Origin of the sequence: Streptomyces brasiliensis (assembly GCF_014647875.1) — a bacterium.
Taxonomy (GTDB): Bacteria; Actinomycetota; Actinomycetes; order Streptomycetales; family Streptomycetaceae; genus Streptomyces; species Streptomyces brasiliensis.
The window spans coordinates 1-57671 of record NZ_BMQA01000041.1; the positions used below are offsets into that span (position 1 = coordinate 1).

General features: G+C 69.9%; 46 protein-coding genes and 4 pseudogenes (1 of these 50 running past the window's edge). 28 read left to right on the forward strand and 22 right to left on the reverse strand.

Translation table 11 applies throughout. The features are described from left to right. Positions 1–334: 334 nt before the first annotated feature. Complete coding sequence (locus IEZ19_RS36340; protein ID WP_189315662.1) at positions 335–484, reverse strand: hypothetical protein; 150 nt, start codon at positions 482–484, stop codon at positions 335–337. Between the two features lie 218 nt (positions 485–702). Continuing rightward, positions 703–3666, reverse strand: a complete 2964-nt coding sequence (gene afsR, locus IEZ19_RS36345; RefSeq protein WP_189315663.1) for an SARP-family global regulator AfsR — start codon at positions 3664–3666, stop codon at positions 703–705. Positions 3667–3920: 254 nt separating this feature from the next. Between afsR and IEZ19_RS53780 the strand changes: the two are divergent. Both IEZ19_RS53780 and IEZ19_RS36355 read left to right on the forward strand, forming a co-directional pair. Next, positions 3921–4001 (forward strand): annotated as a pseudogene (locus IEZ19_RS53780) (hypothetical protein); the annotation flags it as partial. 56 nt (positions 4002–4057) lie between these two features. Next, positions 4058–4180: pseudogene (locus tag IEZ19_RS36355) on the forward strand (aldehyde dehydrogenase family protein); the annotation flags it as partial. A 12-nt stretch (positions 4181–4192) separates the two neighbouring features. Here IEZ19_RS36355 and IEZ19_RS36360 read toward each other — a convergent pair. After that, the gene (locus IEZ19_RS36360) at positions 4193–4588 is read right to left on the reverse strand and encodes a nitroreductase family deazaflavin-dependent oxidoreductase (RefSeq protein ID WP_189315664.1); all 396 of its coding nucleotides are present in this window, start codon (positions 4586–4588) and stop codon (positions 4193–4195) included. A 47-nt stretch (positions 4589–4635) separates the two neighbouring features. Here IEZ19_RS36360 and IEZ19_RS36365 point away from each other — a divergent pair, with 47 nt between their 5' ends. Beyond that, positions 4636–5178: a GNAT family N-acetyltransferase gene (locus tag IEZ19_RS36365; protein WP_189315665.1), complete on the forward strand. Its 543-nt coding sequence runs from the start codon at positions 4636–4638 to the stop codon at positions 5176–5178. Here IEZ19_RS36365 and IEZ19_RS36370 read toward each other — a convergent pair. Further along, a complete protein-coding gene (locus IEZ19_RS36370; RefSeq protein ID WP_189315666.1) occupies positions 5147–6652 on the reverse strand; it encodes a CehA/McbA family metallohydrolase in 1506 nt (501 codons plus the stop codon). The two genes, IEZ19_RS36365 and IEZ19_RS36370, sit on opposite strands and share 32 nt — an antisense overlap. Positions 6653–6808: 156 nt before the next feature. Between IEZ19_RS36370 and IEZ19_RS36375 the strand changes: the two genes are divergently transcribed. The 5 genes from IEZ19_RS36375 (at position 6809) to IEZ19_RS36395 (ending at position 14768) form a co-directional block, all read left to right on the forward strand. Further along, entirely contained in the window at positions 6809–7672 is an 864-nt protein-coding gene (locus tag IEZ19_RS36375; protein ID WP_189315667.1) for an LLM class F420-dependent oxidoreductase, read from the forward strand. Between the two features lie 24 nt (positions 7673–7696). Continuing rightward, entirely contained in the window at positions 7697–10282 is a 2586-nt protein-coding gene (locus IEZ19_RS36380) for a bifunctional FO biosynthesis protein CofGH (RefSeq protein WP_189315668.1), read from the forward strand. Positions 10283–10380: 98 nt separating this feature from the next. Further along, entirely contained in the window at positions 10381–10947 is a 567-nt protein-coding gene (locus tag IEZ19_RS36385; protein ID WP_229841237.1) for a hypothetical protein, read from the forward strand. 47 nt (positions 10948–10994) lie between these two features. Further along, positions 10995–13526, forward strand: coding sequence for an ATP-binding protein (locus IEZ19_RS36390; RefSeq protein ID WP_229841239.1), 2532 nt, complete (start codon positions 10995–10997; stop codon positions 13524–13526). A 126-nt stretch (positions 13527–13652) separates the two neighbouring features. Beyond that, positions 13653–14768, forward strand: a complete 1116-nt coding sequence (locus tag IEZ19_RS36395; RefSeq protein WP_189315669.1) for an ADP-ribosylglycohydrolase family protein — start codon at positions 13653–13655, stop codon at positions 14766–14768. Between the two features lie 9 nt (positions 14769–14777). Here the strand turns inward: IEZ19_RS36395 and IEZ19_RS36400 are convergent, their stop codons facing one another. Both IEZ19_RS36400 and IEZ19_RS36405 read right to left on the reverse strand, forming a co-directional pair. Continuing rightward, positions 14778–16325, reverse strand: a complete 1548-nt coding sequence (locus IEZ19_RS36400) for a sodium:solute symporter family protein (protein ID WP_189315670.1) — start codon at positions 16323–16325, stop codon at positions 14778–14780. A 160-nt stretch (positions 16326–16485) separates the two neighbouring features. Then, a complete protein-coding gene (locus IEZ19_RS36405; protein ID WP_189315671.1) occupies positions 16486–17274 on the reverse strand; it encodes an SDR family oxidoreductase in 789 nt (262 codons plus the stop codon). Positions 17275–17396: 122 nt separating this feature from the next. On the opposite strand from IEZ19_RS36405, the gene IEZ19_RS36410 reads away from it, so the two are divergent. Continuing rightward, a complete protein-coding gene (locus tag IEZ19_RS36410) occupies positions 17397–18236 on the forward strand; it encodes a hypothetical protein (RefSeq protein ID WP_189315672.1) in 840 nt (279 codons plus the stop codon). Between the two features lie 10 nt (positions 18237–18246). On the opposite strand, the gene IEZ19_RS36415 is transcribed toward IEZ19_RS36410, so the two are convergent. Together IEZ19_RS36415 and IEZ19_RS36420 are read right to left on the reverse strand one after the other, a co-directional pair. Continuing rightward, positions 18247–20145, reverse strand: coding sequence for a DUF8823 domain-containing protein (locus IEZ19_RS36415; RefSeq protein WP_189315673.1), 1899 nt, complete (start codon positions 20143–20145; stop codon positions 18247–18249). Positions 20146–20342: 197 nt separating this feature from the next. After that, the gene (locus tag IEZ19_RS36420; RefSeq protein ID WP_189315674.1) at positions 20343–23009 is read right to left on the reverse strand and encodes a D-alanyl-D-alanine carboxypeptidase; all 2667 of its coding nucleotides are present in this window, start codon (positions 23007–23009) and stop codon (positions 20343–20345) included. 233 nt (positions 23010–23242) lie between these two features. Between IEZ19_RS36420 and IEZ19_RS36425 the strand changes: the two genes are divergently transcribed. The 3 genes from IEZ19_RS36425 (at position 23243) to IEZ19_RS36435 (ending at position 25568) form a co-directional block, all read left to right on the forward strand. Continuing rightward, positions 23243–23995 (forward strand): GOLPH3/VPS74 family protein, encoded by a 753-nt coding sequence (locus tag IEZ19_RS36425; protein WP_189315675.1) that lies wholly within the window; start codon positions 23243–23245, stop codon positions 23993–23995. 310 nt (positions 23996–24305) lie between these two features. Further along, positions 24306–25163 carry a helix-turn-helix domain-containing protein gene (locus tag IEZ19_RS36430; protein WP_189315676.1) on the forward strand — a complete coding sequence of 286 codons (858 nt, stop codon included), beginning with the start codon at positions 24306–24308 and terminating at the stop codon, positions 25161–25163. Between the two features lie 213 nt (positions 25164–25376). Continuing rightward, positions 25377–25568, forward strand: coding sequence for a DUF397 domain-containing protein (locus IEZ19_RS36435; protein WP_189315677.1), 192 nt, complete (start codon positions 25377–25379; stop codon positions 25566–25568). Positions 25569–25726: 158 nt separating this feature from the next. Here IEZ19_RS36435 and IEZ19_RS36440 read toward each other — a convergent pair. From IEZ19_RS36440 to IEZ19_RS36450, 3 genes and pseudogenes are all read right to left on the reverse strand, one after another. Next, positions 25727–26467: pseudogene (locus IEZ19_RS36440) on the reverse strand (GyrI-like domain-containing protein). A gap of 75 nt (positions 26468–26542) precedes the next feature. Beyond that, entirely contained in the window at positions 26543–27049 is a 507-nt protein-coding gene (locus IEZ19_RS36445) for a glutathione peroxidase (protein ID WP_189315678.1), read from the reverse strand. Beyond that, on the reverse strand, positions 27036–28043 hold the full coding sequence (locus IEZ19_RS36450) for an ArsR/SmtB family transcription factor (RefSeq protein ID WP_189315679.1): 1008 nt from the start codon (positions 28041–28043) through the stop codon (positions 27036–27038). The genes IEZ19_RS36445 and IEZ19_RS36450 overlap by 14 nt, the downstream gene beginning before the upstream one ends. A gap of 115 nt (positions 28044–28158) precedes the next feature. Here IEZ19_RS36450 and IEZ19_RS36455 point away from each other — a divergent pair, with 115 nt between their 5' ends. Together IEZ19_RS36455 and IEZ19_RS36460 are read left to right on the forward strand one after the other, a co-directional pair. Then, positions 28159–29352 carry an MFS transporter gene (locus IEZ19_RS36455; RefSeq protein WP_189315680.1) on the forward strand — a complete coding sequence of 398 codons (1194 nt, stop codon included), beginning with the start codon at positions 28159–28161 and terminating at the stop codon, positions 29350–29352. 41 nt (positions 29353–29393) lie between these two features. Next, positions 29394–29942: a GNAT family N-acetyltransferase gene (locus tag IEZ19_RS36460; protein ID WP_189315681.1), complete on the forward strand. Its 549-nt coding sequence runs from the start codon at positions 29394–29396 to the stop codon at positions 29940–29942. A gap of 59 nt (positions 29943–30001) precedes the next feature. On the opposite strand, the gene IEZ19_RS36465 is transcribed toward IEZ19_RS36460, so the two are convergent. Both IEZ19_RS36465 and IEZ19_RS36470 read right to left on the reverse strand, forming a co-directional pair. Continuing rightward, a complete protein-coding gene (locus IEZ19_RS36465; RefSeq protein WP_189315682.1) occupies positions 30002–31702 on the reverse strand; it encodes a TROVE domain-containing protein in 1701 nt (566 codons plus the stop codon). Between the two features lie 266 nt (positions 31703–31968). Then, positions 31969–32400, reverse strand: a complete 432-nt coding sequence (locus IEZ19_RS36470) for an SRPBCC family protein (RefSeq protein ID WP_189315683.1) — start codon at positions 32398–32400, stop codon at positions 31969–31971. Between the two features lie 58 nt (positions 32401–32458). Here IEZ19_RS36470 and IEZ19_RS36475 point away from each other — a divergent pair, with 58 nt between their 5' ends. After that, positions 32459–33268: a phosphorothioated DNA-binding restriction endonuclease family protein gene (locus tag IEZ19_RS36475; protein WP_189315684.1), complete on the forward strand. Its 810-nt coding sequence runs from the start codon at positions 32459–32461 to the stop codon at positions 33266–33268. Beyond that, positions 33180–33665 (forward strand): hypothetical protein, encoded by a 486-nt coding sequence (locus IEZ19_RS36480; protein ID WP_189315685.1) that lies wholly within the window; start codon positions 33180–33182, stop codon positions 33663–33665. The genes IEZ19_RS36475 and IEZ19_RS36480 overlap by 89 nt, the downstream gene beginning before the upstream one ends. A 78-nt stretch (positions 33666–33743) precedes the next feature. Here IEZ19_RS36480 and IEZ19_RS36485 read toward each other — a convergent pair whose 3' ends face one another. Beyond that, positions 33744–35171: a sensor histidine kinase gene (locus IEZ19_RS36485; protein WP_308429047.1), complete on the reverse strand. Its 1428-nt coding sequence runs from the start codon at positions 35169–35171 to the stop codon at positions 33744–33746. 339 nt (positions 35172–35510) lie between these two features. Here IEZ19_RS36485 and IEZ19_RS36490 point away from each other — a divergent pair, with 339 nt between their 5' ends. Next, positions 35511–35969 (forward strand): hypothetical protein, encoded by a 459-nt coding sequence (locus IEZ19_RS36490; RefSeq protein WP_189315687.1) that lies wholly within the window; start codon positions 35511–35513, stop codon positions 35967–35969. A 206-nt stretch (positions 35970–36175) separates the two neighbouring features. Here the strand turns inward: IEZ19_RS36490 and IEZ19_RS36495 are convergent, their stop codons facing one another. The 4 genes from IEZ19_RS36495 to gdhA form a co-directional block, all read right to left on the reverse strand. Continuing rightward, the gene (locus IEZ19_RS36495) at positions 36176–37231 is read right to left on the reverse strand and encodes a zinc-binding dehydrogenase (RefSeq protein ID WP_189315688.1); all 1056 of its coding nucleotides are present in this window, start codon (positions 37229–37231) and stop codon (positions 36176–36178) included. A gap of 617 nt (positions 37232–37848) precedes the next feature. Beyond that, positions 37849–39033, reverse strand: a complete 1185-nt coding sequence (locus tag IEZ19_RS36500; protein WP_189315689.1) for an SPFH domain-containing protein — start codon at positions 39031–39033, stop codon at positions 37849–37851. A gap of 11 nt (positions 39034–39044) precedes the next feature. Next, on the reverse strand, positions 39045–39296 hold the full coding sequence (locus IEZ19_RS36505; RefSeq protein ID WP_189315690.1) for an NfeD C-terminal domain-containing protein: 252 nt from the start codon (positions 39294–39296) through the stop codon (positions 39045–39047). A gap of 292 nt (positions 39297–39588) precedes the next feature. Next, entirely contained in the window at positions 39589–40926 is a 1338-nt protein-coding gene (gene gdhA / locus IEZ19_RS36510; protein ID WP_189315691.1) for an NADP-specific glutamate dehydrogenase, read from the reverse strand. 339 nt (positions 40927–41265) lie between these two features. On the opposite strand from gdhA, the gene IEZ19_RS53785 reads away from it, so the two are divergent. From IEZ19_RS53785 to IEZ19_RS36540, 6 genes and pseudogenes are all read left to right on the forward strand, one after another. Continuing rightward, positions 41266–41475, forward strand: coding sequence for a LysR substrate-binding domain-containing protein (locus IEZ19_RS53785; RefSeq protein WP_373297109.1), 210 nt, complete (start codon positions 41266–41268; stop codon positions 41473–41475). A 58-nt stretch (positions 41476–41533) separates the two neighbouring features. After that, positions 41534–42289, forward strand: coding sequence for an IclR family transcriptional regulator (locus tag IEZ19_RS36520; RefSeq protein ID WP_189315693.1), 756 nt, complete (start codon positions 41534–41536; stop codon positions 42287–42289). Positions 42290–42453: 164 nt separating this feature from the next. After that, complete coding sequence (locus IEZ19_RS36525; RefSeq protein ID WP_189315694.1) at positions 42454–43644, forward strand: 4-hydroxybenzoate 3-monooxygenase; 1191 nt, start codon at positions 42454–42456, stop codon at positions 43642–43644. A gap of 85 nt (positions 43645–43729) precedes the next feature. After that, positions 43730–43904 (forward strand): annotated as a pseudogene (locus IEZ19_RS36530) (cobalamin adenosyltransferase family protein); the annotation flags it as partial. A 1088-nt stretch (positions 43905–44992) separates the two neighbouring features. Beyond that, positions 44993–45424, forward strand: coding sequence for a hypothetical protein (locus IEZ19_RS36535; protein ID WP_189315695.1), 432 nt, complete (start codon positions 44993–44995; stop codon positions 45422–45424). A 341-nt stretch (positions 45425–45765) separates the two neighbouring features. After that, entirely contained in the window at positions 45766–46614 is an 849-nt protein-coding gene (locus tag IEZ19_RS36540; protein ID WP_189315696.1) for a tryptophan 2,3-dioxygenase, read from the forward strand. 84 nt (positions 46615–46698) lie between these two features. Here the strand turns inward: IEZ19_RS36540 and IEZ19_RS36545 are convergent, their stop codons facing one another. Next, complete coding sequence (locus tag IEZ19_RS36545; protein ID WP_189315697.1) at positions 46699–46926, reverse strand: DUF2625 family protein; 228 nt, start codon at positions 46924–46926, stop codon at positions 46699–46701. 286 nt (positions 46927–47212) lie between these two features. Then, positions 47213–48172: a hypothetical protein gene (locus IEZ19_RS36550; RefSeq protein WP_189315698.1), complete on the reverse strand. Its 960-nt coding sequence runs from the start codon at positions 48170–48172 to the stop codon at positions 47213–47215. 200 nt (positions 48173–48372) lie between these two features. Here IEZ19_RS36550 and IEZ19_RS36555 point away from each other — a divergent pair, with 200 nt between their 5' ends. The 5 genes from IEZ19_RS36555 (at position 48373) to IEZ19_RS36575 (ending at position 56139) form a co-directional block, all read left to right on the forward strand. Continuing rightward, on the forward strand, positions 48373–48801 hold the full coding sequence (locus IEZ19_RS36555; protein ID WP_189315699.1) for a DUF1877 family protein: 429 nt from the start codon (positions 48373–48375) through the stop codon (positions 48799–48801). Between the two features lie 432 nt (positions 48802–49233). Then, complete coding sequence (locus IEZ19_RS36560; RefSeq protein ID WP_229841241.1) at positions 49234–51558, forward strand: SpoIIE family protein phosphatase; 2325 nt, start codon at positions 49234–49236, stop codon at positions 51556–51558. 271 nt (positions 51559–51829) lie between these two features. Beyond that, positions 51830–53938 (forward strand): SpoIIE family protein phosphatase, encoded by a 2109-nt coding sequence (locus IEZ19_RS36565; protein ID WP_189315700.1) that lies wholly within the window; start codon positions 51830–51832, stop codon positions 53936–53938. Positions 53939–55531: 1593 nt separating this feature from the next. Beyond that, positions 55532–55972 carry a VOC family protein gene (locus IEZ19_RS36570; RefSeq protein ID WP_037694117.1) on the forward strand — a complete coding sequence of 147 codons (441 nt, stop codon included), beginning with the start codon at positions 55532–55534 and terminating at the stop codon, positions 55970–55972. A 17-nt stretch (positions 55973–55989) separates the two neighbouring features. Beyond that, positions 55990–56139: a hypothetical protein gene (locus IEZ19_RS36575; protein ID WP_189315701.1), complete on the forward strand. Its 150-nt coding sequence runs from the start codon at positions 55990–55992 to the stop codon at positions 56137–56139. 861 nt (positions 56140–57000) lie between these two features. On the opposite strand, the gene IEZ19_RS36580 is transcribed toward IEZ19_RS36575, so the two are convergent. Then, entirely contained in the window at positions 57001–57219 is a 219-nt protein-coding gene (locus IEZ19_RS36580; protein WP_189315702.1) for a hypothetical protein, read from the reverse strand. 397 nt (positions 57220–57616) lie between these two features. Beyond that, positions 57617–57671 carry the end of a hypothetical protein gene (locus tag IEZ19_RS36585; RefSeq protein ID WP_189315703.1) on the reverse strand. Its footprint extends 194 nt past the window's final position, so 55 of the gene's 249 nt are visible here — the last part of the coding sequence; its start codon lies beyond the right edge, outside the window — the gene reads right to left on this strand; its stop codon occupies positions 57617–57619.

The window sequence follows — 57671 nt, forward strand, 5'->3', positions numbered from 1 at the left end:
GCCGTACTCGCCGATCGGCAGGTACGGCCCGATGAACTCCCATTCCCTGTCCGTCAGTTGCGCGCGTGTCATGCAAGACGATCTACCAGTCCAGACCCAGCCCTGAGTGCGAATCCGACAGATTGATCACGACTCGATACGCGCCCTAGGCCCCTTCGCGTGTCGAGCTGCGGGAGGGGACGATGGCCGCGCGGCTCAGCGAGGCCCGACGCTCTTCGAGCGGTTCGAACGCTCCTCGCCAGAGGATGACGCGAAACCCCCTCTGGACAGACCTCGGCCGCGGCGGCTCCCCCTCCGCACCGCCGCGGCCTTCCCCGTGTGGAGAAAAGCTCGGTCAGGCCTTCTCGTCCGTGGCGTGGACGTTGGCCGGTGAGGCGACGGCCTCGTCGGTGGGCTCGCTGGTGGCGTGGACGTTGTCCGTCGAGACCTCGTCGGCCGGCTCGATCGTGGCGTGGACGTTGTCTGTGGTGTTCTCGTCGCTCATCTCGCTGGCTCCCCTGACAGTGTGGTGCGATGGGTGGGCAGGACCCGCCCGGCAGCTCCCCCGAGGGCTGCCGGGCAGGTCCTGCTGGGCCGGATCACCCTAGATGCCCGGCCGCTCGTCGTTCCGTCTGCCCCCCGACGCGACGGCTCGACTGAGTCGAGGATGTCGGATGGCGATAAACGAATGATGAACGCCGCCCGGACCAGCGGGCTCCCGGATCAGGCCGCGGCCGCCGGCTTCAATAGGGCCCTGACTTCGTCCGCTTCCGACGCCCCCAGCGTCTCGAAGATCTCCAGTGCCTCGTTCCAGCACACCTGGGCCCGGTCGAGCTGACCGATATCGTTCAGGGCCCGCCCGAGCACCGTGAGGACGTTGCCGTGGCGCCACTCGCCGCCGATGCCGCGCAGCAGCGTCAGGGCTGTGTCGGCGTTGACCGCGGCCTGGGCCGGATGCCGGGCCGCGAGGTCGAGTTCGGCCAGGCGGAACAAGGTCATGCCCTCCCACAGCCGCTGCCTGCTGTCCCGGAACACCTTCAGGGCCCGGTGCAGACAGTCGGTTGCCTCGGCCAGCTTCCCGCTCTGCGTGAGGGCGAGGCCAAGCGCGTAGCGGCCGTTGGCGCCCCTCAGATCATGGTTCATGGCGTCGTACATCGCGGTGCCCTGCCGGGCCAACGCCACGGCGCTCTCCGTGCGTCCCGACGCCAGGTGAATACGCGACAGGTTGCACAGGGCGCTCGCCTCGCCGGGGCGGTCCCCGAGGTCACGAAAGCTCTCGATGGCGCGGGTGAAGTGCTTCTGGCCCTCCTTGTGCCGGTTCTGATACAACGCGACCACACCGCTGATGTTGGACGACCAGCAGCCGGTGAGTGGGTCGTCGGTCTGCCGGGCCAACTCGGTTGCCCTTTCGGCCTCCTGGACGGCAACGTCGAACCTGCTGCCGGAGATGTGGTGCACGAAGGCGAGCAGCGTCAGGGCCCGCGCCTCCGTCCGGGTCTCCCCCGTCTCCCGCGCCACGTCCCGCAGGAGCACTGCGACCGCTTCGTATTCCTTGGAGTTTGCTCCCGACTCGGCTAGGTCGACCGCCGCCCACAATAGGTCCACAGCTCGCCGAAGGGTCCCGGGCCGCGCGGACTGCCGTACACACGTGAGAAGGGAGACCGCCTCGGCGTACAGCCAGTCCTGCGCGGCGTGTCGGTCGGAGAAGGCCAGGCCCGGATGCCCCGCGTTCTCCAGGTGATCCACCAGACGATCTCCCGGCCGTTCGATCAGATAGCCCATGGAGACGGTGGAGAGGTAGAAGTCCAGCAACCGCGACATCGCCGCGGTCGGCTCGCTCGGCGGCCACTCGTCCCTCTCCGCGCAGGCTCGCGCATACAACCGCACCAGGTCATGGAACCGGTACCGCCCCGGCGCCGCGGACTCCAGCAGCGATGTGTCCACCAAGGACTCCAACAGGTCCTCGGTCTCCTCCACCCCCAGATTCAGCACCGCGGCAGCCGCCGCCAGGGAGATGTCCGGACCGTCCGCCAGGCCCAGCAACCGGAACGCCCGGGCCTGTGCCGGCTCCAGGGCCCCGTACCCGAGCTCGAAGGTGGCCTTGACCGCCAGGTCCCCGGCCTGCAGTTCGTCAAGCCGGCGTCGCTCGTCGCCCAGCTTCGCCGCCAGTACCGACACCGTCCAGGTACGGCGCGCCGCCAGACGGGACGCCGCGATGCGGATGGCCAGGGGGAGGAAGCCGCACGCCGCCACCACGTCCAGCGACGCCTCCCGTTCCGCCGCCACCCTCTCCTCGCCCACGATCTTCGTGAACAGGGACAGCGCCTCGTCCGGGGACATCACGTCCAGGTCCACCAGGTGCGCCCCGGCCAGGTCCACCATCCGGACCCGGGACGTCACCAGCGCCGCGCAACCCTCAGTGCCGGGAAGCAGGGGTCGTACCTGTGCCGCGTCCTTCGCGTTGTCCAGCAGGACCAGGACCCTGCGGCCGTCCAGGATCGAGCGGTAGAGCGCCGCCCTCTCCTCCAGGGAGTCGGGGATCGCCGAGTCCGCCGTGCCCAACGCCCGCAGGAACGAGCCCAGGACCGTCTCCGGTTCCGCCGCGCGGGGGCCCGCGCCCTGCAGGTCCACGTACAACTGCCCGTCCGGGAAGGCCGGTCGCGCCCGGTGGGCCACATGCACCGCCAGCGTCGTCTTGCCCACCCCGCCGATGCCCGCCAGCGCCGACACCGCCATCACCCGGCCATCGGCCGTTGCGAGTACCTCGCCCAGTTCGGCGACGAACGCGGAACGTCCCGTGAAGTCCGGTACGGTCGCCGGGAGTTGTGCCGGACGCACCGGAACCACCGCCGGTTCGGACACTGGCGCCGACGGCTCCGCCAGTGCCGGGTCCGCCTGGAGTATGCGGTGTTGCAGTTCCCGTAGGCCCTGCCCCGGGTCCACGCCCAGTTCCTCCGCCAGCAGGCGCCGCGTGTCCGCGTAGACCGCCAGTGCCTCCGCCTGGCGGCCCGAGCGGTACAGGGCCAGCATCAGCAGTTCCCGCAGGCGCTCGCGGAGCGGATGTGCCGCTGTCAGCGCGGTCAGCTCCGAGACCGCCTCCGCGTGGCAGCCCAGCTCCAGGTCCATGTCCAGGCGGGACTCCAGCAACTGAAGTCGCCATTCCTCCAAGCGGACCCGCTGCGCGTCCGCGTACGGGCCCGGCACGCCTGCCAGGGGTTCGCCGTCCCACAACGCCAGTGCTCGGTTCAGTACGTACCGTGCCTGGCGCAAGTCGCCCGCACTACGCGCCTTCTCCGCCTGCGCCGCCAGGTCCTGCGCCACCGCCAGGTCCAGGGCCCCCTCCCGAAGGCCCCGCACCGCGTAGCCGCCCGACTCGCTCACCAGGACACCGGGGTCCAGGACCTTCCGCAGGCGGGACGCGTACGTCCGTAGCGCCGCCAGTGCCTGCGACGGCGGCTCGGTGCCCCAGAGCGCGTCGATCAGTTCCGCCGCGGTGGCCGTCCGGCCCTCGCGCAGCAGCAGGGCGGCGAGCAGCGCGCGCTGCTGGGGGGAGCCGGTGCCCAGAGCCTCCTCGCCGCGCCAGGCGCGCACGGGACCGAGCAGGCTGAACCGCAGTGCCTCCGACTCCGCGGCCGCAGGAGTGGAATCGGTACGTCGCTGCTTCGGCACTCGCGGTACACCGTCCATGCGTCGTCCCCCTAGGCCATCCCGAACAACTACGTCAGTTTGCCTTGTTCCGGGCACCTGCGTCAGCCGTGCGAGACGCCGATCACAGGGCGGCTCACGGGAGTCCACAACCCCCTCACAGCCTCTTCGCGCAGCTCCGCACGCGGTCCACCGTCGAAGCCGGCCTGCCATTAGCTGACTGGCCATCAGATCAGCGCTACCGTGAACGCAACGCCACCCTCGACCACCTCTGCGGCGGACGCCTCGTCCTCGGGGTGGGCGCCGGGCATGTCCGGGAGGAGTTCGAGGCACTCGGGGTGGACTTCGGGCAGCGGGGTGCCGTGCTCGACGAGACGATCGACGCGTTGCGGGCGGCGCTCGGGCCCGAAGAATTCCCGGTGCATCACGGGAAGCCGTCGGCCGCAACATGGAGGCGCCGTTCGGGGGGTTCAAGAAGAGCGGGGTGGGCCGGGACGTGGGGTCGTACGCGCTGCACGCCTACAGCGAGGTGCAGGCGATCGTCTGGCCCGGGTGACAGCGGGCCGCCTCAGTCCGACAGGTCCACCCGGATCGTCAGCAGGTTCGTCCCCATCGCCCGTACCGCCGTGCTGTTCATACGGGGCAGGCTGCGCAGGCGGGCCACGGCGTCGTCCTCGGGCAGCAGATGCGCCGTGCCCGGGTGCCAGTGGCCGCCGATGCGGACGCGGACCGCCGGGTCGGCCTGGATGTTGCGGACGTACTGCGACTTCGTGCCGAACTCCGACACCAGCCAGAAGGAGTCGCCGACCCGCCGCCCGCCCACCGGGGTCTGGCGGGGAAGGCCGGACTTGCGGCCCGTCGTCTCCAGGAGGGTCTGGAGGGGGAGCCGGCGCACGACCGGGTTGCCGACGTGGCGCTGGAAGGCCGTGACGGCCCGGTGCTTGAGGGTGGTGTAGCGGGACATGGCGGCGGGGTCTCCCGGGTGAGTGCGGTGGGTGCGACAGTACGCGCGTGAATGTCGTCCGAGCTGAAGCCATCCCTACCCCGCGGCTGGATCTCCTCCCCCTCCGCGTCCAACACGCGGAGGAGATGGCCGTGGTGCTCTCCGACCCCGCTCTGCACGCCTTCATCGGGGGTGTTCCCGACACCCTGGAGGAGCTGCGGGCGCGTTATCGGCGTATCACCGCCGGGTCGCCCGATCCGGGTGTCTCCTGGCTGAACTGGGTCGTCCGGGCGCGGGAGGGCGGTCGCCTCGCCGGTACCGTCCAGGCGACCGTCGGGCCTGGGCCCGTCGCGGAAGCCGAGGTCGCGTGGGTCGTCGGCACCCCCTGGCAGGGGCGGGGGTTCGCCTCCGAGGCGGCACGGGCGCTCGTCGGGTGGCTCGGCCGGCGGCCGGACGTCGCCGTCGTCGTCGCCCATGTCCATCCCGCCCACCACGCCTCCGCCGCCGTCGCCTCCGCCGCCGGGCTCGTGCCGAGCGGGGAGGTGCGGGAGGACGGGGAGGCGCGGTGGGTGCTCGATGTCAGCGGCGGCCGAGGAAGATCGGGTTCGTGAAGGCGGCCAGCGCTCCGGGCAGCGGGCCCGCCGCCGTCTCGTGGCGGAGTTCCGCGCGTACGTACGCCGCGTACGCAGGGGTCGTCTGCCACTCGACGACGCCCGAGCCCGTCACCGGCAGGGGGCCGCTCGTCTTGAGGACGCCCTGGTCCGTGACGAAGCTGACCGTGCAGCGGGGCGTGCCCGAGGCCTCCAGGCGGATCGTCACCGGGGTGTCGGGGTCCACGTCGAGGCGTTCGCCGATGCCGGCCTGGCGGGCCCGGCCGCCCGTCGCCGTGAAGGTCAGCGAGACGTTCTTGGACTCGGCGACGTAGGAGCGGCCCGCGCGGATGCCGTCCTGGACGGCCTCCCGGGTCAGGTCGTCGGCCAGGACGACGGTCTGCGGCGTGCCGACCGCGTCGGGGTCGCGGTGTGCGTCGCTGTTGCCCATCGCGGGAAGCCAGTCCCGGCCCTCCCGCACCGACGCGACGAGCTGGTTGTCCCACTCGGCGAGCGTCACCTCGTCGTCGGGCGTGTAGGGGCCGTTCCACACCTCGACCGCGTCCGCCTCGCCGAAGCCGAACTTCCAGCCGCAGCCGACGCAGGTGGCGTGCGGGTGGGCCGGGACGACGAGGCCGCCGGAGCGGCGGATCTCACGGGCGAACCGGCCGAAGCGGTTGTCGCGGGCGCGGTAGCGCCAGTCGATGAAGGTGCCGGCGTCCGTGCCGAGGGCGAGCACATGGCCGTTGCGGGTCGTCACCTCTTCGCCCAGCATGATCAGCAGGTCGTCGCCCGCCTCGTCGGCCCAGTGCGCGTGCGCCGAGTGGGTGTTGTGCTCCGAGGTGTTGATGAAGTCCAGGCCCGCCGCGCGCGCCAGCGCCGCGATCTCGGCCGGGGTGCGGCGGCCGTCGGAGTGCCAGGAGTGCAGATGGCAGTCGCCCCGGTACCAGGCCCGGCCGCGGCCCTTCGCGCGCTGCGGCGGGTAGACCGGGCGGGCCGTCTTCCCGGGTTCGCCGTAGGCCAGCGTGATGGTGAGCTCGTACGTCAGTCCCTGCGGCGCCACCGTGTAGGGGCCGAGGGCGATGTGCCAGGTGCCCGCGCCCACCGGGCCCGGGATGTACCCGGGCGTGGCGTCGTCGGCGCGGACGAAGAACTCGGTGCGGGCGCCGCCCGACCAGCCGCGGAAGCCCCGGCCGCCCAGGTCGGTGCCGTGCTGGTCGAAGATGCCGATGTCGAGGGCGTTGCCCGCGGTGCCGGCCGGGACGGACGGTCTGTCGTAGGTGTAGGAGACCTTGATCTCCTGTACGCCGGCGGGCACTTCCACCGGCACGTACACGAAGTCGGGGGAGCCGGGCGGCAGCGTGCCGCTCACCGTCCGGGTCTCCTGGTCCTGGCCGTCCGCCGCCGCGAAGTTCACGCTTCCCAACGTAAGCGCGGCGGCGGCACCCGTCACGAACAAAGCGCGTCTGCCGAAGCCTTTCCTGTCCTCGTCCATGGCTGTCACTGTCGGGGGCGGGGGTGAACTCCCGTGGACGTGGAGGGAATCGGCGGCGGGCGGTATGTCATGTACGTAAGAGGCGCGCGATGACGTCTGCAATGCCGACCGGTCGGTATGGACATCCGGGGCTCGCCCAGGGGGTACAGATGGGTCATGAGAATCGCCGTCACGATCTTCCTCACCGACGAGACCATCGCGCCGGTCCGGCTCGCCCGTGAGCTGGAGCAGCGCGGCTTCGCCGGGCTGTATCTGCCCGAGCACACCCACATCCCCGTCGAGCGGGTCACCCCGTACCCGGCGGGCGGCGACCTGCCGCGCGAGTACGGCCGTACCCTCGACCCCTTCGTCGCGCTCGGCCAGGCAGCGGCCGTGACCGAGCGGCTCGGCCTCGGCACCGGCATCACGCTGGTCGCCCAGCACGACCCGATCGACCTCGCCAAGCAGATCGCGACCCTCGACCATCTCTCCGGCGGGCGGTTCACCCTCGGCGTCGGCTTCGGCTGGAACGTGGAGGAGGCCGCCGACCACGGGGTCGAGTGGCGCACCCGGCGCGAACTCGCCCGCGACCGGATGGCGCTCATGCATGCCCTGTGGTCCGAGGAACCGACCGCCTACGACGGGGCGTTCGGCGGCGTGCGGGCCAGCCACGCCCACCCCAAGCCGGCGCAGAAGCCGCGCGGCCCGGTCGTCGGCCCGCGCACCCTGGTCGGCGGGGCCGCCGGGCCCAAGCTGTTCGCGCACATCGCCGAGTACGCCGACGGCTGGCTGCCGATCGGCGGACGCGGGCTGACCGAGTCGCTGCCCGTGCTGCGCTCCGTGTGGACGGACGCCGGACGCGCCCCGGCCGCCCTCCAGGTCGTGCCGTACGCCGTCCTGCCCGGCCCCGGCAAGCTCGCGCACTACGCCGAACTGGGCGTCGAGGAGGTCGTCCTGCAACTGCCCCCGGCGGGCGAGACGGAGGTGCTGCGGGTCCTCGACGAGTACGCCCGCTACCTGGATGGGGCCTCTTTGTCCTGATCAACCCGAACGTATGCTCAAAGAATGACGACTTCCGCGACCTCCGGAACCGGCCCCACCGAGAACTCCATGCGTCGCGCCCTCAAACGCGCCCGGGACGGCGTCGCCCTCGATGTCTTTGAGGCGGCGGTGCTGCTCCAGGCACGCGGCGAGGCCCTCGAGGACCTCGCCGCGTCCGCCGCCCGGGTGCGGGACGCCGGGCTCGAGGCGGCCGGCCGTCCCGGTGTCATCACGTACTCGAAGAGCGTCTTCATCCCCCTCACCCGGCTGTGCCGGGACAAGTGCCACTACTGCACCTTCGTCACCGTCCCCGGCAAGCTGCGCCGCGCCGGGCACGGGATGTTCATGTCGCCGGACGAGGTCCTGGACGTGGCCCGTCGCGGCGCCGAACTCGGCTGCAAGGAAGCCCTGATCACCCTCGGCGACAAGCCCGAGGACCGCTGGCCCGAGGCGCGCGAATGGCTCGACGCGCACGGCTACGACGACACCATCGCCTACGTCCGCGCCATCTCCGTCCGCATCCTGGAGGAGACGGGTCTGCTGCCCCACCTCAACCCGGGCGTGATGTCGTGGACCGACTTCCAGCGGCTCAAGCCCGTGGCCCCGTCGATGGGCATGATGCTGGAGACGACCGCCGAAAGGCTCTGGTCCGAGCCCGGCGGCCCGCACCACGGCTCCCCGGACAAGGAACCCGCCGTACGGCTGCGTGTCCTGGAGGACGCCGGCCGCTCCTCGGTCCCCTTCACCTCCGGGATCCTGATCGGCATCGGCGAGACGTACGAGGAGCGCGCGGAGTCCCTCTTCGCCCTCCGGAAGACCTCCCGCGCCTACCACGGCATCCAGGAACTGATCATCCAGAACTTCCGCGCCAAGCCGGACACCGCGATGCGCGGCATGCCCGACGCCGAACTGGACGAGCTGGTCGCCGCGGTGGCGGTGGCCCGGCACATCATGGGCCCGGCCGCCTGCATCCAGGCCCCGCCGAACCTCGTGGACAGCGAGTACGAGCGACTCATCGGCGCGGGGATCGACGACTGGGGCGGGGTCAGCCCTCTCACGATCGACCACGTCAACCCCGAGCGGCCCTGGCCGCAGATCGAGGAGTTGGCCGAGAAGTCGGCCGCCGCGGGCTTCGAGCTGCGTGAACGTCTCTGCGTCTACCCGGAGTTCGTCACACGCGGCGAGCCCTGGCTGGACCCGCGGCTGCTGCCGCACGTACGGGCGCTGGCCGACCCGGAGACGGGCCTGGCCCGGCCGGACGCGGTGGTCGAGGGCCACCCGTGGCAGGAGCCGGAGGAGGCGTTCCAGCCCTCGGGGCGTACGGATCTGCACGTGTCGATCGACACCGAGGGCCGTACGTCCGACCGGCGCGACGACTTCGACGTGGTGTACGGCGACTGGGACGCCCTGCGCGAGGCCGCCGCGCCCGGGATGGCACCGGAGCGCATCGACACGGACGTGCGCGCGGCGCTCGCGACGGCCGCGGACGACCCCACCCGGCTCACGGACGCCGAGGCGCTGGCGCTGCTGCACGCGGACGGCCCGGCGCTGGACGCGCTGACGAGGATCGCGGACGACGTGCGCAAGGCGGCCGTCGGCGACGACGTCACGTACATCGTCACGCGGAACATCAACTTCACGAACGTCTGCTACACGGGCTGCCGGTTCTGCGCCTTCGCCCAGCGCCGCACGGACGCCGACGCCTACACCCTCTCCCTGGACCAGGTCGCGGACCGCGCCCAGCAGGCCTGGGACGTGGGCGCCGTGGAGGTCTGCATGCAGGGCGGGATCCACCCCGACCTGCCGGGGACGGCGTATTTCGACATCGCGAAGGCGGTGAAGGAGCGCGTACCCGGGATGCACGTCCACGCCTTCTCCCCCATGGAGGTGGTGAACGGCGCGACCCGTACCGGTCTGTCGATCCGCGAGTGGCTGACGGCCGCGAAGGAGGCCGGGCTGGACTCGATCCCGGGCACGGCGGCGGAGATCCTGGACGACGAGGTCCGCTGGGTCCTGACGAAGGGCAAGCTGCCCACGGCGACCTGGATCGAGGCGATCACCACAGCGCACGAGCTGGGCATCCGCTCGTCCTCGACGATGATGTACGGCCACGTCGACCAGCCCCGCCACTGGCTCGGCCACCTGCGCACGCTCGCCGGCATCCAGCAGCGGACGGGCGGCTTCACGGAGTTCGTCACGCTTCCCTTCATCCACACGAACGCGCCGGTGTACCTGGCGGGGATCGCCCGCCCGGGCCCGACGACGCGGGACAACAGGGCGGTCACGGCCATGGCACGCCTCCTCCTGCACCCGCACATCCCCAACATCCAGACGAGCTGGGTGAAGCTGGGCACGGAGGGGGCGGCGGAGATGCTGCGCTCCGGCGCGAACGACCTCGGCGGGACGCTGATGGAGGAGACGATCTCGCGGATGGCGGGCTCGTCGTACGGCTCGTACAAGTCGGTGCGCGATCTGGTGGCCGTCGCGGAGGCGGCGGGCCGCCCGGCCCGGCCGCGTACGACGCTGTACGGAGAGGTGCCGGAGGAGCGCCGTCGGGCGGCCGAGGCCTCGGACGGGCACCTGCCGGAGTTGCTGCCGGTGCTGGACTGAGGAGCGGGCAGAAGGGGCCGGTACGATGATCCGACCTCCGGTGTCGGGGGTCGGAGACTTCCGGTACCGGGGGTCGGAGACTGAGGAGATGCGTACCCGTGGCTGCCCGACTGCCCTCGTGGGCCTGGGTCACCGGTCTGACGGTGGGGGCGACCGTCGCCGTCGTCGCTCTCGCCGTACAGGCCGACAAGGGCCCGCACCCGACGGCCGCGACGGCCCGCCCGAGCGCCTCGGCCTCCGCGAACGCGCACCCGTCCCCCAAGCCGAAGCAGCCCGCGGCGCCGGCGGTGCCGGCCGCCTCGGGGACCGGGCGCCGGGTCGTCTACTCCCTGGGGCAGAAGCGGGTGTGGCTGGTCGACGCGAGCGACAAGGCGACGCGGACGTTCGGGGTGTGGCCGGGGACGGTGAGCCCGGCCGTCGGCAGCTACACGGTCTCCAACCGCACCGAGGGCCCGATCACCGGCTCCGACGGTGTGGAGATCGAGCACATCGTGTACTTCGCTGCCACCTCGGGCCCCAACGTCGCCTTCTCCAACGCCGTGGACGGCTCCTCGCCCCCGCCCGCCTCGGGTGTGCAGACGGGCGGCATACGCATGCACACGGCGGACGGCGCGGCGGTGTGGGCGTTCGGCACCGCGGGCACGAAGGTCACGGTCGTCAAATAGCGGCCGATTCGCCCTCGCCACGTCATCGCCGTCCTTGAAGAGCCAGAATGAGACCGGCGGACTTCCGGGTCGAGGGGACGGGGGACGTACGGATGGCGCAGGCGCGGCCGTCGATGCAGGAGCTGATCCGGCAGCGCAGGCGGGCCGGGTTCGTGGGGCGCAGCGCGGAACGGGCGGCGTTCCGCGCGAACCTGGGCGTGCCGCCGGAGGACGAACGGCACCGGTTCCTGTTCCATGTGCACGGCAACGCGGGGGTCGGTAAGACCTTCCTGGTACGGGAGTTGGAGCAGATCGCGCGAGAGCGCGGGGCGCTGACGGCGTACGTCGACGAGAGCGCCGGGAGTGTGCCGGAGGCGCTGGCGGGGATCGGGCGCCGGTTCGCCGCTCAGGGGCACCGGTTCAGGGACCTGGAGCGGCTGCTCACGGCGCATCGGGAGCGGCGGTACGAGGCGGAGACGGCGGCGCTCGGCGCACCGGAGCCCGAGGGACCGTCGGCGGGGAGCATGGCGGTGGCGCGGGCCGGGCTGACCGGCGCGGCGATGGTGCCGGTGGTCGGCGCCCTCGCCGGGGCCGTCGACCCCGCCCAACTCGCCCAGGGCGTCGACCGGTTGCGTGCCGGGCTCAGCGCGCGCTTCCGCAGCCAGGAGGACGTGCAGCTGGTGCTGTCACCGGAACAGGTGCTCACGCCGGTGCTGCTGGCCGAACTGGCCGACGCCGCCTCGACGGTGCCGTGGATCGTCCTGTTCTTCGACACCTACGAGCGGACCGGGCCGTACCTCGACGCCTGGCTGCACGCCCTGATGACGACGGACAGGTACGGCGCCCTGCCCGCGACGGTCGTCGTGGTCACCGCGGGACAGCGCCCCTTCGACACCGCCCGCTGGGGAGGCTTCGCCGACTTCGTCACGGACGTGCCGCTGGGGCCGTTCACGGAGGCGGAGGCACGGGGACTGCTCGCGGACCGGGGCCTGCGGGACGAGCCGGTGGTCGCCGAGGTGCTGAGGCTGAGCGGCGGACTCCCGGTCCTGGTCTCGACCCTGGCCGAGACGCGCCCCGACGGTCCGGGACCGCCGGCCGACCCCAGTGCCACGGCCGTGGACCGCTTCCTGAAGTGGGAGCAGGATCCGGTGCGCCGGGCGGCCGCCCTGGCCTGCGCGCTGCCCCGTCAACTCGACGAGGACGTGTTCCGGACGGCCGTGGACTGCGTCGAGGAGGAGGCCGACGGGCTCTTCGCCTGGCTGCGCGGCATGCCCTTCGTGAGCGAGCGCGGGGAGCGGGTGCAGTACCACGACGTCGTACGGGCTCCGATGCTCCGCCTCCAGCGGTCGCGCTCACCACGCGGCTGGCGCGAACGGCACACGCGGCTCGCGGAGGCGTTCGGGCGGTGGCGCGCGGAGATGGAGGAGGACGGGCGTCCGGACGAGTGGTGGCGGGACGAGGCGTGGCGGGAGCTGCGGCTGGCCGAGTCGTACCACTTGCTGTGCGCGGGCCCTCGGACCGCTGTGCCGACCGTGACCCGCGATGTGGTGGACGCGTGCGGCGAGGGCGAGGTGGTGGCACGGCGGTGGGCGCGGACGCTGCTGCAGGCGGGGGAGGACGTGGACGCGGAGGGTGTCGCGGCCTGGGGGAGCGAGCTGACTCAGGCGCTTGACCGGGGCGGGGTCCTGGAAGCCTTGGCCGTGCTGCTGGCGAAGGGGGGCCTCGACGCGCGGGGCCGGGCTGAGGCGTACCGGCGGCGGGGAACGGAGCTGGGCGGGCGCGGGGAGCACGCCGCGGCGCAGGTCCAGTTCGACCGGGCGATCGAAGTGGATCCGGAATCGGCAGGGTCGTACGAGGGCAGGGCGATCGCGCGGGGACACCAGGGTGACTACGGCGCCGCCGTCGCCGATCTCGCCGAGGCGGCCCGGCTGGATCCGGACAACGCGCGGATCCTCACCGTACGCGGCGACTACCTCCGGGTGACCGGGGACTTCGCGTCGTCCGCAAGGGAGCTGGACCGAGCGATCGAGCTGGATCCGACGAGAGCGACGGCATGGGCCGCCCGAGGAGCCACCCGGCACCGACTCGACGACCTCGAAGGCGCGGAGTCCGATCTGAACCGGGCCCTCGAACTGGATCCGGCCTATGTCTGGGCCTTCGCGCGCAGGGCACGGGTCTGGCGGTCGCGCGGCGAACAGGAGCGGCGGCTGGCCGACCTGGACCGAGCGGTCGCACTGGCGCCCGATGTGCCCTGGGTGCTCTGCGAGCGGGGTGACGCACTCTCCGGCGTCGGCCGCCACGAAGCGGCTCTCGCGGACTACGACCGGGCCGTCGTCCTCGACAGCCGGTACGCCTCGGTGTACGCGAGCCGCGGGGTCTGCCACAGCAGAATGGGCCGTCCGACGGAGGCTCTCGCCGACCTGGACCGCGCGCTCGAACTCAGCCCGGAGTACGTCTGGGCGCTCTGGCAGCGGGCCATGGTCCACCTCGAACTGGGCTCACGCGCCGACGCGTCCGCCGACGTCGAACGGGCCCAACGACTCGACCCCGGGCTGGAGATCCCATGGGTACGTGAAGCGCTCCGCGCTCCGGCCGACTGAGGCTCAGCGACCGGAGTGGAAAAATTACTACCGGATCCGCCCGGATCCGCCCCCTGAAGCGACCGTTCGCCGTCGATTACAGTGCTGAGCTGTCGTTTGTGCGGACGGTGACGTAGGGAGGTCCTGGTGGGTGCGACAGCCGGTGCCGTCTGGGGCCGTGCCGAACAGCAGGACTTTCGCAGCCGCGTGCGCGGCACGCTGCTCGGGGTGGCCGTCGGGGACGCGCTGGGCGCGCCCGCCGACGGGCTCGGGATCGAGGAGATCCGGGCGGCGTACGGCGCGGAGGGCGTCGCCGATCTGCCCTTCGGGTACGGCAGGCGCGGCGCTGTGACCCATCACACGCAGTTGACCCTGTTCACCGTGGACGGGCTGATCCGTGCCCAGGTGCGGCGCGACACCGGTGCCTGGCATCCGCCGACCGATCTGCACCGGGCGTATCTGCGGTGGGCCGCCACCCAGCGGGACTGGGGGCCCGACGAGCGCCGCAAGGAAGACGGGTGGCTCGCCCGGGAGGAGTGGCTGTACGCCCGGCGCGATCCGTCGCATGCGCTGCTGCTCGGGTTCGGGGACGACAGCATGGGCACGCTCGAGGCGCCCAGGAATCCCGGGGAGGCGGGGCCGGAGGCCGTGGCGCGGTCGGCTCCGTTCGGGCTGCTGGTGGGTTGGGAGCCGCAGTTGGTGGCGCAGCTCGCGGTGGAGTGTGCCGCGCAGACCCACGGTCACTCCACGGCCTACCTGTCGGCGGGGGCTTACGCCGTGATCGTGCATGGGCTGGCCCGGGGGGAGGAGCTGGACGGTGCGGTGCAGCGGGCGCTGGCGCTGATCGCCGCTCGGCCCGGGCATCAGCCCGTCTCGGACGCGCTGCAGCGTGCCCTCGGTGCGGTGCGGCAGGGTATGCCGAGTCCCGCACGGGTCGAGGAGCTTTCGGGGGAGGGGACGGCGGACGGGTTGCTGGCCGTCGCCGTGTACTGCGCGCTGGTGGGGGAGGACGTACGGCATGGGTTGTGCCTGGCGGTGAACCAGGGCGGGCCGTCCGGCGCGGCGGGGGCGTTGACCGGGGGGTTGCTCGGTGCGCTGCACGGCGAGACGGCCCTCCCGCCGGCCTGGCTGGCCGAGTTGGAGGGCCGTCCTACGATTCTGGAACTGGCCGACGACTTCGCCATGGAGATGACCCAGGGGCCTGCGTTGCACGGGCCGGCCGGGGCTTCGCCGGGGTGGCTGGCTCGGTATCCGCGGGCCTGAGCCGGTCGGCTACGCCTCCGCCGAAGCCGACGTCGGTACCGGTGCCGCCGCCGTCCCGTCCCCGTCCGTGTTGATCCGTTCGATCAGCGCGTCCCGTTCCGGCGTGTCCTCCGGCTTCAGGTAGCCGATCAGGATGTACAGGATCAGGGACACCGCCAGCGGTACCGAGACCTGGTACTGGAGCGGCACGCCGCCCTCGACGTTCCAGTTGATCGGGTAGTTGACCAGCCAGAAGGCCAGCAGGCCCGCCGCCCAGCTGGTGAGCGCCGCCGTCGGGCCGGACTTGCGGAAGCGGCGGAGCAGACCCAGCATCATCGGGATCGCGATCGGGCCCATCAGACCGGCGACCCACTTGATGACGACGGTGATGATGTCCTGGAACGTCGGCGAGTTGACCTGTGTCGCCACCGCCATGGACAGGCCGAGGAAGACGACCGTCGTCACCCGGGCCGCGATCAGGCCCGTCCGCTCGCCCCAGGCCCGCGCCCACCGCGACAGCACCGGCGCCACGTCCCGCGTGAAGACCGCCGCGATGGCGTTGGCGTCGGAGGAGCACATCGCCATGGTGTGCGAGAAGAAGCCGACGACGACCAGGCCCAACAGGCCGTGCGGCAGCAGCTGTTCGGTCATCAGACCGTAGGAGTCGGAGCCGTCCGGCTTCTGCGCGTGCACCAGGAGCGGCGACATCCAGATGGGGAAGAAGAGGATGACGGGCCACACCAGCCACAGCACCGCCGACAGCCGCGCCGAACGCGCCGCCTCGGCCGCGCTGCCCGTCGCCATGTAGCGCTGGGCCTGGTTGAGCATGCCGCCGTTGTACTCGAAGAGCTTGATGAACAGGAAGGCGAGCAGGAACACCGTGCCGTAGGGGCCGACCAGCGGCTTGCCGTGGCCGTGCAGGGCGGGCTCGTCCCAGGCGCCGAAGACGCCGATGTTCTTGTCGTCCAGCTTCAGGACGACCGCGATGAACATCGAGATGCCGGCCAGCAACTGGATGACGAACTGGCCGAGTTCGGTCAGCGCGTCCGCCCACAGACCGCCGATCGTGCAGTAGACCGCGGTGATCGCACCGGTGATGAGGATGCCCTGGTTCAGCGAGACACCGGTGAACACGGACAGCAGCGTCGCGATCGCGGCCCACTTGGCGCCGACGTCCACGATCTTCAGCAGCATGCCCGACCACGCCAACGCCTGCTGGGTGGACACGTTGTAGCGGTTCTTCAGGTACTCCAGCGGAGAAGCGACGTGCAGCCGTGAGCGCAGCCGGTTGATCCGCGGGGCGAACAGCTTGGAGCCGATGGCGATGCCGAGTGCGATCGGGAACGACCAGGTGACGAAGGAGGTGACGCCGTAGGTGTAGGCGATGCCCGCGTACCCGGTGAACAACACCGCGCTGTAGCCCGACATGTGGTGCGAGATGCCGGACAGCCACCAGGGCATCTTGCCGCCGGCCGTGAAGAAGTCGCTGACATTGTCCACGCGCTTGTGCGACCAGACGCCGATCGCGACCATCACACCGAAGTAGCCGATGAGCACGGCCCAGTCGAGACCGTTCATGTCTCCCCTTCCAGGGTTCGCAGGCATGGTCAGGCATGTGAACTCTGGTTTCGGAGGTGTATGGACGGCAAGAAAGCAGTAAGTCAAGAGCAGGTAAAAATGTTCGTCTTGATGACCTGCATTCATGTACGTGAACGAATGCGAGACTTGCCGTGCATGCTCAGCGCATCAGTTCCCCCGCGTTGACCAGCAACGACTGTCCCGTGATGGACCGTGCCCGGTCCGACGCCAGGAACACCACCGCGTCCGCCACATCTCTGTCGGTGGCCGGCTCCGGCAGCGCCATGCGTTCAGCCAGCCGTGACAGCACCTGTTCCTCCGGTATCCCCTCCGTGTGCGCCGTGAACCGTACGTACGCCTGCACCGGCGGCCCCCGCATCCAGCCCGGCAGCACCGTGTTGACCCGGATCCGGTACGGCCCGAGCTCCCGCGCCAGTGAGTACATCGCGCTGGTCAGCGCCCCCTTCGACGCCGCGTACGCCGCCTGCTTCACCTGCGACGGCGCCGCCACCGAGGACTGCGTCCCCATGATCACCACCGAACCGCCGCCGCCCGTCTTCAACTCCGGCAGACAGGCCCGTGTCATCCGCAGCGTGCCCAGCAGATTGACGTCGAGCACCGACTGCCAGGTCGCGAAGTCGGCGTCCTCGAGACCGCCGAAGTACGAGTCCCAGGCGGCCACATGGACCACGGCGTCGATCCCGCCGAACCGCTCGCGTCCCAGCCCGGCCGGCGCCGCGCACTGCCCCTCGTCGGTGATGTCGGTCGCCCGGTATGCCGTGCGTGCCCCGCCGGGGTCCATCTCCGCCACGCTCTTCGCGAGGTTCGCCTCGGTGCGCGCCCCGAGTACGGCGTTGCCCCCGTCCCGTACGACCGCCGCCGCGACCTGGCGGCCCAGACCCGCACCGACCCCCGAGACCACGACGGTCTTGCCCCCGAGCAGTGCCATGGCGTACCTCCTCCGCGCCGCCCGGGCGCCTGCCCCGGCGCCGGCTCTGGCGCTTTATCTGACGGAGCGTCAGAGGATGGGCGACCGCAGGAGGATGGAAGAGGACCGAAGGGGAGCGCCCCATGCCCGAGGACACCCGCAGCGAGCTGTACGCCGAACTGGCCGCCGTCGGCCCGTACGGCGTCCGTCCCGGCCACGCCCTGATCACCATGGTCGAGCCGCACCCCGGCCACGAGTACGCCTACAACCGCTGGTACGAGGACGACCACTACTACGCCGCCGCGATGGCCATGCCCTGGATGTACGCCGGCCGCCGCTGGGTGGCGACACGGGATCTTCAACTCCTGCGCCGCCCCGAGAAGTCGGCGATAGCCCAGCCGCTCACCGCCGGGTGCTACCTCTCGACGTACTGGATCACCGACGGCCGCCACGCCGACCACATGAGGTGGACCGTCGCCATCAACAAGCGCCTCGACCGCGACGCCCGCGTCTACCGCGACCGGACGCACGTCTTCACGGCCTTCCAGGACCACGAGGCGACGGTCTACCGCGACGGCGCGGCGGGTCCCCGGGACTTCCACGCCCTGGACCACCCGTACGCGGGCCTGGTCCTGGAGGTCGTGGACGCCGAGTCGCCCGAGCAGCGCACGGAACTCCTGGAGTGGCTGCGCACCCGTCACCTCCCGAAGCGCCTGACGGCCTCCCCGTCGGCCCTGGTGACCGTCTTCCGCCCGACCCCGCTGCCCGGCGACCGCATGACGTACGTCAAGCAGGTCGAGGGCACGGACACCCGCCTCACCCTGCTGTGGTTCCCGGAGACGGACCCCCGGGAGTGCTGGGAGGACCACTTCACCGGCCTCGACGAGCAGGTGACGGAGTCGGGACTGGGGAAGGCGGAGCTGGTGGCGCCGTTCGTTCCCACGGTGCCGGGGACGGACAAGTACGTCGACCGCCTGCGCTGAGGATCGAGGATCAGGGCGACTTCAGTTCCTGCGGGCACGGCGTCCCGCGAGGCAGCTGATACGGCGCGGCCAATCGATACGTCCCCGCCTTGGGCGCGACGAGAAGGGTCCACTTGTCGCCCTTCACGTCCTCCTCCGTCTCCGTCAGACAGCCGTTGACGTTGGTGTACGACTTCGGCATGCCCTCGGGACGGTGCTTGGAGGCCTGTGTCTCCTGCGGCGGCTTCAGGCTCTTGCCCTCCGCGTCGACGATGCTCAGCCACGGTGAGTACGGGATCCGGATCAGGATCCGCCCCGCCCTGCGGACCTCGATCGTCAGCTCACCCTGCTCCGCACGGTCCACGACCGCGTCCGGCTCGGCGAGCGGCACCGGGTCCGTCACCCGGAACAGCTGCCAGTTCGCGTCGCCCCAGATCTGCTTCAGATACGGCATCCCGCGCTGGACCAGCGTCCGCTCCCGCTCGCCGCCGTCACCGTCCGGTTCGCCCTTGGGCAGGACGACGAAGTGGACGGCCCAGCGCTGGAGCCACTCGTGGTAGTTCGCCGAGTTGAGCGTGTCGTCGTAGAAGAGCGGGTTGCGCTCCATGTCGGCCTGGCGGTTCCAGCCGCGGGCCAGATTGACGTACGGCGCGAGCGCGGAGGCCTCGCGATGGGAGCGGGCCGGAACCACCTCGACACGGCCCTTCTCGGCGCCGACCTGCTGCAACTCGTTGACGAGGGGGGCGAGTTCGCGCGCCCAGGACGCGGCCGGTGTGGTGTGCACGATGTCGTCGACCGACTTGAAGCCTATCCAGCCGGCGAACCCGAGGAACGTCACCACGATCGTGTACCACTTGCGCGAGCGCGGCACCGTGAACGGCAGCGCCGCGATCAGCGCGACCCCCGCGAGCAGCATGGGCAGCCGGGAGATGTTCGACCCGATCTGCGAGCTGACCAGCCACACCAGGATGACCGCGATCGAGTAGACAGCGGCCGTCAGCCGGACCGTCACCCATTCCTTGGGGACCAGGAAGAGGCAGAACAGCCCGTACAGCAGTGGCAGGACGACCGAGCCGAACGTCATCGGCTGAGTGCCGGAGAACGGGAACAGCCAGGCCGACACCGCGACGACCGCCGTCGGCGCGAGCCCCAGTGCCCAGGCGCCCGGACGGCGCTTCTGCAGGAACAGCGCCACCGCGACCAGGCCCACGAACAGGCCCGCGACCGGAGACGCCATGGTGGCGAGCGCGGCGAGCGGCGCGGCCACCAGAGCCTTCGCCCACCGTTTGAAACGCCAGCGGTACGGCCAGCAGAAGACGGCCGCGACCGAGCCCAGCGCGAACATCGTGCCGAGGCCGAAGGTGACCCGGCCCGACAGCGCGTTGCAGACCAGCGCGAAGACTCCGGCGAGCGCGGCCCACAGGGGGTTTTTCACCGACCGGCTGCGGAACAGGATCAGCGTCAGCAGGCCCGCCGACACGGTACCGGCGACCATCATCGTCGTACGGACACCGAGGACCGACATCAGATACGGCGAGACCACGCTGTACGACACCGGGTGCATGCCGCCGTACCAGGCGAGGTTGTACGCCGAGTCCGGATGCCGGCCGACGAACTCGGCCCACGCGTCCTGTGCGGCGAGATCGCCACCACTGTTCGCGAACGTGAAGAACCAGATGACGTGCAGGACGCCGGCGAGCGCGGCCATGGAGAGGGCGGGGTGTGTCAGCAGCCGCTGCCGGAGGGGCTCCAGGGCGGTGAGCAGCAGCCGGATGCGCACGCCGATGAGGGTGGCTGGGTCACCGGTGGTGTCGTGGTGGTGCGGCAGGGCGTCGTGACCGTCCGTGTCGGTCCCGGACACGGGTATTCGCGGGCCGGTTCCCGGGCCCGGATCGGCGTCGTCAGCGCGTGTCGGCTCCGCTGTGGCCACCTGAAGGCACTCCCCGTGTCCCGTTTTCTGTTCTCGGCCGCGTTCCTCGGTGCTAGCGGCCGCTTCCCGACCAGTTCACGGTCCTGTCCCGTGGACCGGCGACCTGCCCCGATTCGTGACGCTAGCACGCACCCCGCCGCGGGGCCCCCGGGCGGGGCTCCATCGGCGGGGTGCGGGGACGGATCGTGTGTCGCGGGTCAGCCGAGACGGGTCAACTTGTCCGTGAAGCCCGGTTCCGCGAGGTCCTTCTGGAGGGCCACCGGAACCTTCACCGCGCCGCCCGAACCGTCACCCACGGTGAGCGTCCCCACCTTGGTGCCGGCCTTCGCGGTGTGCGGTACGTCGTCGGCCGCGAAGGAGAGTTTCACCTTCAGGCCGGACCAGCCGACGGCGGTGACGTCCTCGGTGGCGATCACCGGGGTGCGGCCGCCGAGCCCGTCGTCCACGGAGCCGACGACGGTGCCCTTCTTGATGATCGTCGCCGACTTCAGCGCGCCCTGCGCCGCCCGGATCAGCTGGTCGCCGCCGTACAGGGCCGCGCTGAGGATGGTGTTCTCCGGGCCGCCCGCGGGCTGGCGCAGCACGGCGCCGACGATGGTGCGGGTCTCGCCGCCGACGTCCTTCTTCGCGGCGAAGACGAGGTTGCCGAGGGCGGAGGTGGTGGTGCCGGTCTTGATGCCGACGACGTCGTTGTGGCCGACGAGCTGGTTCCAGTTGGAGTGGTTGACGCCCGTGTAGTCGTCGTACGACATCATCGCCGCGACCTCGCGGAAGGCGGGCTTCTGCATCGCGGTCTTGGCGAGCTTCACCTGGTCGACCGCCGTGCTGACGGTGGAGTCGGTCAGACCGGAGGGGTCGGTGTACGTCGTGTTCGTCATCCCCAGGTCCTTGGCGGTGGCGTTCATCTTCGCCACGAACGCCTTCTCGGAACCGGCGTCCCAGCGGGCCAGCAGACGGGCCACGTTGTTGGCCGAGGCGATGAGGATGGACTCCAGGGCCTCGCGCTGGGTGATCGAGTCGCCGGCGGTGACGTCGACGGTGGACTCCTGGCCGGCGCGGGACTGGTCCTGGGCGGCCTGGTCGATCTTGATCTTGGGGCCGTCGGCGCCGCTCTTGAGCGGGTGGTCGCGCAGGATGATGTACGCCGTCATGACCTTCGCGACGCTCGCGATCGGTACGGGCTTCTGGGTGCCGTTCGAGCCGAAGGAGCCGATGCCCTGGACGTCGAGGGCGGCCTGGCCCTGCGACGGCCACGGGATGGTGACCTGGTCGCCGTCGAAGGTGTAGCTGTCCTGGGCCGTGAGGTCGAGGGTGGGCTGCGGGAGCGGGCGCACACTCTGTACGACCGCAAAGATGATCGCCAGCAGGATGACCAGCGGGGTCCAGATCTTGATCCGTCGGACGAGTGTGCGGAACGGGGTCTGCGGGGGCGGGGGCGTGTTCGTCAGCTCCGCCAGCAGGTCCAGCGGGGGCTTCGGGGGAAGCGGCTGCTGTGTGGTGCGCTCCGGACCGACCTGCGGGACGAGGGCGGTGGCGTCGGTGGTGCTCGGCGTGCGGGCCGCAGGTTCGTCGAGAGACTTGAGCGCGACGAACTTGCTCGCCCTCTGCGCGCCGCCGATCTTCAGGGTGGTCGTGGGCTGATCGACCTGCGGCGTGGGCCGTACGGCCTTGAAGACGGCGGTGGGCTGATCGACGGGGCCCTGCGGGGCGTTGTCGCCGTCGCCGTCCGCGGGTGCGTCGTCCTTCGCGTCCCCGGCTTCGCCTTCGGGCGCCTCGCTCGCACCCGCATCTCCCGTGCGGCCTTCGTTGTCGGGTGCGGGCGGCCCCTGCGGGGCGTCCTCGCCGTCGGCGTCTGCGGGTTCGTCGGTCTCCGCGTCCGCGTCTTCGTCCGTGGCCGTCTCTGCCGTAGCCGGCTCCGGCTCCGACTCCGGCTCAGCAGGCTGCTCGCCGGAAGCCGCCTCGGGTGCCTCGTCCGTCTCGGTCTCGGTGGATGCGGCCGCAGGTTCGTCCCGGTCGTCGTCGTCCGCCTCGGGTGCTTCGTCTGCCGCGTCGGCCAACTTGCCGGTCGCGGGCTCGTCCTTGGTCTCGGTCTCGGCGTCGGTCTCGGTCTCGGTGGATGCGGCCGCAGGTTCGTCCCGGTCGTCGTCGTCCGCCTCGGGTGCTTCGTCTGCCGTGTCGGCCAACTTGCCGGTCGCGGGCTCGTCCTTGGCCTTGGTCTCCGCGTCGGTCTCGGCGTCGGTGGATGTGGCCGCAGGTTCGTCCCGGTCGTCGTCGTCCGCCTCGGGTGCTTCGTCTGCCGTGTCGGCCAACTTGCCGGTCGCGGGCTCGTCCTTGGCCTTGGTCTCCGCGTCGGTCTCGGCGTCAGCCGCGTTCTCGGCCTCGGAGTCGCCTCCCGCCGCGTCCTCGGCGCCGCTCTCGCCCTCGTCGTCGGTCTCGGCCTCGCCGTCGATCTCCGCAGCCGCGTTCTCGGCCTCGGCCTCGGCCTCGGCCTCGGCAGCGTCCTCGGCTTCGGCTTCGGTCACCGCAGCGTCCTCGGCCTCGTCGTGGGTCACCGCAGCGTCCGCAACCTCGGCGTCGGCCGTAGAGGTGCCGTCGGGCTCCGCGTCCTCCTCCGCCGGCTTCTCGTCCGTGCCCGTTCGGACCCACGCCGCCACCGCCGCGCGCAGGCGGGCGTCGTCCTCCGTCCGGACGTCCCGGGCGGAGAGGACCTTGGTCGTCGTGTCCGCCTCGGCCGCTCGGGCCACCGCCAGACGCGGGTCGCGGGTCTCGGGAACCGGGCCCCCACCCCCCGGCGTCGGTTCTGCCGACGACTCGCGCTGCTTCGACCTGTCGGGGGACTCGCCCGCCACCGATGCCTCCTCCATGTGCCGCACGTTCTGCGTACGGCTGCCGAACTGACCGCCAACCCTCGAAACCCGCCCGGACGACGCCTTCCTGACGCTGTCCGAACCATGCACCAGTGTCCTGTGTGCGGGCTTGCCCCCTGCGGTAGACGAGAACGACATACCTACCGGTTCCCTCACGAAGCGGTCAGGCACCCTCGACAGACCAATGTGAGAGGGGTCACCCTGTCATTCATCCACGCGGGGAGGCATGGATGGGCAGGAGCCGCAGAACACTTCCGGAGGAGCTTCTGCTGCTGGCATTGGACCCGACCACGGGTACCACTGCGCAGCCGCAGTCGCTCGACCTTGGTCTGGCCGGAGCACAGCTAGTGGAGCTGGCGCTGGCCGGACGGATAGCCCCAGACGGGGATCGTATCGCCGTGGTCGCGCCACGGCCGACTGGAGATCCGACTTTGGACAGCGCGTTGGAGTTGCTGCGCAGGCGTGGCGCTCCCGTACGGGCCGTTCACTGGATCGGCGGGCCCCGGCTGGGGCTGCGTCAGACCTATCTCTCGCATCTCGAACGGTGCGGCATGGTGCATGCCGTGGCGGGGCAGATGTGCGGAGTGCTGCCGACCACTCGCTACCAGGCGACGGACAACGCCATCAGCCGGGAGATCCGAGCCCGGCTGGATTCCGCGATCCGTACCGGCGTACCGCCGGACCCGCGGACCGCGGCGCTCGCCGCCCTGGCGCACGCGGTCGGCCTCGGCAAGCACCTGTACCCGGGGAACGAGGGACGCTCGTCCCGCTCCCGGTTGCGGGATCTGATCCGGCACGACCCGATGGGTGGCCTCGTCGCGCACGCCGTGATGGACGTCCAGAACGGTGCGGCCGCACAGCCGCGTCGCGGTCCGGCCTCGGCGGGCCGCCCGGCCGGGCCCGGTGCCCGGACGGCGGAACCCGCCCACGGCGTACCGATGCAGGCGCATCACGGATCCATGGCGCGCGCCGTGGCTCACTGAGCCGCAGTCCCACGGCGCCGCGCGCACCGGTCCGAGGCGGCAACCGCACCGGGCACCATGGCAGTACCGCACCACAGCACGACCGCAACGCCGCACCGACAGTCCCCAAGGCCCGGTACGGGAGCCGCTGGTCCGAGCGGGGCGGTGAGACCACGTCTCACCGCCCCGCTCGGCTGTTCGTGCCCGAACTGACGCGTACGCGCCGCATATCCACTGTTTCCCAGCGGTAGTAAGGACCTTGGTGGCAGTCTGCTCAACAGCAGATACACAAAGTGTTAAGACCAGGCAGGCAGCCGGAGGTGCACGTCCCGTGGCGTCCAATGTCAATCCCACCGTCCGGCGGCGCCGGCTGGGCCAGGAGCTGCGCCGGCTCCGCGAACTCAAGGGCATGACGGCCGAAGAGGTGGCGGAGCGGCTGCTCGTCTCGCAGTCGAAGATCAGCCGGCTCGAGAACGGGCGGCGGTCCATCAGTCAGCGCGACGTGCGTGACCTGTGCGGGGTCTACGAGGTCGAGGACCAGCGGGTCGTCGAGTCCCTGATGGAGATGGCCCGGGACTCGCGGCAGCAGGGCTGGTGGCACGCCTTCGGCGACATCCCGTACAGCGTCTACATCGGCCTGGAGACGGACGCCGAGTCGCTGCGTGTGTACGAACCCCAGCTCGTCACAGGCCTGTTGCAGACCCGAGCGTACGCGGAGGCCCTGGTGCAGGGGGCGTTGCCGGAGACCTCGACGGGCGACATCGACAAGCGCGTCCAGGTGCGCATGCGCCGACAGGAACGTATCACCGCCGAGCACAACCCCGTTCGGCTGTGGGTCGTGCTGGACGAGGCCGCGCTGCGCCGGGTCGTGGGCAGCGAGTTGGTGATGCGGGAGCAACTGGAGCATCTGATCGAGATGTCCCAGCTGCCCCATGTCACCGTGCAGGTCCTGCCGTTCGAGGTGGGAGCGCATCCGGGGCTCAACGGGCAGTACGCGATCCTGGAGTTCGCCGACGCGGCCGACTCGAGCGTCGTCTACCTCGAGGGCGTCACCAGCGACCTGTACCTGGAGAAGGCGCACGACGTGCAGAAATACGCGGTGATGTACGAGCATCTGCGGGCCCAGTCCCTGAACGTGGAGCAGTCCCGGCAGTTCATCTCCGACGTGGCCAAGAGCTATGCCCGATAAGTCCATGAATTTCGGCTGTTGAGGCTTCTGTCGGCCAAGGGCGTCGGATCGTACACCGAGCTGTCGTCCCGGCGGAAGTGGCGCCTGGAATATGCCATCCACAAGAGTGAACGACCGCTCCGCGAGGGGATGTTGCGCAGTAGCGTCCATCACGCCAATCGGACATCAGGGTTGGCGCGAATCGCACCACAGCAACTCGCAACAGGAGTGGACATGGCACTGCTTCAGGGCGCCACGGAGACGTGGACGAAGTCCTCCTATTCCGCAGGGAACGGGGCGTGCGTGGAAGTCAAGTCGCCCGCGACCGCGGAACTGGCCGTACGCGACTCCAAGGTCCCCGACGGCCCGATCCTGGACTTCCCCGCCGACGCGTGGACCGCCTTCGTCGCATCGGTCAAGGCGTAAGGGGGGCAATCCAGACCCTGGCCCACACCGACATCCCGACGACACAACTCAAGAGCAGCACCCCGGAGCCCTCTCGACCAGTCCGCCGTCCTCGCCGAGGGGGCCCGGGTTCTCCCCGCCGTCGGATCACGCCCGCCGCACCGGGCCTCGGCCGACGCTCATCGCGTACGGCCCCGACCCACCCGCACCGGGAACGCCACGTCGCACACCGGGTCCTGCGCCCCCGCCGCATCCCAGTCCGCCAAGTAGATCTCGCGGCACGGGCCCGCCATCTCCAGGCCCTCCCCGGCCATCCACTGCGCCACCGCCTCGAACGCCACCAGGATTTGCGGATACGCAACCTGCGCCTTGGTGATCCGCGTGTACGCCAGCCTGCGCGCCGGCTCGATCCGTACGGCCGTCTCCCAGGCGCGCCCGCGCCGTGCCGCCCACTCCCGTGCCGCCGCCTCGTCGAGGACCGGCACGCACGACTCCGTGGGGCCGTCGTTCTCCATGGACACCTCGGAGTGGTTCACGACGAACTGCGCCGCCGCCACGCCCCCGCACTCCCGTGCCGCCGCCTCCAGCCGCCCCAGCGATGCCCCGGTCCACGCCGGCAGCTCGTCCGCCGGCGTGGACCGGGTCTCGGCAATCACCACCCGCTCGGGCACGTCCACCGTCTCGACCACGAACTTCCCCTACATCTCGGAGCTCCTCCCCGACAGTCGCATGGCCACGAGCCGGGTCCGCCCAGCCTGTCCGGCGCGGTAGTAGCGGTAGCCGCCGGCCTCGTCGGCGTGCGCCGGGGCGAGCAGCCCGAGACGGTCGTCCAGCCGTAGTGCCTCGGCCGACAACCGGGACCGCGCGGCGAACGCGCCGACGGTGAGCAGTTCGTCGTCCACCGGACCATCCTCCGTCACCGGGCGCCTGCCGCCCGGTGACGAGGACGCTGTCCCTTGCCCCAGGGCAAGGTCGAACGATGGGGATCGGCAGGGTCAGGCGAGGGCGCCTTCCACCGCCGCCACGACCTCGGCCGCCTCCGGCTCCGTCTGCGGCGCGAACCGGGCGAGGACCGTGCCGTCGCGGCCGACGAGGAACTTCTCGAAGTTCCAGCGGATGTCGCCGGTGTGGCCCTCGGCGTCGGCGAAGCCGACCAGGCCGTCGTACAGCGCGTGCCGGCCGTCCCCGTTCACCTCGACCTTCTCGGTCATCGGGAAGGTCACGCCGTACGTCGCGGAGCAGAACTCGGCGATCTCCTCGGGGCTGCCGGGCTCCTGCCCCATGAACTGGTTGCAGGGCACGCCGAGAACGGTGAAGCCCTGGCCGGCGTACCGCTCGTGGAGCCGCTCCAGGCCCGTGTACTGCGGGGTGAGGCCGCACTTGGAGGCCACGTTCACGATGAGCACGGCCTGGCCCGCGTACTGCGGCAGGTCCGCGGAACCGCCCTTGAGGGCACCGATCTCGACGTCGAGGACAGAACCGTTGCGGTCAGTAGTCGTCATGAGCGGATGCTAGCTCCGGCAGATGGCGGGACGGTTCCCCGGCCTTCACCAGGACCTCGCCCGCCGCCGTGCGCGAGTAGAGGACGGAGCGGCCCGCGCGGCGGCGTTCCACCAGCCCCGCCTCCCGCAGCACCTTCAGATGCCGGCCGACCGAGCCCAGCCCCTGCCCGGTCACCGCAGTCAGCTGGCTTGTGTTCATGGGGGAGCCGAGGAGCACCAGCACCGCGGCCCGCGCCGGCCCGAGCAGCGCGCCCAGGCTCGAGGGCACCACCCGGTCCCGGACACCGGCCAGCACGCCGGAGCAGGGGTAGATCACCGCGTACCGGTCCCGCTCCTCCCAGGACACCCAGCCGCCCTGCGGTGTCACCGGCACGAACACCAGCTCCGCGCCGGAGATCTCCCGGGGCGGGTATTCGTGCGCGTTCACCTGGAGCCGGTTCTCGCCCAGCCAGCGCGTGCGTCCCGGCGCGAGCGCGTCCAGCGCCGCCGCCCAGCCGCCCCGGCTCACCTGCGCGGTCCGCGCGACCACGTCCGCCTCCAGGACGCGGCGGCGCCGGGGCCAGTACGGCCGTACGGTCTCCTGCCACACGTACTCCAGGAGCGCGGCGGCCCGCTCGGGCAGGTCGCCGCGGTCCAGGGCAGTGGGCAGCGGGCCCGCGAGGGACACCCGCAGATGGGCCCGCGCGGCGGCCGGATCGGCCGCGCGGACGCGGGCCACGCCCTCGGCGAAGGTCTCGCCGTCCCGGGGTGTGGGGGTGAGGAAGTCGGCGATCCACTCCCTGCCGAGCCCGGAGCGCACCAGGAGCGCCGTGACCGGGTCGTCCGCCAGCCGCGCCCGGTAGGCGGGCAGGTGCGCGCGCAGCCAGGCCGTCTCCCCGGGGTGCGTGCCCGCGCCCGCGTGCAGCAGCTTCAGGCTCGCGAACGTCTCCGCGAGCGGCGAGAGCACGAACCGGCTGCGGGCGAGCGTGTCGGCATTGACCTGCCACCAGCCCAAGAGTCCCTCCCCGTGGTGCGTACGGCATTCCGGTACGACGTGTCGCGCGCCCACGACGTTTCGCGCACCGGCGAAACAATAACCACCGCCCGCAAGGCCGCCGGAGACTCCGCGCATGCCCAGCAACAGAAGCAGCTATCGAGCCCTCTTCCACACCCCGGAGTTCACCCCGCTCTTCCTCGCCTCGGCCGCCCAGACCGCCGCCCAGACCGTGAGCGGCCTGGCCCTGGCCACGCTCGTGTACCGGGCCACCCAGTCGCCGCTCCTGTCCGCGCTCAGCATGTTCGGCCCGTCGCTCGCCCAGGTGCTCGGCGCGACGTTCTTCCTGTCGGGCTCCGACCGGCTTCCCCCGAGGTCCACGCTGACCGGGATCTCCGTGGCCTTCGCGGCCGGTACGGCGGTCCTCGCGCTGCCCGGACTGCCCGTCGCGGGGGTCTTCGCGGTCGTCCTCGTCCTCGGTCTGGTCGCGTCGCTGGGCGGCGGGGTCCGCTGGGGGCTGCTGACCGAGATCCTCGCCAAGGACGGCTATCTGCTGGGGCGTTCGGTGTTCAACATGCTCGCCGGGATCATGCAGATCACCGGATTCGCGCTGGGCGGGGTCCTGGTGGCCCTGCTCTCCCCGCGCGTGTGCCTGCTCCTCGCGACGGCGCTGTATCTCGCGGCCGCCCTCGTGGCACGCCTCGGCCTCACCGCCCGCCCGCCAAGGGCCGCCGGGCGCCCCTCGGTCGTGGCGACCTGGCGCACCAACGCCGTCCTGTTCTCCGCCCGCCCGCGCCGCCTCACCTACCTGGGCCTGTGGATCCCCAACGGCCTGGTCGTCGGCTGCGAGTCCCTCTACGTGTCGTACGCCCCCGACGCCGCGGGCATGCTGTTCGCGTTCGGGGCGCTCGGCATGTTCACCGGCGACCTGACCCTCGGCCGCTTCGTGCCGCGTGAGCTGCGGGCGCGGCTGGCGACCCCGCTGCTCGTGCTGCTGGCGGCGCCGTACCTGCTCTTCGCCCTGCACCCCGCCCTTCCGATCGCGGCGATCTGCGCGACCCTCGCCTCGGTGGGCTTCGGCGCGAGCCTGGTTCAGCAGGAGCGGCTGATGTCCCTCACCCCGGACGAACTCAGCGGCCACGCCCTCGGGTTGCACTCGGCGGGCATGCTGACGATGCAGGGCGTGAGCGCGGGGCTGGCGGGTTCGGTGGCCCAACTCACCTCGCCCGCGACGGCGATGACGCTGATGGCGACTGCGTCCCTGGCCGTGACATGCGCGCTGGCCACGGCCGCTCGCCGGCTCCCTCCCGAGCCGGTTCCGGCGACCTAGGTGTATTGATCCGCGCACCGACTCTGCGGTACCCATGCCCGGTGATACGTGGAAAGAAGGTCGGGCTGCGAGCCCGGCACGAGGTGGACGTCCCGGTGCTGCACGCGGCGTTCCACGACGACGTGGCGGGCCGCACACGCACCGGCTCCGGCCCCTGGCAGCCGATTTCGGCGGGCTCGCCGCACTCGCCGTTCGCCGTGACCGAGCCGTCGGAGCAGATGGCGCCCTTCTCGGTGGTGGACCTCGCATCCCAGACGCTGGCGGGCACAGCCCTGCTGTGGGGCGTCGACACCCACAACAGATCGGCCCACCTGGGCCTCTCCCTGCTCCCCGCCTACCGCGGCCGTGGCCTCGGCTCGGACACCGTTCACGCGCTCTGCGAGTACGGCTTCGCGGTACGGGGCCTGCACCGGCTCCAGGTGGAGACGCTGGCCGACAACGCCGCCATGATCGCGGCGGCGGAGAGCACGGGCTTCACGGTCGAGGGCACGCTGCGCCGCACGGCCTGGGTGTACGGGGCCTTCATGGACGTGGTCGTGCTCGGCCTCCTGGCGGAGGAATGGAGCGGCTCGGGGGCGGCTGAGGGGTGAGAGCCGGGAAGCGGCGCGGGAGCGGCTCAGTGGTGAGGATCGCGGAGCGGGAGGGCGTCTCACCGCTCCTCGGCCGCCACCTCGACCTCCCACGGCCACCCGGCCTCCCGCCCGGACTCCAGCAGGGAGATCAGCCGGAACGACGCGTCGCTGAGCCCGCCGAAGGTGTGCCGGTGCGGGCCCGTCGCGCTGTGGCCCCAGCGGTATCCGGCAAGGTTCCAGGTGTACACGGGGACATGGGGGGGCACGGCGGCGAGCGGATCGAATTGCGGCGTCCAGTGCGCCTGCTCGTCGGTGACGACGACCACCCGGTCGTGCCCGGCGAAGTGCCGGCTCACCGCGCCCGCCGTGTTGGTGCCCCCGAGGCATACGAAGCGGTCCAGCGCTCGCAGCACGGACTCGCCCGGGGCCGGCGCGATCACCCGGCTGTCGGTGCCGAACTGGACCAGGTCGGCCCGCTCGGAACGCAGCGCCAGCGCCGTACCGAAGATCGCGGCGGAGTCGGCCCGGTTGAGCTGGGTCGTCGCGCTGGGAGTGTCGAACATCGAGCCCGACCGGTCCACCAGGACGAGCGTCCGGCCGGGCAGCGCGGGCACATTGGCGAGGGAGTGTCCGAGGGCCGTTTCGAGGGCCTCCTCCCAGCGCCGCGACGGTGCGTTGCGGTGCGCGGCGAGATAGCGGAAGGGGAACTGCCGCGAACGCCGCACCTCCACCGGGTCGGAGATCCTGCGAGCGACCTCGGTGGCCGCCTGGTCACCGACTCCGGCCAGGTCGAAGTTGCGCAGGTTGCGCACGAGCGCCATCGGCCCCATCGAGGGGATCACGGCCTCCCACACGGCCGCGTCCAGCGGCCCCTGCAGCCACCCGGCCAGCGCCTCCCACGTCATCCCGGCGGCGGCCAGCCGCTCGGCCCCGTCCACCCCGGTGACCAGCGGATACCGCTCCTCGACCGGCAGTGCCATGAGCGCATGGTGGGCGGTGAGCAGCGCGTCCCCGGCGGGGGGTACGGCACGTTCCGGCCGTCGGCGCCGGCTCAGCGCGTACCGGAACAGCTCGCCCTGCCAGGGCCGTTCGGGAGCGGGGGAGGGGTGGGTCAGCTCGAGAACGTCCCCGAACCGGAAGCCGTGCGACCCGGTGTCGTACTTGAGCAGCGAGCGAGCGGTGTAGAGCCGCCGTACGGCGTCGGAGATCCCGCGCTTGAGCGGCTGCGGCAGATTCCGCCCGTAACGGGGGATCCAGTACGCGAGCAACTCACCTGGCTCATCGGCACGTTGGAGCACCGTATCGACGACCTGCCGCGAGAACCCGACGACCCCGGCGCCACGCCTCCCCGCCACGAACTCGGCGGCGCCCACGACGGACGCCGTACGCATCTGGGCCTCGGTGCGCAGCCAGCGCAGCAGCCCGAGCGTCCACTCGGGGTCGGCCACGGCGAGTCGGCGCACGAGACGGGCGTAGCGCTCGTCACGCGACTCGGCGCTCTCGTAGAAGCTGCGCTGCCCGACCATGTTGGCGACGGCCAGCAGAAACAGTTCGGACCTCGGCTCCCGGACGAACCCGGCACCGTCCTCGTGGTTGAGGAAGGGGCGGAGGGAGCCGAATGTGCGGCCGCTCTCGCCGCCGCTGAAGCCGATCGGGGCGAACCACTGCCCGTGGGTGGAGAGCGGGGAAGTCGCTCCGCCTGCGGTCAAGCCCGGTATCTCGGCGTGGATCTCGGTCCTGGCTTCGGCCTTGGCCCGCTGACGGTTGAACCGGGTCATGCAGAGGTCCCCCTGGCGCATGAGAGCGCAACGCGGCGCACACGAAACGGAGACGGTGAGGAAGGAAAGGAAAGGGAAGGGGGCGTCTTCCGAGATCGAAGTGGGCACCGGGTTGTCGTCGAAGGAAGTAACCGGAGCGCGGCGCACCGGAAGACGCACAGAGAAAAATACCGGCGTCGCACGCACGCGCGCACCTGATTTATCGCGCGGGTGATGAACCGAGCCCGCTGATGGCTACGTCTACGACTGGGCCTACGGCGTGACGCCTACCGCCCCGTCTCCACGTACTCCTTGAACTGCTGGAGATCGCTGCGGACGAGCCGTTCGATCGCGTTGGCCTGGGCGAATCCCTTGGGCCCGCCGAAGCTCTCCCGGATCGTGTCGGGGTCGTACTCGAGCCGCGCCTGGACCCGGGTGTGGTCCTGGTCGATCGGTTGAAGCGCGAAGGAACCGATCAGCTCGGGGGCGCTGGTGGTGTGCCACTCCATCACGCGTTGATCACCGTGATCGGACACCTCGGCCTCGAGCTCCCGGGTCCGCCCACCGGCCTCGACATCAAGATGCGCCCGCCCTCCGCTCTCGGCGCGGGCGTCCCGTATCCCTTCCACGAAGCGGGGAAGGTTCTCCATTCGATGAAGGCTGTCCCAGGCCTTGTCGATGGGCACTCCGACATCGACGTGTTCTTCGAGCGTGCTCATGGCTCACCTCCACAACGCGGCACATGAAACTCCCTACTGCCTCCAGTGTGCGCCCGCCGTGTCCCGTAGGCCTTCCGGTCGCCAGGGTTCCGGCACGGCGCCGACCGACATCACACGCCGAGAGGTGGAGGCGGCGGTCGAGGAGTACGACCGGCTCGGCCGTGACACCTTCCTCGAGCGTGACGGCTTCCGGCGCGCCCAGCGCTATCTGCTGGCGCACGGCGACAGGCACTACGACTCGAAGGCGATCGTGGGCGCCGCGCACGGCTTCCTGCCGGGGGAGCGCCCGCTGGCCGCGCGCGACTTCTCCGGTGGCGCGGCGCATGCGGTGGGGCTTCTGAAACGCCTCGGCTCCGAGATCGTGGACTCGGCTCCGGCAACCGCTCCCACTGCCGACGACCTGGTCGCCCGGGTCACACATCTGAAGGTGAACCGTTCCTCGGGCCGCCCCGCCCTTCACCAGCCGATCGCCCTGCTGTGGGCGATGGGCCGGGCCGTACGCGGCGAGGCCCGGCTGCTTCCCTGGGCCGCGACGGGGGAGTCCCTGAGGCCGCTCCTGGAACGGCACGGCATGCGGGGCGAGCGCCCGCGCCCCGACTACCCCGTCGCCGCCCTGCACCGCGCCGGCGTCTGGGTACTGCGCGACCACGGGGATCCCGCACCCACCGCTCACGGCGACGCGGAGGTGCGGCGCTGGTTCACCGCGAACCAGCCGGTGGGCGGCCTGGCCGAGCCGCTGTACGACGCGTTCCGGCACTCGGCCGTGACCCGCCTCGCCCGTGCTCGACGACCTGCTCGGCGAGTTCTTCGAGGACCTCGACCCGTCCGGGCTGCTGGCCGACGTGGGCCTGGCCGAGGAGGTGGCTGACGACGACGAGCGCCTCATGGGGCGGGAGGCCGAGGAGTGGCTGGTCACGGCCGCCGACTACGAGCGCGGCTGCAGACTCGTCGAGGAGCGCGAGGCGAGGGCGCAAGGCGAGCGCGTGCTCCGGACGACCCGTACGCCGCGCCGCTCCCGAGCCGCCCGGCTCCTCGTCCTGAGCCGCAGCCAGGGCTACTGCGAGAACCCGCACTGCACGGGCCGGCCCGCCGACGTGACCGGCCGGGAGCGGCCGATACTCGAAGTCGACCACGTACGGGACCTGGCCCTGGGGGCCGCGACCACCCCAGCCAGATGGTGGCCCTCTGCCCGGACTGCCACGCGGTCAAGACCCGTGGAAGCACCCGCGGGACGCTGCGCACGACCCTGCTGGAGGTGGCGCTGAAACGCCGCCTGGCCTCGCTGAACGGCATGGAAGGGCCGTAGCCGCCGGCAATGGATGATGGCGGAGTTGTTGTGCCCTCTAAGCCCCTGCCACCGGGCCGGCACAGGCAGGCTCCGAGGCCGACGGGGGCTTGCGGGTTCCGGGGATGCGTACGACCGCTTCGGTGCCCTGACTGCCGGCCGGCCGCAGCGCGACCGTGCCGCCCGCCTGCTGGACGGTCTTCGCCACGATGGCGAGCCCCAGTCCGCTGCCCGGCAGGCTGCGAGCGGTGGGCGAGCGCCAGAAGCGATCGAAGACATGGGGCAACTCGTCGGCGGCAATGCCCGGCCCCTGGTCGCGCACGACCAACTGACCGTCACTGAGCCGGAGGCTCACGGTTCCTCCGGCGGGCGAGAACTTGACGGCATTGTCGAGCAGATTCACCACCGCCCTTTCCAGAGCGGAGTGTTCGGACAACACGTACCACTCGTCCAGGTCACTGTTGAACTCGAGTTCATTCCCACGCAGCTTCACCCGCTCCATCGCCCGCCGTGCCACCTCGTGCAGGGCGACGACGTGCAGGGATGTCTCGTGGGGTGTGACATCGGGCCTGGAAAGCTCCTGCAAGTCGGCTATGAGAGTGGCGAGTTCACCCACTTGGGACTCGACGGAGCGAAGCAGCTCGTGCATGGCCGTAGCGGGAATCTCCCTCCCGGACGAGTGACTCCTGATCAGGAGTTGGATGTTCGCGCGGAGCGAGGTGAGCGGGGTGCGCAACTCGTGCCCGGCGTCGGCGATGAGCTGCTGCTGGCGCTCCCGCGAGGTCGCGAGTGCCTCGGTCATGTCGTTGAAGCTCTTGGAAAGCCGTGCGATCTCGTCGTTCCCGTCGGCCGGAATCCGAACGGTCAGGTCTTGCGTACGAGCGATGTGCTCCGCGGCATCGGTGAGATCCTCCACCGGCCTCAGCCCGGCACGGCTGATCCCGACACCGGCCGTGGCCGCGCCGAGGACGCCGACTCCCGCAAACCCGAGCAGGAAGAGGGCAAGGCTGTCCAGAGGCTTGTCCACGGCACTGAGTGATTGCGCGATCGACACGGCGTACTGTCCCGAAAGCTCCCGGCGCATGGTGGGACGGGTGGTGGAAACGCGCATCCGCTGCCCACCGTCGGACGCGGCGTCATGCAATGCCGATGTGAGGACGCCACGAGCAACGGCGAGATCACTTTCATCGACCTCGACCTCCTTGTTGCCAGGATCGGCACAGACCGTTCCGTCGGCGGTGATGACCTGCACCACGTAAGGGGTGGGCGTTTCGTTGCGCTGCCCTGTGTCCTCCGGCATCTCGCTGCCGCACAGACTCAGCAACCACTCGACATACCCGCGCTGCGCCTGCACGCTCTGCAGGTTCGAGTCCAACTGGTCGGCCAGTTGCTGCCGGGTGAAGAGCCATGACGCCACCGTGACAGCGCTCACGGCCACGGCCACGGCACCGGCGGCGGCCAGCCCCAACCGCAGCCGCAGGGTCAACCGCCGAAACGCACTCCGGCTCCTCATCCTGACTGCTCCCCCCGAGTACTCACGACGCGGCCCTCGCCCCTCCACCGTGCGGCGACCGGCCCTCCCCCCGTACGCCGAGAGTCTGCGCCGCGAAGATGAGAGCCATCTGAAGGACGCGGAAGCCGGTCAGCGGAGCGCGGGCGTTTCGGGAAGGCGCAATCCCCTGAAGCCGCTCGCTCGTATCCATTCCAAGGGTGCGATCCATCCTCGGGCGGCCACCTCGCCCACCGGCGACCAAGGCCGGAGCCGGTCTGCAGCATCAACCAGGTTCTCCGCGCCGGCTGTCCCAACGGTGCATCTGGAGGCGAGATGAACTCCCCCCACGCAGAGACCGCCCTGAGAGGACTGGCAGCTTGTTGCGCGGTCGGCAATGCCGTACTGCACACACTCCTCGTCCCCCACCACTTGGAGGAAATGTTCTACATCGGCGTTCTCTTCGCCGTGGGCAGCGCCGTCATGTTCATGGTGGCCGTGGCGCTTGTCGTCATGAAACGCCCCTCGGTCGCCTGGCTGACCGGGGCGATCGTCAGTCTCGGCATGATCGTCGGGTTCGCCCTGTCACGCACCATCGGCCTGCCGGACGGCTACTACGAATCAGGGTGGGAGCCGCCGTACGGCCCGCTGTCATTGCTGGTGGAGGGCCTCTTCGCCTTCGCCTTTCTCGCCTGGCTCGGCGACAGGACGGCGCGGAGCGCGACGCCCCGACTGCGGTATCGGGCAGGGCGCGAGCGCGCCCCGATGGAACAGGGCGCATCGAAGCACTGGTGACGCCGGTGGTCCGACGGGAGGCTGTTCGGCGGGCCGATGGTGGCCCGACGGACAGGGGGACGGGCCATGGTGGTCGAGGCGAGAGCCCAATCGGATACAGACCACGCATGGGGCCACGGCGTTCTGCTGATGATCGGAGTGGACCGACGCCGGCCAGGGTCCTGTGACTTCTGGAGAAAGCCAAGCAGTTCGGGAATATCGTGCCCTCAGATCTCAATAATGGCACGGCCGAGAATCTGTCCCTCCTCCAGCGCAACGCAGGCCTCCTCGATCTGGTCGAGGGAATACCGGTCGGTCACCAGCTTCCCCAGCGGGAACCTGTCCTCACGCACCCACTCCAAGAAAAGCGGGAAATCGGCCTCGGGTTCTGTGGCACCAAGACTGCCGCAGTAGTGGCGTTGGTACAGAAGAATTTCGTTCAAGTCGACCGAGACATCGGAGACGGGAATCCCCAGGAGCACCGCCATACCGCCTTGGTTGTCCGCTCTTGGCCCTCCTTGCTTTACTGCCCGCAGAATCTGGAGAGCTGTCGAAGGCGCGCCGACCGCATCCATGGCATAGTCAACTCCGCCTGGCTCGATCGCCCAGATCGCATTTACCGGGTCGGTGTTCGAGGCATTGATGCCATGGGTGGCACCGAACTCCCTGGCAAACTGCAACTTACTGTCGACCAAGTCCACCGCGATAATGGGATCAGCGCCGGCAACAGCAGCGGCGCCGATCGCCGACAAGCCGACGCCTCCAACGCCGAATACGGCCACCGACTGGCCAAGTCCGACCTTCGCCGTGTGCAGCACCGCGCCGGCTCCTGTCAACACGGCGCAACCAACGAGGCAGGTGATATCGGTAGGGTCCGACGGTGACATAGGGACGACCTTCTCCGCGAACGTCACCATGTGCTCGCTCCAGGTATACACATCACCGTCGGCGATGACCTGCTGCCCGTGGAAGGTGGCGCCGGTGGGCCTCGAAACAGGCAATCCACTGATGGGAATCCGGGGCACCCATGTAGAGATGACGTGATCGCCTTCCTTTACGTGGGTGACTTCCTTCCCCACGTGCGTAACGATGCCGCTGCCCTCGTGGCCGAGGCCCATTGGCCTGGGCAATCCGGGGTTGCGCAACTGGTGCACCTGGGAGTAGCAAACGCCGCTCGCGAAGTTGCGGATCGTGACCTGGTCCGGGCCAGGATCCGGGAGGTCGATTTCCTCGATCACCAACGGCCCCCCATGCTCTACCTGTATGGCGGCCTTGCTCTTCATGACCGGCTCCTTCGATCGATCAAGCCACTCCCCATACCGCCTGTCCTGAACAGTTGCCACGACAAAAACGTGCTACTAATCCGTTTCATTAACGCTACGTCTGCATCCTGAGGGCTGCCACCTAACGCCGCCGTCCTCGACCACGTCCGAATCGGCCGGCCGGGCGCCGCCACCAATGGGCCGGTCACACGGGCTGTTGGGGACATGTGCGGTCGGCCTCGGTCGGCAGGGTTGCCTTACCTCGCTGCTGTTCCGCTCAGGAACGCCGGAGAACCTGTGGCCCCTACGCGTTCTGCCTCTCTGCTTTCCTGATCCGGCGAAGGTGCACGGCTCCGGCTGTCCAGCTTGCACCGCCTCAAAGCTCCCCAGCACGAAGAGACAGACCGAGACGCCGCCAAGGGATCCCCGTGTCCTGCCGGTTCTTGCTCCCACCCGAACACTCTGCATGCCGCTCATGACGGGTGCGATCAGACCGCATGGCCATATCCCTGCAGCTGTCGTGACCATGGGGCGACGCCGGCACTCGCTCACGCGGTCTGCGGAGTCTCGAGTGACCCGGCCGGGCGTGGCCTCGAGCTGCGAGGCACGCGAGCGCGCCTCGCAGGTGCTTGCCGCCCCTAGTCGACGTCCACCGGACCGTCGTTCGTCTTCTTCTCCTTGCTGGTGGGCAGCTGGAGAACCCCGTTGCCCTTGCTCTCCTCGGGGCGGTGGCCGTCGGAGTCCTGGCTGCTCAGGTTCTGTCGGACCGAGTCGAGAATCGTCAGGCCCTGGGACACCAGGCCGGCGGCGATCTCACCGAGGCCGTCCGCGCCGTTGAGGACGTTGACGTTGGCGCCGGCGAGGCCGCCGGCGGCCTCCTTGACGATCTGCGGGAGCTGGTCGATCAGCATCCGGTCGAGCGCGACCCGGTCGTACGAGGCCGCCGCCTCCGCCTGGATCTTCATCCGCTGCGCCTCGGCGGCCGCGAGGATCCTGACCCGCTCGGCATCAGCCTCGGCGGGCTTCACGACCTCGGCCACCAACTGCTGCTGGCGCAGCTTGGCCTGGCGCTGGGCCAGTTCCGTCTGGGCGGCGAGCACCTCCTGCTGGGCGTGTGCCTGCGCCAGCGGTCCGGCCTGCGCGGCCTGCGCCTGGGCGCGGTCCACCTCGGCCGAGTACTCCGCCTTGACGATGGCAGTCTGCCGGGAGTACTCGGCCTGCTTGCGGGCCGCCGCCTGTTCCGCCTCGACCGCGGCCTGGGTGGCCTGCGCCTGGGCGATCTGCGCCTGCCGCTGGATGGCCGCCTTGTGCGGCGCGGACATCGCGTCGATGTAGCCGGTGTCGCCGTCGTCGATCGACTGGATCTGCAGCGAGTCGACGATCAGGCCGATCTTCGCCATCTCGGTCTTGGAGGTGTCCAGGACCTCCGCGGCGAGCTTCTGCCGCTCGGTGACGATCTCCTCGACCGTCATCGAGCCGATGATGGCCCGCAGGTGGCCGGCGAAGATCCGCCCGGTCAGCACCGACATCTGGTCCTGGTCGGAGAGGAACCGCTGGCCCGCGTTGATGATGCTTTCGTGGTCGTTGCCGACCTTGAAGGCGATGACCGCGCGGACGTGCAGCGCGATGCCCTGCCTGGTCACACAGGTCTCGGTGACCTCGGACTCACACATGGACAGGGTGAGGAAACGGACCTTCCGAAAGACCGGGAGCACGAACTTGCCGTGCCCCGTGACCACTTGGAACGGCGCGCCCCCCAGTCCCCGCCGACCCCCCGAGATCAACATCGCCTCGTCGGGAGCGGGAACGCGGTATCCGAACATGCTTGCACTCCTCAGCCGGCGCCGACGGCATCTTCGCCGAGCGCGTCCAATGGATCCACCCACTCGATGACGCCGACCTCGCGGCATCCGCGTGATTCGATCACGAGCACCGTCGCGCCCGCGGGCAGCGGATCCTCCGACCAGGCGAGGAAAGTCTCGGAGCCGCCCCTGACCTGCACCAGGACTTCTCCGGGGCCCGCGGATCCGCGAGTTCCGATGAGTACCTTCCCCGTGCAGCCGATCACGGCCTCGTCCTGCGGCATCACCGGCCATCCTCCTCGTCCTGGCCCCAGAATTCAGACGATAGACCTAGTCCGGCCGGGGACCCAACGGGCAGGAGGACTCAGCTTGCGCCGCCGGACGGACGGACCCCAGCAGCGCCCTCGACCACGTGCCGCCCGTCCGACGCTGTGCCCGACGGGCACCCGGGGCGAAGGACCAGCAGCAATCTCGAACACGTCCGGCCGCGCGGCTCCGACACGGCAGCGGCCCGGCACCGTCCTCGTTCCAGGGGACGGTGCCGGGCCGCAGCCGTGTCTTGTCGAAACCGCGAGGTCAGATCAGCCCCTGCGCGAGCATCGCGTCAGCTACCAGTTCAAAGCCGGCGATGTTGGCGCCGACCACATAGTTGCCCGGGGTGCCGTAGCGCTCCGCGGTTGTGTAGCAGGAGTCATGGATGTGACGCATGATCTCCGCGAGCCGCTCCTCCGTGTGGGCGAACGTCCAGGAGTCACGTGAGGCGTTCTGCTGCATCTCCAGGGCGCTGGTGGCCACGCCGCCCGCGTTGGCCGCCTTGCCGGGCCCGAAGGCGACGCCCGCCTCCTGGAAGACGCGCACGGCCTCCGGCGTGGTGGGCATGTTGGCGCCTTCGGCGACCGCCTTCACACCGTTGCGTACCAGGGCCAGGGCGTCCGTCTCGTGCAGTTCGTTCTGGGTGGCGCAGGGCAGAGCGACGTCGCAGGGGACGTTCCACAGGCCCGTGCCCGGCACGAACTTGACGTGCGAGCCACGGAGCTCCGCGTACTCGGAGATCCGGCCGCGGCGGACTTCCTTGACCTCCTTGAGCAGGGCGAGGTCGATGCCCTTCTCGTCGACGACGTAGCCGCTGGAGTCGGAGCATGTCACCACGGTCGCGCCCAGCTGCTGGGCCTTCTCGATCGCGTAGATCGCGACATTGCCGGAGCCGGAGACCGCCACGCGCTGTCCGTCGAGGGACTCGCCCCGGGTGCGGAGCATCTCGGCGGTGAAGAGGACACAGCCGTATCCGGTCGCCTCGGTGCGTGCCTGGGCACCACCCCAGCCCAGGCCCTTCCCGGTGAGGACTCCGGACTCGTAACGGTTGGTGATCCGCTTGTACTGGCCGAACATGTAGCCGATCTCCCGGCCGCCAACACCGATGTCACCCGCCGGAACGTCGGTGTACTCGCCGAGGTGGCGGTGCAGCTCGGTCATGAACGACTGGCAGAACCGCATGATCTCGGCGTCGGAACGGCCCTTCGGGTCGAAGTCCGCCCCGCCCTTGCCACCGCCGATGGGCAGGCCGGTGAGCGCGTTCTTGAAGATCTGCTCGAAGCCGAGGAACTTCACGATGCCGAGGTTCACCGAAGGGTGGAAGCGCAGCCCGCCCTTGTACGGTCCGAGAGCGCTGCTGAACTCGACCCGGAAGCCGCGGTTCACGTGGATGTCGCCGGAGTCGTCGGACCACGGCACCCGGAAGATCAGCTGGCGCTCCGGCTCGCAGGTGCGCTCGACGATCCGGGCGTCCACGAGCTCGGGCCGCCGCTCGAGCACCGGGTCGAGGGTCTCCAGGACCTCCCGCACCGCTTGGTGGAACTCTGTCTCGCCCTGGTTGCGACGGAGAATCTCCGCGTACAGCGGCTCGATGACACGCATATGGTTATTGCCTTCCGTGAGTCGGAATCGTGCGCGCAGGTGCCCCGTCCCGGGGCCACCATCGGTCCCCTCCCGATCGGGAGTGTCGCTCAGACATCGCACACTTGTGGTTCACGAAAGCGACGAACAGAACCGTTGCAGCAGGCCATAATCCCAGTCTCTGGGGAAAACCGTTCGAGGCATCCACATTGCGGACTCGGTACCGCTGCTCCGGGGCGCAAGGAGATCACCGGACAGGCCGACCGCCGGGGGCACACGGCCCCGCCGGACCGCGGCCGGTTCGTCACCCCGGGCGGCACCGTATGAACCCGGTGGCGTAGCTGAGGCAACTTCGACCACATCCGCGCCCTGGTACAGCTCGGGATGGGATACTCGATGATCTCGCAGTCGGCCGGACTCCGGCCCCTACACTGGAACGACCGCGTCGTGGCGGTTCCGGTCAGTGGCCCGGTCCCCCACGAGGTGCTTGTCACTGCCTTTTCCTCGCGTGACCGCCTCGCCCGCCGCGCCCGCGCCTTCCTCGATCACTGCCTCCGGCAGCCCGACTGACGGCGGCACGCATCCGGGAGTGCGCGGCACGAGCACGGGTCAGGAGCAGAGGCGGACAATGGCGAACTCACCGTCGGGAGAGTCGGTCACCGAGCGGATCGTGCGCGTCCTCGAAACGTTCGACACGGACCGCACGGTGCAGACGGCGGCGGAGATCGGCCGGCGTGCGAGGCTGCCGTCGTCCACCGCCCACCGGGTGATAGCCGACCTCGTGGAGTGCGGGCTGCTCGAGCGGGATGAGGATCAGCGGGTGTGCCTGGGCATGCGACTGTGGGAGCTGGCTCTGCGAGGCTCGCGCGCCCTCCACCTGCGGCAGGCGGCACTGCCCTTCATGGAACGCGTGCAGGCCCACATCCGGGAGCACACCCAGCTCGCGGTGCTCGAGAACGACGAAACGCTCTTCATCGAGCGCCTGTCACACCCGAACGCGGGTGCGAATATCACCCGGATTGCCGGCCGCCTGCCCCTGCACGCCTCGTCGTCGGGGCTCGTCCTGCTCGCTCACGGCCCGGAGGAGCTCGGGGAACGCGTGCTCGCCGGGCCACTCGAAGCAGTGTCGTCCGAGACCGTGACTGACTCCGCGCGGCTGCGCCGCGTCCTGGCCGGCATCCGCCGCGACGGCGTTGTCGTGGCCCCGGGGTCGGTCGAGGGCGTGTCGACGGGCGTCGCCGTGCCGGTACGCGAGCGGCGCGGCCAGGTGATCGCCGCCCTGTCGGTCGTGCTGCCTCGCGAGGCGCCGACCCGCCCCGCGATCGAAGAGCTCCGCGCCGCAGCGTCGGGCATCACGACCGCGTTGGCTGCACAGCGCCCGTAGGCGTCCGTAGAGGTCCGTAACGCCTGGCCGGCCACAGGCCGTGGAAAAGCCGATTCCCATTCAACGGCAATCGGCGTCGCCAGCGGGACCGTCCTGCCGCAACACTCCCTACGTCCCCGCGCTCTCACGCGCTCGCGTCGAACCCCCACCTCGAAGGAGGCGACATGCCCGAACGCACCCGCGTCGTCGTCATCGGCGCAGGCCCCGCCGGCCTGCTGTTGTCCCACCTGCTCGACCGTTTCGGCATCGAGTCGATCGTCATCGACTCCCGCACCCGCGAGCAGATCGAGACCACCATCCGTGCGGGCATACTCGAGCAGGGCACCGTCGAGATCCTTACCGACACTCGAGCGTCGGACCGCGTCCTCACGGTCGGACAGAAGCACGAGGGCATCGAGCTGCGCTTCGCCGGCGAGGGCCACCGGATCGACTTCGCCGACACCGTCGGCCGGGCGGTGTGGCTGTACCCGCAGCACGAGGTGCTGAAGGATCTTGTCGCCGCCCGTCTCGCCGCCGGCCAGGACCTGCGCTTCGGGGTGACCGCGGAGCGCGTGGAGGACGCCGGGACGAGTCGGCCGCGTATCGTCGCGAAGGACGCCGAGGGCAACCCGGTGGAGATCGAGGCCGATGTCGTGGTCGGCGCGGACGGGTCCCGTAGCGTCGTTCGCGAGGCCGTCACGGGCACGTACGGCGGCTACTTCCGGGAATACCCGTTCGCCTGGTTCGGCATCCTCTGCGAGGCCCCGCCCAGCTCTCCGGAGCTCATCTACAGCAACTCGCCGGACGGCTTCGCGCTCATCAGCCAGCGCAGCCCCGGCGTGCAGCGCATGTACTTCCAGTGCGCCCCGGACACCGACACCGAGGCGTACACGGAGGAGCAACTGTGGGAGATCCTGCAAGCGCGCGTCCCCGGCACCACGCTCAACGAGGGCCACATCTTCCAGCGGGACGTGCTGCGCTTCCGCAGCTTCGTCGCGCATGAGATGCGCCGCGGCCGCGTCGTGCTGGTCGGAGACGCGGCGCACACCGTGCCGCCCACCGGCGCGAAGGGCATGAACCTCGCCGTCGCCGACGTCGTACTGCTCACCGAGGCGCTGCGCGCGCTGTTGCTCGACCACGACGAAACCCTGCTCGACGCCTACCCCGAGATCGCGCGCCGGCGCATCTGGAAGGCGCAGCACTTCTCATGGTGGATGACGAACATGCTGCACCTGCAGCCTGGTGCGAGCGACTTCGACCGGATGCGCCAGATCGGCGAACTGCGCACGATCGTCGAGTCACACGCCGGCCGCGCCTACCTCGCCGAGGCCTACACCGGCTGGCAGTTCGAGGGAGGCCTACCCGGGGTGAAGTAACCCTCGGCCCGCCGTAGCGACGGCGGGCACTTGCCTTCCTCGCCCCGGATCGGGAGGCCGGAGCCCCGCACCCGCCTCCGCCGTCACCCCCGGCGCGGCCCTGCTCCACCAGGCCTGCACGGTCGTCCGGCGCGCCCGGCGCTCGACGTGGTCGGCGCTGAGGCGCGCGGCGAGTCGATGAACCCCCTCACGGGGAAGCACCTGAACCGCCTCTCCGACCTGCTCCTCCGGCGAGGAGGGCGAACAAGGAGCGCGGCGACGACTTCCGGCTCGCAGGATCGGCGCCAGTGGCGGTGAATGCTTGCCGCAGCGGCACACCGAGAAACTCACGGCCGTACACGAGCCTGCTCCCCAGGGCGGATCTCGCGATCGCCGAGGCCGCAGCCCGACCCGCACCGCGCGCCAGCGCCACCTCCGGGCACACTGCTCCCGAAGCGGGGCCTGAGCCCGGCGATGCGAAGAAGCCCGGCCCGGCGACCAGAGTGCCTCCCCGGGGGATAAATACCAGGTCAGAGCCGTAATACGTTCTGCCCCCGGCAGGATTCGGACCTGCGACACCCGCTTCAGGAGTTCCCCCGGCAGATCGCCGGCCAGGCTCTCAGAACCCGGCACCGGCCTGTGGGATGCGCGGATGCTTCCCGCGATACGACGACGTGCGCCCCTGTGCCGTCAACGTCTGCCTGCAGCCCACGTCCCACCGTGCGGAAATAGGATTCGCATCGTGGTGCCTCGCTCGTCCGGCCACACGGCCGGCGCGCGAGCTTCGACCTCGTCAGCCAGGAGCAGACGGGCGCTGGGCACGGTGCCGTACCCGGCCACCCAGGAGATGAACCTGCCGCGCGTCACGGCCTCGCCGTGCCACCAACCGTGCTGCACCGGGCCGCCGGTTCCATCACGTCAGCCGGATCCACGGCTGCGGATCGCCTACGCCCCGGTACTGGCGGCCCTGCAGGCCGGTGCAGCCGGCGTGGTGGCGCTGCCGACCGGGCCCCTCACGCGACGGTCCGGCCTGTGTTCTCGCAGGTCAGCGCGCAGGACTCGCCACATGGCGTGGCCAGCCCTTATAGCGTGCCCCACCTCATCATGCCCGCAACGACACGCCGCTGAGCGGGGTGAGCAGGCGTCAGAAGATCACTCCAAAGGGCTAATAGTATTTCAAAATGCTTATATTCATAGAAATTTGACATCTCATCAGACGTTCGGGAAGGGCCCTGCGGGCACCACAAATACCCCGATTGGCACTCTGAAGCCAGCGATCCGATATGCCCGACATGACAGGTATGGGGGGCGTTAGTACGTTCAATCACGCCGGCCACCGAGCCGGCGCCGCAGAGACAGGAGAAGCAGTATGAAGACCCCCCGCTCCAAGATTGCCGCCGCCGCTGTCGCGGCGGCGCCCTTCGGCGGCGACTCCGGACAGGGCAAGGGCAACGAGGGCAAGGGCAACAACAACGAAGGCAAGGGCAACAAGAACCAGAACGAGAACGAGAAATTCGAGGAAGGCCGGATCCACATCAACGAGCGGTCGTACTCGTCCCGCGCGGGCGACTGCATCACCGTGGTCAGCGGCCTGGGTGCCAAGACCCTCAACATCCGCAACGACAGCCGCAAGACGGTCGAGGTCTTCCGCGGGGCGGTGTGCGACAACGGCGCTCCCGTCGCCGTCGTCGGTCCCCACAGCCAGAGCGACGGCGTGAACGTCCGCCGCACCGAAGGCATCCGCGTCAAGGACGGCGTGGTCGGGAGCTTCCGGGTGATCAAGCACCACAAGGACTGGTAGTCCCGAGCCGGTAGCAGGATGAGGAACCCCGGCCCGCCGCAATCGGGCCGGGGTTCCATTGTCCGACAACCCGCACGCCATGCACACCCTGCCGGCGCCGGACACGAGGCACTGGCACAGTGCGCCCGGAAGGCCATCCCCGTTTCACCGGCCGAGCGGCCGAGTGACTCCCGCCAGAACGCCTCCCGTGGGCGCCAGTCCCCGCCCATGCGCCCACCGACCTCGATCCGGCGTCCGGGTACCCCCGATCGGGTGAGTAAGGCGTGCCCTGCTGCGGCTCGGCCGCGCATACCCGGGCCTCCGTCGAGGTGATCACCAACGCTTGTGAGAGAGGCATCCTCATGGCTAGCGAATCCTGGCGCGACCTGCGTCCACCGTCTGCCACATCGGGCGACGACGACGGCACCACCGGATACATCGAGTACTTCCAGGTACGGCAGTTGCACACCCTTCAACGGCCGGTCACGGAATCTGCCTACGAAATGGCCTTCGTGGTGAGCTCACAGGTGATGGAGCTCTACTTCGGGCTGCTGTGCCATGAGCTCGCCCGAGCGCGACGCGAAGTCCATGACGACGACGTCTGCGCCGCCTCGCGCACCCTGCGCCGGAGCGTGAGCCATCTGCGTGCCCTGGAGGGCACCTGGGAAAGCTACGCGGACATGACGCCCGCGGACTGGAACCCCATCAAGGCCCGGCTGGGAAAGGGCGAGTCCTCCTCGGTCCACTCGTACATGTACCGGCACATGGCGTTCCTGCTGGGACTGAAGTCCTCCAAGATGCTGGAGCCGCACCGGTCCACCCCGCTGATCCACAAGGGGCTCCAGGAGGCGCTCAGCGCACCCAGTCTGTACGACGAGGTTCTGGCCCTGTTGCAGCGCAGAGAGCTGCCGCTGCCCGATTCGGTCGTTCACCGCGACTTCGCCGAACCGTACGTCACCCGGCCAGAGGTCGAGGCGGCATGGGTGCGGGTCTACCGCGAGGAGTCCTTCGCCGAACTGCGGGCGCTGGGCGAGTTGCTGACCCAGGTCAGCGAGCACTTCACCCTGTGGCTGCAGAGACACCTCACGGTGACGGTACGCACTTTCGGTGCCAAGCCGGGCTACTACGGCACGGACGCCGTCGCATGGCTGCGCCGCGGCCTCGACCAGCCCGTCTTCCCCGAATTGTGGAGCTCACGCACCGCCATGTGATCACCGATGCACCGAAGCGCCCTCACACGGCGACGGCGCGTACGGCCGACCGCTCGGCCTGCGAGCACTGCGCTTTCCGCGCCGTCACCGGTGCACCGGCCATACCGTGCCGGTACCAGCCGCGTGCACGTGAGTGCCCCGTGACCTTGTAGCGGAAGCGCCGGCCGTGACCTGCAGCTGGAGAATCGACGCCTTACCCAGATCACCATCGGCTGGAAGCACCTCGACGGACACGGGACTTGCATCAAGTGTCTCCCTGAGCTCCGGCCAGGCCGGTTCCTCGACGTCGATGGACCCGCTCAACTCACGCATGGCCGCATCGTCGCACCCGAACCGTGCGTCCCACTCGGCAGGACGCTTCGACGAGCCACCCGCCTCTCGAGATGACCTCTCAGAACGCCGCAGCCAGCAGCGATTGCGCAGACGTTGCCGTCAGAGACTGCGTCACTGTCGAGCCTGAAGACACGGGAAGACCCCGCCATCCGCCCGCTGGAAGCGGCAGGTGGCGCGGGTCGGACGAGTGAACCTGACTGTGGTGTACATGGGGCAGCCTCCGACCGCCGAACGGAGCCGGAGGGTGCCGCGGTGGTGCGGGGGCTCAGAGAGCCTTGCCGTTGACGAACAACTGGGCCGGGCCGCTGGTGGTCGTTACGCCGGTCTCGATGCCGTCGTAGGTGATGGCGCCTGGCGTGATGTCGCCGTCGATGACGGTGCCGGGCGTGATGACGTTGCTGAGGTCTGTGATCTTGCCGGAGTTGTCGCTACGAAGGCAATCGTCCGGGTTCTCGCCCGGAGCCGCGTCCCACGTGCCCCACTGCACGTCGCCCACGGGCTCGAACGCACCGAACGACCAGTCACCGAACGTGTAGTCACCGAACTTCCAGTCACCGAGCTCCCAGTCTCCCAGCTGCCAGTCACCGAACGAGACCGGGGAAGTCCAGCTGGTCTCCCCCGCCTCGTACGACGGCTCTCCCCTCCAGCCGTTGACGATGAAGCCGGTGTACTGGTTGGCCTTGCGGGCCTCGACATCCAGGTCGTAGGCGAGGCTGCCGGTGAGGACGCCGGTACGGCTTCCGGTCCGAGTGCCCTCACGGGAGACGTCCCGGCTGCCCTCGCGGGTGCCGACGTGCGAGACGGTCCGGGTGCCGGTGCGCTCGCCGTCGCGCACGCCGTCGCGGTGGAACGTCTTGGTGCCGTTACCGTTGGTGAACGTGCAGGTCAGATCCTGCGATACGACCTGTCTGGCCGCCTCGGTGCCGCTCTGGGTCCCCGACTGGAGGCCAACCTGCGAGGCGATCTGCGAGCCGGACTGGGTGGCGTCCTGCGACAGCGACTGGGACGTCGGCTGCTTGGCAGTGAAGGCGAGGCTCTTGCTGTCGACGGCCTGCTGGAGCGCCGAGTTGTTGTAGCCGAGGGCACTCTGGACGGCGCCCTGGCCGATGAAGCCGGTGCCCGTGGTCAGATCCACGTTCACCGACGCGAAGGCGGAGGTGGTGCCGAGAGCGATCGCTGCCGCAGAGGCCGCGACACTGCCGATGAGGGTGTTGCGGATACGCATGTACTGGGCCCTTCGTCGTGCTGACGTTTCGTTTGCCGGTGCTCACGTTCCGTGCGGTCTTGCCGACGCGACTGATCCAGGCCGCTGATTGGACAGTTGAGACGCTGCACTGTGACGCAGGGTCAGCTGGCGAGCAGTGAGCTTGGCAGAGGTGAAGGGACTGCGTGGCTGTGGTGATGGCCGTGTGATGGGGCATCGGAATGGCAGGGCTCGCCGAGGAGGAGTCCGAGCCTGCGCCGACCGAGGTGCGTCACTTCAGCACGTACAAGACCTGGGACATGCTCCGCTTTTTTCTGGAGCGTGCCGAGTTCCCGGTGAACGTGATCCACGGTGAGGAGCCGTTCGCCGAGGACGAGGATTGGGGATACGAGCCTCCGAGGTACCTGCGGCCCGAGCGGGTCCGGCTCGCTGGGGAAGCACTGCGGGCGACCACCTATACACGGCTCATCAGCGGGGTGGATCCTGCTGAGCTGACCAGCGCTGAGGTGTACCCCCTCGCTGGGGCGTACCCTCTCGGATGGAGTGAGCCCGGCGCGCTGGAGTGGGCGCGGCACTGGTACGACGGACTCACACAGTTCTTCGAGGCTGCCGCCAGGGCGAATGACGCGGTGCTCGTCTGGCTGGACTGACGGGCCAAGACAGCGGTGAGACCTCAGCTTGGGAAGCTGCGATCATTTGAGGCCGGTCCGGCCCTCATGGGTGGGCGAATGGTTGGGCTGTGGCCAAAGAGGCCACCCGGCCCGTGGCTCAGGAGCATGCGCGGCGGATTGTACCTGCTGAACATCTCCGACCTCGACCGGCTGTCGGCGGATTCAGGGGCGGGCCGGCCACGGTGTTCTCCGGCATGCGAGCGGTGGTCCGACCCGGGTCGGATGGAGTGCGGTTACTGGACCGCGTGCAGGCCCGACGGGTGCGCAGGCGGGTCGAGACAGGTCGCCTGAAGCTTGCCATCCCATGGTCCCAGGAGCACTGTGGATATTGCCTGCGACAAGAGATCAGAGACCACCATGCACACCTGGGGCAGGCGGAATACTCGCCAATTCACCGGTGCTCGCTTGGACGTGTCCGCTGCGGTAGGCGTGCTGGACCGGGACGGCTGCGTCACCCACTGGAGCAGTGGTGCGCAGGAACTGCTCGGATACGCCCCTGTTGAAATCATCGGCAGGCCGGTGGACGACCTGCTGACGGCCGAGGGAACGCTGCGGCACCGCGACGGCCTCCCGCTGCACGCGCAGGTTGACTTGTGTCCGCTGCAGGACACCGACCGGGATTGCGGCTTCCTGCTCCTGCTGACGGCCGTGCCCGAGGCCGCGACAGGCACACCCTGGGATGCCTTGCTCCCGCAGTGGATATTCGAGCAGCAGCCGCTTGCCGTTGCTATTTGCGACCTCGACGCGCGCCTGCTGCGCGGGAACCAGCCGATGCTTGCAGTGGGGGGCTTTTCCGAGGAGGAGGCCCGCGGCCGACGCCTGACCGAGATTCTCCAGGGCAACGCGATCGAGGAGGTGGAGCGGCGGGTCCTTCGAGTGGCCCGGACCGGGAAAGCGGAAGCGGTGGAGCCCATCGTCAGGCTCCCCGGGGAATCCAAGGCTCACGCCTGGGCCATGGACGTCTTCCCGCTCAAGGACGCGGACGGCTCGGTGCGTGCGGTGGGCGTTGCGGCGTCCGACTACTCCCAGCAGTACGACTCCAGAGAGCGCATTGCCTTGATCAGCGAGGCCAGGACCCGCGTGGGTACGAGCCTGGACATCGTGGGAACCGCACGAGAATTCGCGGAACTCGCTGTCCCTCGCTTCGCCGACTTCGTCAGCGTGGACCTTCTGGAGCCTGTCTTCCAGGGTGAGCTGCCCGCGCCCGTCCTTCCTCGGGGTGTCACTGCCCTGCGCCGGGCGGCATACCAGTGGGCCGCCGGGCACGCGCTCGAGGCGCTGATCAGCGCTATGGAAGTGCACACCCATCCATGGTCGTCGCCGGTCGCGCGGTGTCTGGCCGAGGGCCGGGCCGTTCGTCACAGCACCAAGGATCCCGAGATCATCCGTTGGCTGGCCGAGGATCCCGTTCAGGCGTCGCTCGCGGAGACGTTCGGCCCCCACTCGCTCATCGCTGTGCCGATCCGTGCTCAGGGCGTTCCCCTCGGGGTAGTCCTGTTCGTCAGGTACGCGGCCTCGCATGAAGAAGCCTTCGGTCCGGACTGTACGGCGATCAGCGAGGACCTCGTCGACCGGCTCGCGATCTGTTTGGACAACGCTCGCCGGTTCACGCGGGAGCGCGGCATCGCGCTTGCACTACAGCGGGCCCTGCTTCCCCGGGAGTCGACCGTGCACCCCGCTGTGGAGACGGCCGCCCGTTACCTGCCTGCGGGCGGCGGCGCCCAGGCAGGCGGTGACTGGTTCGACGTGGTTCCCCTGTCCGGAGCACGAGTCGGCTTGGTGGTCGGCGACGTCGTCGGCCACGGCATCAACGCCTGTGCGACCATGGGCCGCCTGCGTACCGCCGTGCGCACCCTCGCCGACATCGACCTGCCGCCCGAGGAACTCCTCACTCACCTCGACGACATCATCACCCACACCGCGGGTGAGCAAGGTGGCGAGCCCACCGGTGAGATCCCCGGCGACATCGGTGCCACCTGTCTGTACGCCGTCTATGACCCGGTCTCCGGCACCTGCTCCCTGGCCCGCGCCGGCCACCCCGCCCCCGTGCTGGTCCGCCCCGACGGCACCAGCAGTGTCATCGACTTGCCCTGTGGCCCTCCGCTGGGACTCGGCAGCCTGCCGTTCGAGGCGGCGGACGTCATCGTGCCTGAAGGGGGCCTGCTGGCACTGTTCACCGACGGTCTCCTCGCCACCCGGGATCGCGACATCGACGAAGGGTTCTCCGACCTGTGCAGCGCCCTCGTCCTCCCGGCCACCACGCTTGATGCTCTGTGCGACACCGTCCTGGACACCCTGTGCCCCGTACCGCACGCCGACGACGTCACCCTGCTCCTGGCCCGCCCCTGCGTGTTCGACGAGGATCGCCTCGCCAGCTGGGACCTGCTCAGCAATCCCGCGGTCGTCGCCGACGCTCGCCGGCTGGCAGCGGAGCAGCTTGCCCTGTGGGGGCTGGCGGAGGCCGCGTTCGTCACGCAGCTGGTGGTGAGCGAGCTGGTCACCAACGCGATGCGGCACGCTGGAGGGCCGATCCGGCTGCGGCTCATCAAGGGGGAGACGCTGATTTGCGAGGTCAGTGACGGAAGCAGCGTCAGTCCGCATCTGCGCCGGGCCCGAGTATTCGACGAGGGCGGCCGCGGCCTGTTCATGGTCGCCCAGTTCACTCGGCGCTGGGGCACCCGCTACACCCACACCGGCAAGACCATCTGGGCCGAGCAGGTGCTGCGCATGCTGTAGGCACGGCAATCCGGCCCGGGAGGGCGTTCACGATCGGCAGCGACATCTGCCTTGTAAGACTGAGGATGATCTCCAAGCGTCTGCCCTGAATCCGACCCGTGGTCACCGTACCGCCTGAGCTGGGCTTTCTCCCTACTGCGAGGCGCGAATGACCGTTGCCGACCGCTCGCTTCCGGCACGGCTGAGGCACGAGCCACTGACGCTACAGACGCCGGTGCCGCTGCTCACAAACCTGTTCATAATGGAAAGGCAGCAGCTTGGAGCACTCGTGATGCCGGATCCCATGCAGGCCGGGGAGCAGACGGCTGCGGTCGGGCAGGCCGCGGCATGGTGGAATCTGTTGCCTGTCGCCTTGATCGTCTCCGACGGCACCGGAGGGATCAGGAGGTGGGCGAAGGCCGCCCCCGAGCTGCTCGGCTACGACACCGGTGAGGTCATCGGCCGTGACATCACCGACCTCGTCCTCCCCGACCACCGCCGGGAGGCCCGCGCCGTGCACGACGCGGTTGCCGCTGGGCGCAGCGTGACCGGCCAATTTCGGATGCGGCACAAGAACGGCTCCACCATCGGGATGGAGGTGTGGGGGTGCCCCGTGGCCGCACAGGGCGGGGAGGGGTGGGACGTACTTCTCCTGGCCGCCGATGCCCGTGAAGCGCGTCAGGCCCGCGAAGTCGGTGGCCTGCTGGACGCGCTGTTCGCCCGCTCACCGGTGGGGCTGGCGATCTTCGATACCGAGCTGCGGTTCCAGCAGGTCAATCGAGCCCTGGAGGCGATGAACGGGCTACCCGCCGCGGCGCACATAGGGCACCGACCGTCGGAGGTGCTACCTGGGGTCAACAGCGAGCAGATGGAAGCGGCGATGCGACGGGTGCTGGTCACGGGTGACCCCGTGGTGAACTTCCGCCGTATCGGCCGCACGCCCGCCAGCCCCGACCACGAGCGCGTGTGGTCCTGCTCCTACTTCCGCCTGGAGGACGCGGGAGGCGAACCGCTGGGGATCAACGCCTCGATCATCGATGTCACCACCCAGGAGAAGAGCGAGCGGGAGGCCGCCGCCGGCCGTCAACGCCTGGCGCTGCTCAACGAGGCTACGCTGCGGATCGGCACCACCCTCGATGCGGCCCGCACGGGACAGGAGCTGGCCGACATCGCCGTGCCCCGCCTCGCCGACATCGCCACCGTCGACGCCCTGGCCGACCTCACCGAAGCCACCGAGCCGATGACCAGCCTGTGGGGCGGCGCCGCCCTGCGCCGCCTCGGCAAGGCCCCCGCCCGAGGTCACGCGGCCGCCGACATCCTCACACCTGTCGGCCGCACCTTGCACTTCCCCGCCGGCGCGCCCTACGCGCAGGCTGTCATCGACCGTCGGCCGTTCCTCCTGCGCCGTATCGACTCCCGTGCCGTCGCCCAGGCCGCACCCTACTCCTCGATTCCCGAACGGCTCCGGTCCCTGGGCGTGACGTCGATGATGATGGTGCCCCTCACGGCCCGCGGCCTGGTCCTCGGCGTCGCCACCTTCCTGCGGGACGGCGACCGGCCCGCCTTCGACGCCGCCGACCTTGCGCTCGCCAGCGATCTGGCCGCCCACGCCGCCGTCTGCATCGACAACGCCCGGCTGTATCACCGCGAGCACGACGTCGCGCTCACCTTGAAGCGCAGCATGCTTCCCAGCTTCCCGAAACCCCCGGCCGGCATCGAGATCGCCCACTGCTACCGGCCCGCCTCCGACGTCCACGAGGTCGGAGGGGACTGGTTCGACGTCGCCACCCTCGCCCCCGGTAAGGGCGCCCTGGTCATCGGAGACGTGATGGGCCACGGCATCCAAGCTGCCGCGATCATGGGGCAGATGCGCACCACCGTGCGGGCGTTCACTCACCTCGACCTGCCCCCCGATCAGCTCCTGCACCACCTCGACGACGCCCTCCAGGAACTCGACAGCCCCCTCCTGGCCACCTGCCTGTACGGGATCTGCGACTGCACGGCCTGCCGCTGCTGGCTCGGCCGCGCCGGCCACCCCCCGCCTGCCCTCGTGACACCCGACGGCAGCGCCCGCCTGCTCGACCTGCCCGCAGGCGCTCCCCTGGGTATCGGCGGTATCCGCTTCACCACCACCGAGGTCGCCTTGGAACCGGGCAGCATTGTCGTCTTCTACACCGACGGCCTCATCGAAACCCGCGGGATCGACCTGGACCAGCGTCTGGACGAACTCATCCGCCTTCTCACCGGCGCGCACAACGACCTCAACCAGTTGTGCGACACCCTTATGGACCGCTTCGCCCCCAGCCCCGCCGAAGACGACATCACCATCCTCGCCGCCCGCATCGGTACCCCCACGGCCTCGCCTGGCCGAACAGCTGACGCGCCTCAGCGTGATCCTTGACCTCGGCTTTGGCCATATGTCCTGGGGGCTGCCAGCTCGAGTGATCGTCGGGACGCAGGGGCGGTTGCCGAGTGTTGGCCGCCGGCCGGCAGGGCGACCGGTGTCCTGTTGCGTGCACCAGTAGAACACCCACCCGAAAGACACGGGTTCCACCTTCGAGACCGCAAGGTCAAGGTGTTGCATCGCTCTTTCGCTCTGTGCAAGCTCCGTTAAAACGAGCCTTCGTGCTTCATCTTCAGTGAGCATCTCTTCCCGAAGAAGTGCCACCGCGCTCGGGATCCTAGAGCCCCAGTTCGGAAGACGCCGTATGCGGATCGCGGCTGATCTGGGAAGGCACTGACCTGGACCGGAGCATGATCGGCGCCACTGTTCCCCGTGAGTCCCCGCTGCGTCCCGCCGGAAGGGCACGCAACGGGCACGGTCCCGGCCGGGCAAGAGCACGCATGGGCACGGTACGCGCGTCGACTTGCGGGCCACCTCCACCAGTAGCCGAAGAAGTGAAGAGCCGGGTCTCTGACCTGCGGCCGTGCAATCGATCAAGGCTACGACCTGCAACTTGGCTGTCAGTGATTGTCAGCGTTGGTCGTCGTTAATCGCTCTCGGACGGCCCGCAGGCGGCCCGGCCCCTCAGTCGAGCCGGTGACCGGAGCGCTCACGTCCTGTGACCGGCAGGAGGTTTTTACCGCCTCTTGACTCAAAACGCCATCCAATTCCGATCCAGGGACGTATCACCTTCGAAAACTCCATTCGATTCCAACCCTGGGACGTATCACCTTCGAAGGTGTCGCATGTGTCTCAGGCATATTCCAGGAGGAATGCCATGGGGATCTTGAACGCTCTCTTCCCCATCCTGGGCCACGGTCACGGCCACGGGGGCCACGGGGGCCACGGGGGCCACGGCGGCCACGGAGAGCACGGAGAGCGCGGAGAACGTGGAGAGCGTGGAGAGCGCGGAGAGCGCGGAGAGCGCGGAGAGCGCGGAGAGCGCGGAGAGCGCGGAGAGCACGGTTACTGATTTTGGTCACCACTAGTAGTCACTTGGAGCGGAGCGGACCGGAGCCCAAGGGAGCCGGTCCGCTCCGTCAGCACGTCCTGCGGCGGCTGCTGTCGAGCGGCTGCTGTCGATGGGAGCGGATCCGCAGGCCGTGGTTTGAGGCCGCCCCGCCGCTGCCCACGCGATAGGTGTTCCAGGCGGGCTCTGAGAACCGCCCCTCCGCTCCAGCAGGTACACGAGCGGTCGGCGTAGCGACTTTGGCCGGGAGCTGCTTTGGCGCGAGTGAGCATGGCCTCTTAGGCTGGCGCCCAGCTCCAGGCCCGCGGCGTGCGGTCGGCACCGCAAAGGGCTGGTCGACGTGGGCCGCCGCCTACATCGACCCCAGCGTCCCGTTCGTCGACACCGACATGCCGGCGACCGAGACCATCGTCGCCGGGCTGCGCCGCCTCGACCGCGTCGCCGTCCTGCGCGAGGCCGCAGACCTGGTGTACGCCATGGCCGACACCGAATGCACCTGCGGTGGCTGCGACTCCGGCGCAGCCCGCGGCTGCGCCGAGCGGCTGCTCAACCGCGCCGACGCAGTTGAAGGAGAAACCGGCATGGCGATCCAACGGATGGACAACGTCGGCATCGTCGTCGAGGACATGGATGCCGCCATCGCGTTCTTCGTGGAACTCGGTATGGAGCTGGAGGGCAGGGCGGAGGTCGAGGGCCTCTTCGCCGACCAGTGCACCGGACTCGACGGCGTCCGCTGTGACATCGCGATGGTCCGGACCCCAGACGGTCACAGCCGGCTCGAGCTGGCGAAGTACCGCAGCCCCGCGGTGATCAGCGCCGGGCCGCGCAACCGGCCGCACAACATTCTGGGCACGCACCGCGTCATGTTCGCCGTCGACGACATTGAGGACACCGTTGCCCGCCTGCGCCCTCACGGCGCCGAACTCGTCGGCGAGATCGCCCGGTTCGAGGACAGCTATCTGCTCTGCTACCTCCGCGGCCCGGAGGGCATCATCGTCGGACTGGCCGAGCAACTGCGCTGAGAAGGAGGAACCGAACCATGCAGCCGAACGGAAGCCATCAGGTGGACCTCGGAGAGAGGTGGCTCGCCACCCTGATCTATCAGCACATGGTCAACGGTCGTGACCGTGAGATCGCTGATCGGCTCGGCTCGATGATGCGCGAAGCCCGGGGTGACGTGGAATCTTAGCGGACGTTGTGGCACGGGAGTGGCACGGCCGTGATCACAGCGAAGGGCCAGTTCGAGGGGATCAAGTCTCTGAACTGGCCCTGCATCGTGTGCTCCCGGCAGGATTCGAACCTGCGACACCCGCTTTAGGAGTTCGATCCGGACCCGCTAGGGCTGAGGTCGGTGACTGGCGCGGCGGCCGGACAGAGATGCTGGTGTTCGCCCCTGTCTGGCGTCGTTGATGTCAGCCGTGGATGTCAGAAGTCTTCTGATCCGTAGCTCTATGTGGATCGGTCGGTGAGGGTCATACCGGTCGTGCTACGGCCCTACAAGGACACTGCCGACCGCGGGCGGTTGCTGTGGTTGCTGTACTTCGCTGCTGTACGGCAACCGGCCCCACATCATCGGTCCTGCCGCCGTCGTCTACGACGCAACCCCCCGGCGCCGGCGACGGCGACGCAGAAAGTGCCGCCTACTGTCATAGGGAGGTTAGAAGCGAAGGGCCTCAGAGGGGGGTGTTCAAGGAAGGCTCGGTCGAACGCAATTCCGATCAGGGCGGCTGTCAGTCCGATCGCCCACAAGAGCAGTACCAGCAACCACCTGCTCCGGGTGCTCAGCCAAGAAGTCATCGGATCATCATGCACCTGACGTACCGGGGACCACAGTCCCCCTCGCTTCTACTACCCAGCTGTGCGGGGGCGACAGACCGTCCCGGACTTCGCGCCGTGTCGCCAGTTTGGAAGATCGCGTATCCGGTCGTGAGGCGACCAGGCGAGACGCCTACCAGCGCGTTCCTGGCGTCCTCGCCGGAGTTCCCCGGTGTTCTCCTCCGGTTGCCCCCTACCAGGCACGTAGGGGGCACGGACGGCTGCCTGCGCACCGTTACGGCGATGGGGTCGTCTTCCTGCGCCGAACGTGCCGACGCCGGGCCACCCAGAGGCTGGTCGAGATCAGCGCCGCCGCTCCCGCGATGACCCAGCCCACGGATCCTCCGTGGCGGTGGGTCGTGAGTCCGAGCGCCAGCAACATGGCGCCGGCCGCCAGGCCCATCAGGTCGTGGAGGATGTCCGCCCATGTCGTGACCTTGGAAAGGTTGCTCACGCTTGATCGTGACAGGTGAGCGTGCTCGCTGCCAAGGGCGAATTCCCTGCCGCGACCTGCGCCTTGGACACGCGGTCGACGTAGCGGCTTTGGCCGGGAGTTTCAATGACCGAGTCAAGGGCGCATGCGGCACTCGATCAGTTCTTCTGGATCTGCGTCTGAGACCCGATTGCTGCTGAGGACGGTGCGTCTGGGCTCACGGTGTTGATCTGGTCTTCCTCAACTCTGCTTCATTGATGAGCACCTGGGCCGGTACCCGAAACACCCTCCTCTGAGCAGGGGAAGAGCCGTCGTCGACTGTCGTCATCTGTCGTCGTTGAGCACCCTCGCACGGCCCAGAGACGGCCCGGGCGGGGCTGCGCTGCTGCACCGCACAGGCGCCGGGGGCCTGTGATCGCTACCTGTTCTGTCTCTCTACCTTCCTGGTCCGGCGGAGGTGCACGGCTCCGGCA

Bases quoted from the DNA above. Each gene is read 5' to 3' on its own strand.
- IEZ19_RS36340 (WP_189315662.1), bottom strand. From the start codon at position 484: ATGAGCGACGAGAACACCACAGACAACGTCCACGCCACGATCGAGCCG.
- afsR (WP_189315663.1), bottom strand. From the start codon at position 3,666: ATGGACGGTGTACCGCGAGTGCCGAAGCAGCGACGTACCGATTCCACT.
- IEZ19_RS36360 (WP_189315664.1), bottom strand. From the start codon at position 4,588: ATGTCCCGCTACACCACCCTCAAGCACCGGGCCGTCACGGCCTTCCAG.
- IEZ19_RS36370 (WP_189315666.1), bottom strand. From the start codon at position 6,652: ATGGACGAGGACAGGAAAGGCTTCGGCAGACGCGCTTTGTTCGTGACG.
- IEZ19_RS36375 (WP_189315667.1), top strand. From the start codon at position 6,809: ATGAGAATCGCCGTCACGATCTTCCTCACCGACGAGACCATCGCGCCG.
- IEZ19_RS36380 (WP_189315668.1), top strand. From the start codon at position 7,697: ATGACGACTTCCGCGACCTCCGGAACCGGCCCCACCGAGAACTCCATG.
- IEZ19_RS36390 (WP_229841239.1), top strand. From the start codon at position 10,995: ATGAGACCGGCGGACTTCCGGGTCGAGGGGACGGGGGACGTACGGATG.
- IEZ19_RS36400 (WP_189315670.1), bottom strand. From the start codon at position 16,325: ATGAACGGTCTCGACTGGGCCGTGCTCATCGGCTACTTCGGTGTGATG.
- IEZ19_RS36405 (WP_189315671.1), bottom strand. From the start codon at position 17,274: ATGGCACTGCTCGGGGGCAAGACCGTCGTGGTCTCGGGGGTCGGTGCG.
- IEZ19_RS36410 (WP_189315672.1), top strand. From the start codon at position 17,397: ATGCCCGAGGACACCCGCAGCGAGCTGTACGCCGAACTGGCCGCCGTC.
- IEZ19_RS36420 (WP_189315674.1), bottom strand. From the start codon at position 23,009: ATGGAGGAGGCATCGGTGGCGGGCGAGTCCCCCGACAGGTCGAAGCAG.
- IEZ19_RS36425 (WP_189315675.1), top strand. From the start codon at position 23,243: ATGGGCAGGAGCCGCAGAACACTTCCGGAGGAGCTTCTGCTGCTGGCA.
- IEZ19_RS36435 (WP_189315677.1), top strand. From the start codon at position 25,377: ATGGCACTGCTTCAGGGCGCCACGGAGACGTGGACGAAGTCCTCCTAT.
- IEZ19_RS36445 (WP_189315678.1), bottom strand. From the start codon at position 27,049: ATGACGACTACTGACCGCAACGGTTCTGTCCTCGACGTCGAGATCGGT.
- IEZ19_RS36455 (WP_189315680.1), top strand. From the start codon at position 28,159: ATGCCCAGCAACAGAAGCAGCTATCGAGCCCTCTTCCACACCCCGGAG.
- IEZ19_RS36465 (WP_189315682.1), bottom strand. From the start codon at position 31,702: ATGACCCGGTTCAACCGTCAGCGGGCCAAGGCCGAAGCCAGGACCGAG.
- IEZ19_RS36470 (WP_189315683.1), bottom strand. From the start codon at position 32,400: ATGAGCACGCTCGAAGAACACGTCGATGTCGGAGTGCCCATCGACAAG.
- IEZ19_RS36490 (WP_189315687.1), top strand. From the start codon at position 35,511: ATGAACTCCCCCCACGCAGAGACCGCCCTGAGAGGACTGGCAGCTTGT.
- IEZ19_RS36495 (WP_189315688.1), bottom strand. From the start codon at position 37,231: ATGAAGAGCAAGGCCGCCATACAGGTAGAGCATGGGGGGCCGTTGGTG.
- IEZ19_RS36500 (WP_189315689.1), bottom strand. From the start codon at position 39,033: ATGTTCGGATACCGCGTTCCCGCTCCCGACGAGGCGATGTTGATCTCG.
- IEZ19_RS36505 (WP_189315690.1), bottom strand. From the start codon at position 39,296: ATGCCGCAGGACGAGGCCGTGATCGGCTGCACGGGGAAGGTACTCATC.
- gdhA (WP_189315691.1), bottom strand. From the start codon at position 40,926: ATGCGTGTCATCGAGCCGCTGTACGCGGAGATTCTCCGTCGCAACCAG.
- IEZ19_RS36520 (WP_189315693.1), top strand. From the start codon at position 41,534: ATGGCGAACTCACCGTCGGGAGAGTCGGTCACCGAGCGGATCGTGCGC.
- IEZ19_RS36525 (WP_189315694.1), top strand. From the start codon at position 42,454: ATGCCCGAACGCACCCGCGTCGTCGTCATCGGCGCAGGCCCCGCCGGC.
- IEZ19_RS36535 (WP_189315695.1), top strand. From the start codon at position 44,993: ATGAAGACCCCCCGCTCCAAGATTGCCGCCGCCGCTGTCGCGGCGGCG.
- IEZ19_RS36540 (WP_189315696.1), top strand. From the start codon at position 45,766: ATGGCTAGCGAATCCTGGCGCGACCTGCGTCCACCGTCTGCCACATCG.
- IEZ19_RS36545 (WP_189315697.1), bottom strand. From the start codon at position 46,926: ATGCGTGAGTTGAGCGGGTCCATCGACGTCGAGGAACCGGCCTGGCCG.
- IEZ19_RS36550 (WP_189315698.1), bottom strand. From the start codon at position 48,172: ATGCGTATCCGCAACACCCTCATCGGCAGTGTCGCGGCCTCTGCGGCA.
- IEZ19_RS36555 (WP_189315699.1), top strand. From the start codon at position 48,373: ATGGCAGGGCTCGCCGAGGAGGAGTCCGAGCCTGCGCCGACCGAGGTG.
- IEZ19_RS36565 (WP_189315700.1), top strand. From the start codon at position 51,830: ATGCCGGATCCCATGCAGGCCGGGGAGCAGACGGCTGCGGTCGGGCAG.
- IEZ19_RS36570 (WP_037694117.1), top strand. From the start codon at position 55,532: ATGGCGATCCAACGGATGGACAACGTCGGCATCGTCGTCGAGGACATG.
- IEZ19_RS36575 (WP_189315701.1), top strand. From the start codon at position 55,990: ATGCAGCCGAACGGAAGCCATCAGGTGGACCTCGGAGAGAGGTGGCTC.